Origin of the sequence: Allobosea sp. AAP35 (assembly GCF_001295925.1) — a bacterium.
Lineage (GTDB): Bacteria > Pseudomonadota > Alphaproteobacteria > Rhizobiales > Beijerinckiaceae > Allobosea.
Map to the genome: position 1 here is coordinate 57,499 of NZ_LJHQ01000022.1, position 55,916 is coordinate 113,414.

A 55,916-nucleotide genomic window follows, 5' to 3' on the forward strand; every position below is an offset into this window, starting at 1 on the left:
GCCAACCCGGCGTGAAGCCTCATCGGCTTCTCGCATCACCTCGCTGGCGCGGTGCGTGGTGGTGTTGGCGCTGCCCGCCATGGCATTGGCCGCGTCATGCATGCCGCGTACCGAGGTCGCGACCTCCTGCAGGGCCTTGCCGACCGTGACCTCGAGTTGCATGGCCAGGTCTTCAAGCGCGCCCTTGCGGTCGACGTCCATTTGCTGCTGCCGCTGGGCGAGCGTCCGCTCCGCCGTGACATCCGTGATGATGCCATCCCAGCAGATCGAGCCATCCGCGAGTCGACGCGCCGCGGCATCGGTCCTCAGCCAGACCAGGGTCCCATCATCGCGGCGATGTCGCGCTTCAAAACGCCAAGGCTTGAGTGTCCGTTCGGCGGCCGCGGCGGCATTGGCTTTCTTCAGAAACTCCCGGTCTTCGGGCAGCATCCAGCGCAGCCAGCTCTCCGGGTCGCGCTCCACCTCCTCGCGCGTCACGTCGAGCAACTGCTCGATCCTGGAATTGGCCAGCTTGTGCTCGATCGTCCCGTCCGGCCGCAGGATCTTGCGGTAGAGAACCCCAGGCATGTTCGCCGTGCAGGCCTCGAGTTGCAGCAGCGCGTCCACCCGCTGCTGATCGCTTGTGATGATCAGGCCGATCAGGACCGCGCCCAGCATGTTGACCAAGGTCGCGGCAGGCCCCGAGAGGCTCACCATCAGCTCAAAGGCGAGCGGGAACGGCGCAAAGGCCAGGATCAGCGCAACGGGCATCCAGGCGGCGACGAGACTCAACCCGACGAGGCCCCCGATGGATGCCGTCCGTCCCTTGCGCCGCAGCCGGACGGCATAGCTCATGCCGATGATCGAGCAGAGCAGAATTCCGGCGACGCCAGCCTCTGCGGCCATACCGCCGAGAGACAGCCGAAACGCCGACAGGACCAGGGCTGTGATACAGGCGGCAACGGGCCCTCCCAGGGGACCCGCGAAGGCCGCCGCGATGTTGCGGAAATCGAGCTGGACGCCGGGCTGCACGGCAATGGGATCGAGCATGCTGGCGCAGCCGCCTGCTGCGAAGATCAGCCCTATGGCGATCTGGCGCAGCAAGTGACGCTCGCCAAGCCGGGTCGTTGCGAGTGGCACCAGAACCGCCGCGACGATCAGGTAACCAAGACCTCGGGTCAGTTCCAGTAGCATGGGGCACTTGCCTGCTGCGCCAAAGACGGCCTTCTGTCCGACATCTACAGGAATGGCTGCTAACGAATCCTGAACCTTTGTGCGTTGCGACATCGCTATCTGGCATCCACACCAAAAAGTCGTCGATATCGCGCACGCCCGGCTGCGCGGTTTGCAAACCAGCGTCAAAACGCTAGCGTTTGGGCAAGATGCACAACGCCAGCCAGTCTCTCTCCGAGCGGGTCGATCCGCCCGCTCCCGCGGCCGTTCTCCCGGCGGACCTAGCGCGCGTCACGCCGATGATGGCGCAATATGTCGAGATCAAAGCCGCCAATCCCGACTGCCTGCTGTTCTACAGGATGGGCGATTTCTACGAATTGTTCTTTGCAGATGCCGAGATCGCCTCGCGGACGCTGGGCATCGTGCTGACCAAGCGCGGCAAGCACCAGGGCGACGACATCCCGATGTGCGGCGTGCCGGTGGACCGCGCCGACGACTATCTGCAGAGACTGATCGCGGCCGGCCACCGTGTCGCGGTCTGCGAGCAGATCGAGGATCCCGCCGAGGCGAAAAAGCGCGGGCCGAAATCGGTGGTGCGGCGCGACGTGGTTCGCCTCGTCACGCCCGGTACGATTACCGAGGAGCGCCTGCTCGAACCCGGCCGCGCCAGCCTGCTGGTTGCCGTGGCGCGGCGAAAGCTCGGCGATGCGAGCGCGCTCTACGGCATCGCCGCGATCGACATCTCGACTGGGCGGTTCAGCGTGATGGAAGCGCCGCAGGAGCGGCTCGCCATCGAGTTTGCCCGGCTGGAACCGCGCGAGATCGTCTGCCCCGACGCAATCCATGACGATCCGGATCTGAAATCGTTCTGGCGCGAGATCGGCGTGCCGGTGACGCCGCTGGCGCGCGAGGGGCTGGATGCCGCATCCGCCGAGCGCCGGCTACAGGCCTTTTTCGGCGTCGCCACGCTCGACGCCTTCGGCCATTTCAGCCGGGCGGAGGTCGCGGCGGCAGGTGCCGCGCTCGCTTATGTCGAGCGCACGCAGTTCGGCGCGCGTCCGCCCCTCTCGCCGCCCGTGCGCGATGCCGGCTCCGACACGATGCTCATCGACGCGGCGACGCGGGCCAATCTCGAGCTGACGCGGACCTTGTCGGGCGAACGCGGCGGCAGCCTGCTGGCGACAATCGACCGGACCGTGACGCCCGGCGGAGCGCGGCTTCTGGCGGAGCGACTGGCGGGGCCGCTGACCGATCCGCAGGCGATCGCGCAGCGCCATGATGCCGTCGAGGCGCTGGTCGCAGACGGCGCGCTGCGCGAAGACCTGCAGGCCATGCTCGCGAAGGTGCCCGATATCGCGCGGGCGCTGGCGCGGCTCTCGCTCGACCGCGGCGGACCGCGTGACCTCGCCGCGCTGGGCGCGGGGCTCATCGCCGCACGCGCCATCGTCGGTATGCTGCTCGGCCGGGCTGCGTTACCGGCTGAACTCGTCAAAGCCTCGCGTGCCTTGTCCGAGGTCGACCCCGATCTGCCGGCCCGGCTTGCGACGACGCTCGCCGACGAACTGCCGCTCAACCGTCGCGACGGGCGCTTCGTGCGCGAAGGCCACGATCCCGCCCTCGACGAATTACGGCTGCTGCAGGTCGATTCCCGCAAGGTGATCGCGCAGCTGCAGGCGCGCTACGCCGCCGAGACCGCCTGCCGCACCCTGCGGATCAAGCACAATTCGATGCTGGGCTATTTCGTCGAGGTGCCGCAGGCCATTGGCGAGGATTTCCTGAAGGAGCCCTGGCGGGCGGTCTTCGTGCATCGCCAGACGATGTCGGATGCGATGCGCTTCTCCTCGGTCGAGCTCGGCGGCCTGGAGGCGAAGATCGCCTCGGCCGCCGACCGCGCTCTCAAACTTGAACTCGGCGTTTTCGCCAACCTGTGCGAGGCCGTGCTGGCCCATGGCGAACCGATCAAGCGCGCGGCCGCCGCGCTTGCCGAGATCGATGTCGCGGCGGGCCTGGCCGAACTCGCCGCGCGCGAGGGCTGGTGCCGCCCTTTGATCGACGCCAGCGAGGCCTTCACCATCCAGGCCGGCCGCCACCCCGTGGTCGAGGCTGCGCTGAAGCGCGACGGCAAGCCCTTCGTTGCCAACGAAACCGAATTGTCGCCGCCCGATCCCACTGCAAAGGGTGGCCGGATCTGCCTGATCACCGGCCCCAACATGGCCGGTAAATCGACCTTCCTGCGCCAGAATGCGCTGATCGCCGTGCTGGCGCAGATGGGCGCCTTCGTGCCTGCGGCGAGCGCCCATATCGGCATCGTCGACCGGCTGTTCTCGCGCGTGGGCGCGGCCGACGATCTGGCGCGCGGACGCTCGACCTTCATGGTCGAAATGGTCGAGACCGCCGCCATCCTGAACCAGGCCGGCCCGCGCGCGCTCGTCATCCTTGACGAGATCGGACGCGGCACCGCGACATTCGACGGGCTCTCGATCGCCTGGGCGGCGATCGAGCATCTGCATGAGGTCAATCGCTGCCGCGGGCTTTTCGCGACGCATTATCACGAATTGACCGCGCTTGGTGACCGACTCGAGCGCGTCAGCAACGCGACGGTGCGCGTCACCGAATGGAATGGCGAGGTCATCTTCCTGCACGAAGTCGTGCCGGGCGCGGCGGATCGCTCCTACGGCATCCAGGTCGCCAAGCTCGCCGGCCTGCCGCCGGCCGTGGTCGAACGCGCGAGAGCCATCCTGAGCGAGCTGGAGAAGAGCGAGCGCGAGAAGCCGGCCGCCTCGCTGGTCGACGATCTGCCGCTGTTTGCCGCCCCGCAAAGGCGAGCGGCGCCGGTGCCGTCACAGCCGGCCGAAGATCCGCTGCGGTTGGCCTTGGGGGGGCTGGACCTCGACGAGATGACGCCGCGCGAGGCGCTGGAGGCGTTGTATCGGCTGAAGGGGCTGGGCTAGCGAGGCCGCCGGATGCCCGTGATCGCGCCGAAGCTCCTGGCCTGGATGCGGTCGCGGGCGGTGCGCAGCGGCTCGCGCGTCACGGTCATCGAAGAGGCGGTGGCGTGGAGCAAGGTGTCGGGATCGGTCAGGATGCCGACATGGCCCTTCCAGAAGACGAGATCACCGCGCTGCAAGCCGCGCAGGGCGTCGTCGAAGGGGACGGGCTGGCCGATGTCGCGTTCCAGCATATCGGAATCGCGTGGGGAGACGATGCCTGCGGCCGCCAGCGCGAGCTGGGTCAGGCCAGAACAGTCGAGACCGAGGCTGGTCTTGCCGCCCCAGAGATAGGGCACATTCAGGAAGAGCTCGGCAACGGCGACGAAATCGGCCTCCGGCGTCGCCAGCGGCGCCACATGGCCGGCGAAGACAAAGCCGGTCGCGTAGCGACCGAATTCAGACAGGGTGGCAAACTCGCCGGTTTCGCCCGTGACCGTCACGCCCGCCCCCAGCGACAGTGCCGCCAGGGGCGGCAACTTCATCGAGGGGCCGGGATAGACGAAACTCCGCAAGGCGCTGACGCGGTGGGTCGGAACCAGCGCATCGGCGCGCAGGGCATCGTCGGGGACATAGCCGACATAGCCGTCCGAACGGAGCTGGACCCAGGCCCAGCCCTCGAACCGCTCATATACGTCGACCGCCTCGCCGCAGAGTGCCTCGGTGTCGAGCGGGGCATCGGGGCGTGGTTCGCGGCGCACGGGCGCGGAGGGGGCAGCAACGCGCATCGGCACGGGATCGACAAAGGCGCGCGCCTCAACGAGGCCCTCGAGATGGCGGGCGGCGAGATCGGCGCGGGCAGGCGTCAGGCGGCGGTCGAGAATCGCATTCATTGCGGTATTCTACCCGCCCCGCGCCGGAACGGGAACGTTCAGCCGCCGCCCATCTCGCGGGCGCGCTCGACCACAAGATCCGCCAGCCGCTCGACCGCGAGCGCGCCGGCCACCGTGCGCTGGATCACGACGTTGCGCCGGTCGAAATCGTCCCGCTTGCGGCTGACGAGGCCAAGCTTGCCCATGGTGTCGAGCGCGCGGGTGATCACCGGCTTGGTCACGCCGAGCTGGGCCGCCAGGCCCCGGACCGTATGGGGCGGCAGCTCCAGATAGATCGTCAGCAGGATCGCGGTCTGCCGTGCCGACAGATCAGCCTGCCCGTCCCGCACGAGATCGAGATGGACCTGCCGCCAGAGCCTGAGCGCCTGCGAGGGCTTGATCTCCAAGGGCATGAGTGGCGCGGTCCCGATCGTTACGGGTCCGTATCATTAGCCTGCGCGCGCAGGGACGCAATCGGGATGCGCCAACAGGATTAACCGGCCGGGTAGAATTGCCTCACCAGCGCATAGGTCAGCCGCGCCGCCTGGCATTCGCCGCCCTCTGGTCGTCCGGGCTTCGAGGAGGGATTCCAGGCATAGATGTCGAAATGGGCGTAGGAGGCGGTCTTGTCGACGAAGCGATTGAGGAAGAGCGCCGCCGTCACTGAGCCGGCGAAGCTGCCGCCTGAGACATGGTTGAGATCGGCAATGCGCGAATCGAGCATGCGCTCATAGGGCGGCCAGAGCGGCAGGCGCCAGACCGGATCGTTGACCACCTCGCCAAGCCGCGCGATCTCGGCCGCCAGCCCGTCGTCCTGGGTGTAGAAGGCCGGCAGGTCCGGGCCGAGCGCTGTGCGGGCGGCGCCGGTCAGAGTTGCGAAGTCGATCAGGAGTTCGGGGGCCTCTTCATCGGCCAGTGTCAGCGCGTCGGCGAGGATCAGCCGACCTTCCGCATCGGTGTTGCCGATCTCGACAGTGAGGCCCTTGCGGCTGGGCAGCACGTCGCCCGGTCGGAAGGACGCGCCCGACACGGCATTCTCGACTGCGGGCACGAGCAGGCGCAGCCGCACCGGGAGCTTGGCCAGCATGATCATGCGGGCGGCTGCGATCGCGGCCGCTGCCCCGCCCATGTCCTTCTTCATCAGCAACATGCCGGCAGAGGTTTTGAGATCGAGCCCGCCGGTATCGAAGGCGACGCCCTTTCCGACGAGCGTGACCTTGGGATGGGCCGGATCGCCCCAGACCAGATCGACAAGCCGCGGCGCGCGCGTCGAGGCGCGACCGACCGCATGGATCATCGGGAAATTGCGGGCAATGAGGTCGTCGCCGACGATCGCGGCGACGACCGCCCCCGTCTCGCCCGCCAAAGCGCGGATCGCCGCCTCGATCTCGGCCGGCCCCATGTCGTTGGCCGGGGTGTTGACGAGATCGCGGGCGAGCACGACGGAGCTTGCGATCCGCAGAAGCTCTTCGCCGTCCAAGCCCTCGGGCAACACGAGGCGCGCCTTTGCCGGGGCGGGCTTGCGATAGCGCTCGAAGCGATAACCCTGCAGCAGCCAGCCGAGCGCGGCGAGGGCGAGATCGCCCGTCTCGCCGGTCAGCGCGTAATCACCGTCAGGCAGGAGCGTCGCCAGCCGGCCGGGCGCGAAAGGGTCGCGGCGGCGCGCATCCGAGCCTTCGACGCCCAGAAGCACGGCGCCGACGGCGCCCGCCGCGTCCGGCAGCACGAGATGCTGGCCCGGTTGCGCGGCAAACTCCTGCGCTTCGGCAAAGCGCCGGCCCTCCGGCGCGAGCGCGCCCAATAGCGTCGCCAACCCCGCCCTCGTCACGCAATGAATGGGAATCGCAGTGGCCGAGGCGGCGACGAGGAGGCTGTTCACGAGGCTCGGATACCTGGTTGGGAGGACGCGGATCGTGCCGGTTAAGGATGCGTTAGGGTTAACACTTTATCACCGAAGCACCCCTTCCTGCCATCATGGCAAGGCGATGAGACCCATGTTTTTCAGTCATCTGTCTTCGCTTTCCCAGACACGCCGGCGCGGCGCGGCCAGCCTTCTCCGGTCGTACCGGCGTCGACTGGCGCTCGGCGTCTGCATCGCCGCTTTGGCGCTCGGAGGCTGCCAAAGCCGGGGCGGCGGATTGGGCGACATCACGGGCTCGATCGGCAAGACCGCGTCGCAACCGCGCAGCACCGCCGACTGGCATGCCGAAAGCGACCGCTGGGGCAAGCGTTACGAAGCCAATCCCAAGGACCGCGACGCCGCGTTCAACTATGCCCGTGCGCTGCGGGCGCTCGACCAGAACGCACAGACGCTCGCCGTGCTGCAGGGCGCGGTGCTGGCCCATTCCAGCGATCGCGAATTGCTCGGCGCCTATGGCCGCTCTCTGGCGGATAACGGCCGCCTGAAGGAAGCCGACGAGGTGCTTTCGCGGGCGCATTCGCCAGAGCGGCCCGACTGGCGGATCCTCTCGGCGCAAGGCACGGTGGCCGACCAGCTCGGCGAGCATGCCAGGGCGCAGCAGATCTATCAGGCGGCGCTCAAGATCGCGCCGGGCGAACCGACGATCCTGTCCAATCTTGGCCTTTCGCTGGCTCTGTCGAAGCAACTGCCGGAAGCCGAGCGCGTCCTGCGCGAAGCGGCCTCCACCGGCAGTGGCGATCCCCGCGTCCGGCAAAATCTCGTGCTGGTGCTTGGTCTGCAGGGCCGCTTCGCCGAGGCCGAGGCTCTCGCCCGGCAGGACCAGAACCCCGCCGAGGCCGCAGCCACGGTCGCCTATCTCAAGCGCAGCGTCAGCCAGCCCAACAGCTGGGACATGCTCAAGACGGGCGGCGCGAAGGGCAAATCGAGACCCACTGCCGCCGAGGCCGGTGCATCGGGGACGCCCTCCCCTCAGGGCTGAGCACATACCCCGGTCAATCTTGCCATCCTGAATTGACCGGGCGCCGCCCCATGGCGGATGCCCGGCCGCTGTCACGGGCATCGAGAGCCGCTCAGATCGTTGCTGTCACTGCAGCTTCATCACCTGAATGGCCGCCGGCATCATGATGACGACGAACAGCACCGGCAGGAAGAACAGGATCATCGGCACGGTCAGCTTCGGCGGCAGGGAAGCAGCCTTCTTTTCCGCTTCCATCATGCGCTGGTCGCGGCTTTCCTGCGACAGTGTGCGCAGCGCGGTCCCCAGGGGCGTGCCGTAGCGCTCCGCCTGGATCAGCGCGGTCGAGACCGATTTGACACCCTCCAGCCCGGTGCGGGCGCTGAGGTTCTCATAAGCCTGGCGGCGCTCGGAGAGGTATGACAGCTCCGCCGTGCACAACGCGAACTCTTCGGCCAGCGGCACCGACTGCCCGCCGATCTCGGTCGAGACCTTCCGGAAGGCATGCTCGATCGACATGCCCGATTCAACACAGATCAACAGCAGATCGAGCGCATCCGGAAAGGCCAGCTTCATCGAGGCCTGGCGCTTGCTGATCTGGTTCGACAGGAACAGTTCGGGCGCCTTGATGCCGAGATAGGCGCCGCCGACCGCCATCCCGATCCTGACGATCGTCGATTGACCGGTGTCCTTGAGGACGAAAACATAAAACAGCGTCAACAGAAACAGGCCGATCGGCATTACCAGTCGGAAGAAGAGGAATCCCACTTCAGCCTGCTGCCCACGATAGCCGGCCATTGCGAGCTGCTTCTTGGCGGTCTCGGTGCCGAGCCAGTCGCTGAGCTTGAACTGATGGACGATGCGCCGCATGAACTCCTTCGGCTCCTGGCGCAAAGAGACACGGTCGCTTTGCCGGTTGAGCCGTTCGCGCTCGCGGGCGCGAATCTTGTCGCGCTCGGTGGCAACGCTTTTCATGCGCTTTTGGAGGTTCGAGCCTTCCGTCAGCGGGATCGCGATGGTCAGCACCGTGGCGGCGGCGGCGATGGCGACGAACAGCGCCAGCAGGAACTGGCTGTCGACGGCCTTTTCCGCGATCAGGGAAATCATCGGCTCCGCCTCAAATGTTGAAGTTGATCATCTTGCGCATGATCAACACGCCGATGAGCATCCAGACCGCGCAACCCACCAGAGCGAACTTGCCTGACTGCGTAATCCAGAGCAGCTCGATGTAGCGAGGGCTCGTCAGATAGACCATGAGCGCCACCGTCGGCGGCAAGCAGGCGATGATGCCTGCGGAGGCCTTGGCTTCCATCGAAACGGCATTGATCTTGTCGCGCATCTTGCGGCGATCGCGAATGACGCGTGACAGATTGCCGAGGGTTTCCGAAAGATTGCCGCCAGTCTTCTGCTGGATGGCCAGAACGATGCCGAAGAAGTTCGACTCGGGGCAAGGCATGCGCTCGTAGAGCTTGGCGGCCGCGTCGGTGAGGGTCAGCCCAAGCGCCTGGCTTTCGATGATCAGACGAAACTCGGTCTTCACCGGCTCGACAGCCTCGGTCGCGACGATCCGCAGACAGTCGTTGAGAGGCAGGCCTGCCTTGATGCCACGGGTGATGACGTCGATCGCATTGGGAAATTCGTTGCCGAACTTCTTCAGCCTGGCAGTCCGACAGCGCTGCAGGTACCAATGCGGCATGCCGAAGGCCCCGATGAACAGCCCGACCAGCCCAATAATCGGGTTGGCGCTCAACAGGAACAGGAGCAGGCCGGTGACCGCCGCCATGATGGCGCTGACGATGTAGTATTTCTTGCGGTTCCAGCTCAGCCCCGCTTGCTGGATGCGCTGTTCGAGCGTCAGCTTGTTGCGGGCGTTCTCGCGATTTTCGATATCCTTGAGGCTCTGGGCAACCTGACCGCGCTTGGCACGAGCCTGCGCCTCACGGTCGAATGTCCGGGCCGCGGCGGGTGCGGCGAACTCCTTGCGGCGCTTTTCGGCGCGCGCCTCCCCGCTGAGCATCGGGTAGAACAACGCATAGATGACGCCGCCGACGGCCAGCGTCGCCAGAACGAACACGGCAATGAAGCTCAGATCCATGGCCGCTGCTCCGGCCCGCTGGCGTGGTCAGGCCGCATTGGGTTCGCCCTGCTCGAGTTCGTCGATCGCCGCGGCGAGCCTCTGCTCTTCGCCATAATAGCGTGCGCGCTCCCAGAAGCGTGGACGGCCGATACCGGTCGCACGGTGGCGGCCCAGGAGCTTGCCGTTGGCGTCCTCGCCCAGGATGTCGTAATTGACGATGTCCTGGGTGATGATGACGTCGCCTTCCATGCCCATCACCTCGGTGATGTGGGTGATGCGGCGCGAACCGTCGCGCAGGCGCTGCGCCTGGATGATCACGTCGATCGATGAGCAGATCATCTCGCGCAGGGTCTTCGAGGGCAGCGTGAAGCCGCCCATGGTGATCATCGATTCGATACGGCTGAGGCATTCGCGCGGCGTGTTGGCGTGGAGCGTGCCCATCGAGCCGTCATGGCCCGTGTTCATCGCCTGCAAAAGATCAAAGGCCTCGGGGCCGCGAACCTCGCCGACGATGATCCGCTCGGGGCGCATGCGAAGGCAGTTCTTGACGAGGTCGCGCATCGTCACCGCGCCGGTGCCCTCGAGATTGGGCGGGCGGGTTTCGAGGCGCACGACATGCGGCTGCTGGAGCTGGAGTTCGGCTGCGTCCTCGCAGGTGATGACGCGCTCGTCGAGGTCGATATAGTTCGTCAGGCAGTTGAGCAGCGTCGTCTTGCCCGAGCCCGTACCGCCGGAGATGACGATGTTGCAGCGGACCCGGCCGATGATCTTGAGGATCTCGGCGCCAGGCGGCGAGATCGCGCCGAATTTGACGAGCTGGTCGAGCGTCAGCTTGTCCTTCTTGAACTTACGAATGGTCAGCGCCGGGCCGTCGATCGCCAGAGGCGGGGCGATGACGTTGACGCGCGAGCCGTCGGCGAGGCGCGCGTCGCAGATCGGCGAGCTTTCGTCGACGCGGCGGCCGACCTGGCTGACGATGCGCTGGCAGATGTTCATCAGCTGCGCGTTGTCGCGGAAGCGGATATTGGTCAGCGTGATCTTGCCGCCGACTTCGATGAAGGTGCGCGAGGCGCCGTTGACCATGATGTCGGCGATGTCGTCGCGGGCGAGCAGCGGTTCGAGCGGACCGTAGCCGAGCACGTCGTTGCAGATGTCGTCGAGCAGTTCCTCCTGCTCGGCAATCGAGAGCACGACGTTCTTCAGCGAGATGATCTCGTTGATGATGTCGCGGATTTCCTCGCGCGCCGATTCACCATCGAGCTTGGCAAGCTGCGACAGGTCGATCGCCTCGATGAGAGCACCGAAGATCATGCTCTTCATCTGGTAGTATTCGTCCGAGCGCGGCTGCTCGGTCGGCGGTGCCGGGGGCGGGGCCCGGCGCGTTTCGGCGGCAACCGGCAGCGGCTCTGGCTTACGCGACGGAGCGGCGGCGGCCGGCGTCTTCAGGACCAGGGCCGGGGCGGCAGTTCCGCCGGGGGATCGCTTTCCAAACATCTCAATCCTCTTTCGCGGCCATCAGCCGCGTCGCCGGCCGGCGGGGGCTAGCGCAGCCCCAAACCCTGCCCCTGGTCCGGAGACCCCGCATCGCTCAGGCCTTGCGCCGCAGCTTGGCGACGAGCGGCTCGAACAGGCTGCGCTTGCCGCGCTTGGCCTCGCCGCGCCCGGTCAGGCTGCTGGCGATCTGGACGAAGGCCTCGGCGATCTTGCCGGTGGGCTGCACCTCCGCGATCATCTGGCCGTTATTGGCTGCGGTGCCGAAGAGCTGTGCATCGAACGGGATCGAGGTCAGGACATCGACGCCCAGCGCCTTGGCGAATTCGGCGGCATCGATTTCCGGACGCTTGGGCATGCCGACCTGGTTGAGCACCAGCTTCGCACCCGAATCGTTGGGACGGTTGGCACGCGCCAGATCCATCAAATTCTTGGCGTTCCTGAGCGAGGCGAGTTCGGGGCCCGCGACGACGACGATCTCGTCGGAGCTGATCAGGGCGCGCCGGACCCAGCCGCTCCAGACATGGGGCACATCGAGGACCACGCAGGGCACGGTGGCGCGAAGCAGGTCGAAGAGCTGCTCGAAGGCGTCATCCGGCAGATCCAGCGTGCGGTCGAGCATCGCGGGCGCCGCCAGCAGGGTCAGATTGTCGCTGCAGCGGGAGAGCAACCGGTCGAGCATGTTGGCGTCGAGACGCTCCGGGGCAAACACCGCCTCGGCGATGCCCTGCGGCGGGTCCTGGTTGAAGTCGAGGCCGGCCGTGCCATAGGCGATGTCGAGATCGACGATGACGGTGGAGGCGTCGAGATTGCGGGCGATCGCCCAGGCGACGTTATGGGCGACGGTCGAGGCACCCACACCGCCCTTGGCGCCCATCACGGCGATGATGCGGCCGAGATTGCGGGCGCCGGGCGAAACATAGAGTTCCGACAGCGTCTTCAGCACATCGATCGTCTCGAGCGGCGCGATCAGATATTCGCTGACGCCACGGCGGATCAGATCGCGGTAAAGCTGGACATCGTTGACATGACCGATGACGACGACCTTGGTGCCGGCGTCGCAGCTCTCGGACAGCGTGTCGAGATGCCCGACCAGGCTCGCGGGATCGGACACGGTTTCCAGCACGATGATGTTGGGTGTCGGGGCCGCGCGGAAGGCCTCGACCGCAGCGGCGGGGCCGCCCATCTGGACGCGTGCATGGGCCTTGTCCATGCGCCTGTCGGCGATGGCCGCCTGCATCGTGGCCGCGACCGCGGGTGTCTCGCAGAAGGCCTGCAAGGTGATGCGCGGCAGCGGCGCGATGACCTCGTCGGCCGCCGCGCGTCCGGATCCGCCGTCGAAATCCTGCCCGGCGCTCATCAGCGACCCCCAACGGTCGAGTTGATCTGCGGCGTTTCCTGCCGGTACTGGGTCGATGGGTCCTTGCCGTCGCGGATCTTGGCGATGGCGCCCATCCGCTTGGCGATGTCGGGGCGACCCTCGCTGCGCGAACGGACCAGATCGATCGGATCGGCCACCTGCGCGGCCAGCGTGGCCTGGCTGGAACAGCCGAAGTTCCAGTAGGGCTCGTTGGACATGTCTTCCTTGAAGCTGGAGACGCCGGTGTCCGAGGGCCACTGGCCGCAATCATGCGGCAGTCTGGCCTGGAGCGAGGCGAAGGTCAGCCGGATGGGGGAAGCAAGGTTGGGATCGGCCACCGGATAGGTTCGCACCGACAGCGCCTGCCCGGAGACGCCGCCCCGGGCCAGCGCCGAGCGGATGCCGTTGAGCGTGTCGTGAGCCGCCATCTCGCGCCGGCTTCCGGTGGGGACCTGGGCGACGAGCCCGCCCCTGCCCGAGCGGCGATATTCCTGGGCGAACTCCGCGACATCCTCGGCCTGGCGGGAGTCGAGCCCGCCGCCCGAGCGGCCGACGAAGACATCGAGCGAGCGCGGCGCATCGCGCAGCACGATCGGGTGACGCTCGCGGACATCGACGGGTATCCCCGAATTCGCCAGGTCGCCCTTGCCCGCGCAGGCGCCGAGCAGCGTCGTGGCGAGGAGGACGGTGACGAGCCCTGCAGGCCGGAGCCGGGTCTTTTTCAGTGATCGAGCCATCATGGTCTCGCCATCCCTTGCGCGTTGCGCCTTGAAACCTGGAGTCGCAATTCCGGAGCGGGCCATCAGTCGGCGATGAAGCCGACGCGACCCTTGTAGGCCTGCGGCAGCGCCCCGCCGCCGCTTCCGTAGATCTTGTTCAGCCGCCCCAGCAGGATTGCCTGCGCATCATGGGCATCGACGAAGCCATCATCGGGACGCTGGACCTGATTGGGCTCCATCGGCTTGGCGATGTAGGGCGTGGCGGTGATCATCAGTTCGGTCTCCTCGCGCTGATAGTCGCGCGAGCGGAACAGCACGCCGATGATCGGCAGGTTCATCAGTCCGGGAAAACCATTCAGCGAGGATTTCGAGACGCGCTGGATCAATCCCGCCGTCGCCAGGGTTCCGCCGGAGGGCAGCTCAACCGTCGTGTCCGACTTGCGGACGCGGAAGGCCGGCGCGTTGACGACCTGCTGGTTGCTGTTGCGGGTATCGCTGAGGCGCAGCTGGTTCTCGAAATCGAGTTCGGTCACCTCAGTGGCGATGCGCATGCTGATCTTGTTGTCGGACAGGACGATGGGCGTGAAGTTCAATGCCACGCCGATCGCGCGATACTGGATGCCGAGCGTGCACAGGCCGGTGCCGTCGCAGGAATAGCCGCTTGGCACGGGCACTTCGCCGCCGGCGGTGAACTTCGCGCTTTCGCCCGAAATCGCCGTCACCGTCGGCTCGGCGAGCACGCGGGACAGGCCGGCCCGCTCCAGCGCGCGCAGCGTGAAATTGGTCGAATTGCCGATGCCCGCATTGACGGCGGTCGCGGCCAGAGCCTGCGGCTGCAGCGGCAGCGGGTTGTCGAGGGTCGGCATGATCGAGAAATTGCCGAGCTTCCATTCGCCGGTGGAGTTGATGCCGAGCTGCTTGATCGCCTTGCGCGAGACCTCGGAGACCACGACCTTGACCATGACCTGATCACGGCCGCGGATCGTCAGCGAATTGATGACGGCGCCCTTGGAGGAGGTGAACAGCCCGCTGCTGACGCCAACGAAGGCGTTGGCGATATCGACGGCCTGCGTCGCCTCGGAGGCATTGGCGACATTGCCGACGAGCAGGATCGAGTTGCCGGCCGGCTTGATCTCGATCTGCGCCCGCGGAAGCGCGGTGCGCAGCGTCTGGCGCAGCACGTTCAGATCCCGCCCGACCTCGATCTCGAGCGCCGTGATCTGCCGGCCCTCGCCATCGATGACGAACATCGAGGTCGAGCCGTCGGCGATGCCGATGATGAAGAGCTTGCGGGCCGAGCGGACGACGGCATTGGCGACCTTCGGATTGGCGACGAAGACCTCCTTGGCGTCGCGCGGCAGCTCGACGATCAGCGAGCGGCCGATCGAAAGGTCGAGCTTGCGGGCGATGGCGTGCTCGCTGGTGCCGACATTCAGGACCGGCGCCGGGGCGCTGGACTGCCCGAATGCCGGGCTGCACAGCGCCAGGGCAAGGATGGCGGAGAGGATGTTACGGTCCCGGCTCACTGGTTCGCACTCCTCATGGTGACGCCATATTTGACGATCGTCAGGGCGCCCTCGGTCGTCGCGCCGGTCACGACCTGCCCCGCATCCTTGAGGCTGCGCAGCGATAGCGACAGGGTGCCCATCTTCTGGGCGCGGAACAGGTTTTCCGCCTGGCCCGGATCGACCTCGAGCGTCGCGGTCTCGCCGACGACAACTTTCTCGCCGTTGCGCTCCTGGACGTTCTGGCCGATCGCCAGCACGCGCAGGTTGCGCAGGATGGTTTCGCTGATAAAGGCCTCGCCTTCGCCTTCGACGGCGGGGCCCTTCACGGTCACGATGACGTCGACGCGGTCATTGGGGAGGATGAAGCCGCCGGCCGTATTGGCGCCGCGGCTGTCGGTGGAGATCGCGACGGCGCGCATGCCTGACGGCAGCACGGCCGACAGGAACCCGGTGCCATCGGTCTTGATCAGTTTCTCGCGGCGGATCGGCTCGGAGGCCAGCATGCCGTAGCGGACGACCTGGCCGGCGAGTTCCGTCTCGGCCTGGGGGGCTTCGTCCTTGCGCACGACGCCGGCGGGCACGCTGGCCAGGGGCCAATCGAGCCAGCGCATGTCGGCCGCGGCAACAACATTACCCACGGGGATATCCGCAGCGGCGACGAGAACCGGCACCGTCGGTGCCGCTTCGATCCGCGCGACCGGCGCCGGCTCTTGCGATGGATTGCTGATCAGCATGGCGGCGCCGACGCCAGCAACCAATGCGACCAGGAGGATGATGATGCGGGCGGGACTCATTGCGACTGACCCTCAGCCAAACCCAGTTGGCTCTCGAAGCGGATCGTCGGCTGGAATCGTCAACTTATGGTTAACTGAGCGTAGCTTTTTGGCTGCATCTCACTTGCCGGTGTCAGGGTCTGGCTTGGCTCGCGCCACGATCGGCGGGTCTAGAGGCCCAGGGCCGCGCGCCAGAGCGCGCTTTCGGGCAGCACCAGCAGAGCAGCGAAAGCCAGCGCGATACCATAGGGCACGCCTTCCCTGGGCGAGTGCAGCCGCCGGGCCCATGACCATCCAAGCGCCAGACCGGGCAGCGGCGCCGAGCGCAGCGTGAGCACGGCGAAGGTCAGGACACCGCCACCGACGGCCGCCAAAGTGAGATAGGGCATCAACTGATCGAAGCCGAACCAGAGCGCCGTCACGGCGGCCAGCTTGGCATCGCCACCGCCGATCCATCCGGCCGCGAACATGCCGAAGCAAATGACGAGCACCAGGCCGCCCGCGCCCAGATGCCAGCCGATCTGCGCCCAGCCGATACCAAGCGTGCCGGCGCAGACCGCGAAGGCCGCCAGCAGGACCAGACAGAGCCGGTTGGAGATCGTCATCGAGACGAGGTCGCTGGCCGCCGCATAGGCCATGGCGGCCGGAAACACGAACAAAAGGACGATGAGCGGGAGCGACATTGACAGTCCCTTGGGATCGGCGACTTTGAATTCGATCCTGACGCACGCGCCTGACCAAACTCTTACCGCGACACGACACTCCGGACGATCCGGAGCCTCGCCTGAATCAAAACGCCCCGGACGAGCCGGGGCGTTTCGTTGTCGAGATCTGCGAACCCCAAGGGGCCCGGCCAGATATCACTGCAGCTTGGTGTTGATCTCGCCGAACTTGGCGTTGAGGCTGCCGCCGAGGCTGCCCCAGATGGTGATGCAGGCGACGGCGATCAGGGCGGCGATCAGGCCGTATTCGATGGCGGTGGCGCCGGACTCATCCTTGACGAAGCGAGCGAAAACGTTGGTCATGTGAAGCTCCTTTTGAACCACGGTTTGACGGCTGCCTGTGCTCTGAAACGGCTTCGGTCAGCGACAAATGGACATTACCCCGGGCACCTTGCCGATCAGTTAAGCGGAACGAAGAATTCGCTCGATCTGAGAGACATCGTTACGATGGTTAACGACGGCTTTATGCCTCATATTAAAGACATAACGCGGTTTGATTGATATCTATACAAGTCAAATTACAACAAAGACTGGATCTGCTTAAGCATTTTTCGCCTCCAAAGCCGCATGTCGCGCCATCGACCGTTTGTCAGGTTGTCGCCCGCCTTTTGGTCACACTCATCCGCTCTCGATCAAGACCATCGGCCTTCGCCGATTAGGGTTTGATTCATCATTTTGCGCTTTGCTGCCGATGTCGAAAATCTTGAGGCAGCGCCATGTTCACTCTCCGGTCCGCAGCACGGCGTCCGTTTTCAGGCTCGACCTGGACGAAGAGCGCGCTCGGCGGGGCGGCAGGCAGCCTCTTTCTGATCGCAGGTGCTGTTGCCGCGAACGCTGCGCCTCAGGCCGCCAAGGCCGAAAGCGTCATGGTCATGGTCGATCACGCCAAGGTGGTCCGGCTACCGGAAAAGGCGCAGACGGTCATCGTCGGAAACCCCGCCATCGCGGATGTGGCCATCCAGAAGAACGGCGTCATGATCGTCACCGGCAAGAGCTTCGGTGTCACCAATCTGATCGCGCTGGATGCGGGCGGTGTTCTCCTGGCGGAATCGCTCGTGCGCGTGGGCGCCGACACCGATTCCGTGCTGACGGTCCAGCGCGGCCTCGAGCGCGAGAGCTATTCCTGCACCCCGGTCTGCCAGCCCGCAGCCCAGCTTGGAGACGCGCAGAAGTATTTCGGGGAGGTTGGATCTCAGGCCACGACCCGCAGCAGCAACGCCCTCGGCGCCATCAAGCGCTGACTTGGCGCCTTCGCACCGTGAATCGTCTCTTAACCCGCCTCGAAACAGGGCCCGTGCGCGTCTAACGGATCGGAAAGTCTTTGGCGTTATGTCTCGGGGCGTCATCGGGACGATGCCGCACCTGACGACAGCAGGCGCAAGCCGGCCTCTACCCGCGGCTTCGGATGCGAAGGCCATGACAGCGAAGGCCATGACAGCCAAGGACATGACAGCTTCGGCCCCCATCGAGCCGACCCCGGAACCGGCCGGCGCCGCGCCGACGCGCACACCGCGAAACCGGCTGCTGTTCCGTTTCCGCCGCGCGCAGGACGGTGCGACGGCCGTCGAATTCGGCTTCATCGCCCTGCCCTTCCTGATGCTGCTTGCAGCCATCCTCGAAACGGCACTGCTGTTTTGGACCAGTCAGGTTCTCGAGGAATCGGTTTCGCAAGCCTCTCGCCGGCTGCTGACGGGCGAATCGCATCAGCGCTATCCGTCGACCAGTCCAGGCGCTTTCAAGAACGATGTCTGCGCCGGCGCATCGACCATGGTGAACTGCGACACACTCGTGGTCGATGTGCGGACCTACTCGTCCTTCGCCAATGCCCGAACCGGGGTGGACGGCAGCAATCCGATTGCGGCAGGGGGCCTGAACACGACCGGCTTCGGCTACAACCAGCCCATGCCCGGGCAGATCGTCGTCGTGCGGGCCGTGCTGCCCTACACGCTGCACTTCACCTATTGGAGTCAGAGCCTGGTCAATATCGGCTCCGGCCGGCGCGGCATCGTCGCCTCCGCGACCTTCCGCACCGAACCCTACAACGCGCCTGCGCCATGAGGTCCCAGATGACGCGCGCTTTCTCCTCTTACCGAAACCGGGCGGCACTGCGGAGTCTCGCTCGCCGGTTCCGCCGCGGCACGCAAGGCGTGGCCGCCATCGAATTCGCGATGATCCTGCCGGCGATGCTGGCGATCTATTTCGGCATCGTCGAGACCGGGCAGGCCGTCATGATCAGCCGCAAGGTCACGCAGTTGACCCGGTCGCTCGCCGACCTGACCGCCCAGGCCCAGGCCGGCGCGATCTCCAACACCGAGATGAGCAACATCTTCGATGCCGCACAGACGGTGATGATGCCCTACACTTCAGTCGCGCCGAAGATGTCGGTCCATCTCGTCGTCATCGACTCGGCCGGCGTCGCCAAGGTCTGCTGGAGCGACCAGCGCAACGCGACGAAGATCGACCGCGGCCAGCCCTTCGCCGTACCGGCGGATGTCCGCCTGCCCAACACCTCGATCGTCGTGGCTCAAGCCAGCTATGATTTCACGCCAGTGGTCGGCTGGATCATCAAGGGCGGCCCGATCACGATCGGCGGCGACCCGATCTTTATGCGCCCACGCTTGGGCAAGGCCGGCGGCAGCGCCAGCATCGAGCAGATCGAGCGCGCCGGCGTGGCGATGTGCCCAGGCTTCGGCTGAGACCTGCCGGCCCCTTGCAAAAAGGCAGAAGGTTTAGCCCGCGCCGTGACGTGACAGGGCGCGAGGACGCGATGTTCCAATGAGCTGTGGCTCTAGCCGCGCAACACCATACGGCCGGTCTGGACCTCGTAGCCCCTGAGCTTGCCGAGGAAGGATGTGCCGAGCAGGCTCATCGAGAGCGCGCCTTCGGGGAGCACGACGGCCTCGACATTGCGCACCAGGATCGAGCCCAGCCTGACCTCGCGCAGATTGACGCGGGCGCCCCTGACCGTGCCGTTGGCCGTGTTCAGCGCCATCTTGTAATCGGCGCTGGAGAGCTGAATGCCCAGCGCCCTGGCATCCTTGGCGGTCAGCGCAACGAGGCTCGCCCCCGTATCCACCAGCATCTGGATGCGGAAATTGTCGATCGAGGGGTGGACGACGTAATGCCCCCGGTAATCGGCTGCGACCGTCAGCGTCGGTGGCTCGCTCGGGCGCGCGGCGGCTGGTTGGGCCTGGGCCGCACCGGCGGAGGCGGAACGGCCACCGACCGTGACAGAGGCTGCGCTCGGTCCGTCCTTGAGGCCAACGATGCTGGCAAGCTTCGAACCATAGATGAGCGCGCAAAGCGATGCGCCGACTGCGATACCCGTTGCCCAGATGATCGGTCGTTGAGACATCGCGCCCTGCCTTCTGCATTACCCTTGCAGGCAGGATGGCGATCAGCCTTTGCCGAAGCGTGAACACGGGTGGTCGGATTGAGTGCGATCGGGCTTTCAGGCAACTTCGCAACGCAAACAGACTTAACGGCCGCTTGCAGCTTGCTTGCACGGCGTTTTGCACGCCGATGCTGGGCTATTGGCCGAAATCAGACGGCTGGGGCAAAAGACCGCGATCATACCGAGATGCCTGAGGCAAGACGCCGGACGCCGGACACAAAAGCGGCTTCCGGCGTCGTCACCTGCGTCGCGAGGCCAGCCGCGGCCAGCGCCGCCTCGTAACTGTCAGCAAGCGCGCCATCGGCGACGAGATGGACCGTATCGCTTTGCCCTAGAAGCGCCCGCGCCCCCGCGATTTCGTGGCCGACCAGCAGCGCCGAGAGATAGGGCCCGACCGCGCCGCCCGGCAGGCGCCCGGCCAGTACTTCCGAACGGGCACCGAAGGCCGTGTTGAGCAATCCGCCGGGGCGCGAGGCGGCCGCGAGCCCTTTGGCCATGCCCCGTGCCGCATCCTTTCCGGTAGGCTCCTCGGCGAGGCGCGACAGGATCGAATGCTGCCGCAGCAGGCCGTAGATCTCGCCGGTCATGAAGCTGGCGAAGCGGGTGATCGTGCCGTTCTCGATCAGCGCCCATTTCGAATGCGTGCCTGGCAGGCAGGCGATGCCGTTGTCGAGCCCCAGCCCGACGATCAGCGTCTCCTCCCCGCGCATGACGTCGAAGGCGCCCTCGTCGCAGGACAGGCCCGGCAGGATGGTGGCGGGCGTTCCGTCTGCGAGCATCACCTTCATGCCGGCGGCGGCGATCTCGTCCGGCGAGGCGGGGCATGGAACGTAATGCGCCTCGATCCAGCCATTGCGGCTGCCGACCATGCCGGCGAGCACGATGGCCGCATGGGGAGAGGCCCGACGCAGATCGCCCGCGATCGCTTCGAACGCTGCCGGAAAGCCGTTGGCGGGGACAGACTGGATGCCCTGATCGGCGCTGCGGCGCTCCAGAACCTCGCCTTGTTCCGAGATCAAGACGGCGCGGGCGCGGGTCGTGCCCCAGTCGAGGGCGATCAGGGGTCTGGGCATGGGCTGGGCTCCGGCGGTCGGGCGCGCTGTTGGGGCAGCGCGAGGTTTCGCTGCCGTCATCGCATGGTCAAGCCCTGTTCGTCATTGCGAGCGCAGCGAAGCGATCGAGGGCCGCGTGCTCTACGACTCTGGATTGCTTCGCTACGCTCGCAACGACGGTCGGTGTAATTCTCACGCCTCGAAGAACACCGTCTCGCTTTCGCCCTGCAGGCGGATGTCGAAGCGGAAAATGCCGCCGTCATCGCGCTGTGCGATCAGCGTGTCGCGCCGGTCGGCCGGGACGAGCGCCAGCACCGGGTCCTCCGCATTGGTAGGCTCGTCGGAGAGGTAGATCCGTGTCGCCAGCCTGACGAGGATGCCGCGGGCGAACACCGACACCGAGAGATGTGGCGCCTGAAAGCTGCCGTCAGAGCCAGCAACCGCACCCGGCCGGATCGTGTCAAAATGGAAGGCACCTTCGGCGGTGACCTCGGCGCGGCCGAAGCCTGTGAAGCCGGCGTTGCCGGCAGCGTTGAACCGGCCTTGGGCGTCAGCCTGCCAGATTTCGATCATCGCATCGCCGACGGGGACGCCATCGCCATCATAAACCACGCCCTCGATGCGGATGCGCTCGCCCTCCACACCATCGCCGGCGACCTGCTCCGTGGCGAGTTCAGGCCCGCCATAGGCGCGTGGCGTCAGCGCATAGGCGAAGAAGGGGCCGATGGTCTGCGAGGGCGTGATGCCGAAATCCGGCCCGGTCGCCCGCGGCGCTTGGGTCTCAATGGTCATGCGGTTCCTCCAGCGGCGTCGCATGGCGGCCGCGCAGGACGATGTCGAACTGGTAGCCGAGCGCCCATTCGGGCTCGGTCGTGCCGAGATCGAAGCGCGAGACCAGCCGCTCGCGTGCTCTCTCGTCCGTCACCGACTGGAAGATCGGGTCATATTTGAACAGCGGATCGCCGGGGAAATACATCTGCGTGATGACGCGCGACAGGAAGCTCGGTCCAAACAGCGAGAAATGGATATGGGCCGGGCGCCAGGCATTGTGGTGGTTGCGCCAGGGATAGGCGCCGGGCTTGACCGTGACGAAGCGATAGCGGCCGTCGGCATCGGTCAGCGCCCGGCCCGCGCCGGTGAAGTTCGGATCGAGCGGGGCCGGGTGCTGGTCGCGGACATGGACATAGCGCCCGCCCGCATTGGCCTGCCAGATCTCGACGAGCGTGTGCGGCACCGGCCGGCCGTCCTCGTCGAGGACGCGGCCCGAGACGATGATGCGCTCGCCCAGCGGCTCGCCACCATGCTGGCGGGTCAGGTCCGCATCGCCCGCCGTGACGCCGACATCGCCGAAGACCGGGCCGGTCGTTTCCGAGAGCGTGTGCGGTAACAGAATCAACGGCTTCAATGGGGCGCGCTTTTGCGTCGAGCCGTAAGCGGGCGACGCGTTGAGCGGGTGAGCCTTCAGGCCGTCGCGCGGATAGATCAAGCTCATGCCGCCACTCCGTGGGCCTGCCGGGTGCGGGCATGAAGATCACGCAGGACCGAGAGTTCCTGCTCGCTCGCGGCGGGCGTTTCGGTGACATCCGCCGCGAAGCGCAGCGGCCAGGCGCATCCCGCCTGAACCTGCTCGCGCGTCACGCCGGGATGCAGCGAGACGACGGTGAGTTCGGCCGTCTCGGGATCGGGCTCCAGGACGCAAAGATCGGTCATGACCTTGGTCGGCCCCTTGGTCGTCAGGCCGAGCGCAGCGCGGTCCCCCTTGCCCATGCCATGGCCGAAGGAGGTGATGAAGGGCAGCTTGTCGACGAAGGCGCGGGTGCCCATCGCCATGGTGATGAAGATCTGGCCGCAATTGCTGGCGATCTCGGGCGCGCCGCCACCGCCGGGCAAGCGCACTTTCGGTGCGTCATAGGGGCCGACGACGGTGGTGTTGAGATTGGCGAAACGGTCGATCTGGGCGCCGCCGAGGAAGCCGATGGTGATGCGCCCGCCCTGCAGCCAGTAGCGGAACATCTCGGGCACCGCGACGGTGGTCAGGGCCGTGTCGCAGAGCTCGCCGTCGCCGATCGAGAGCGGCAGCACACTTGGCCGGGTCGAGAGCGTGCCCGATTCGTAGATCAGCGTGATCTTCGGCGCGTGCGTGAGGCGGGCAAGATTGCAGGCGGCCGAGGGCGCACCGATGCCGACGAAGCAGACATCGGTGTTCGTGAGCAGCCGCGCCGCCGCGATGGTCATCATTTCGGTCGAGGTCGCGTTCATCACGCCGCCTCCCTCTTCGAACCCGCATGGCGGGCGAAGGCATCGGGGCCTTTTTCGAGAACGTTTTCCGTGATCCAGGACAAGAAGGTGTCGCGCTCGCGGGCGATCTTGTCCCAGGCGATGTAGAAGTCGTTGGCGCGCTTGTAATAGCCCTGGGCGTAGGACGGATAGGCGCCGCCCGGCACATGGGCGATCGCCGTCACCGCCCATGATGGCAGGATGACGGCATTGGCGTTGCGCGGCCCGAAATCGTCGACGATCTCCTCGACCGTGACGAGCGAGCGCTTGGCGGCCAGCACCGCCTCCTTCTGCACGCCGACGATGCCCTCGAGCAGGACGTTGCCCTCGCGATCGGCCTTCAGCGCATGAATGACGGCAGCATCGGGCCTGATCGCCGGCACGGTCGCCAGCACCTCGCCGGTATAGGGGCAGGTGACGGAGCGGATCTGCGGGTTGACGCTGGGAAGATCGACGCCCTTGTAGCCGCGGAAGACCGCGAAAGGCAGGTTCGCGGCGCCCGCCTCATAGGCATTGGCCATGGCGGCGTGGCTGTGTTCCTCGATCTCCAGCCTGTGCGGCCAGCCATTCTCGACCGCGTCGCGGAACCGATGCAGCGAGCCGACGCCGGGGTTGCCGCCCCAGGAGAAGATCAGTTTTTCGGCACAGCCGGTGCCGATCAATTGGTCATAGATCAGATCCGGCGTCATCCGGATCAGGGTCAGGCGGCGCTTGCCCTGCCGGATCGTCTCGTGACCCGCCGCATGCGGGATCAGATGGGTGAAGCCTTCCATGGCGACGGAGCAGCCATCGCTCACGACCGCCTCGATTCCCTCGGCGAGAGAGACGAATTCAGCCACCTTGACATCTCCTCGATATGTGCGTTTATCGCACACTGTTCTGATAATCGAACTTTATGCAGCGAAGGGCAAGCGGTCAAGGATGGCAGGGGAAGCACCCGACCGCGACCATATGGCGGCCCTCGAAAAGGGTCTGGCGGTGATCGAATGCTTCGACGCCGCCCATGACAAACTCACCATCGCCGATGTCGCCCGCGCGACCGATCTCTCCCGCGCCGCCGCAAGGCGCTGTCTGCTGACGCTCACCCGGATCGGTTATGCCGAATTCGACGGCAAATTCTTTAGGCTGACGCCGCGCGTGCTGCGGCTCGGCCATGCCTGGCTTGCCTCGACGGCGCTGCCGCAACTGGTCCAGCCCTTCCTGGAGCGGCTGTCGGAGGAAACCCACGAATCCTCATCGGCCTGCCTGCTGGACGGACACGAAATCGTTTACATCGCCCGCTCGGCGCAGCGGCGGATCATGTCGGTGGGCCTCTCGGTGGGGACGCGGCTGCCGGCCTTCTGCACCTCGATGGGCCGCGTGCTGCTGGCCTTTCGCGATCCCGCCGACGCGCAGGCGCGCATCCTTGCCGGCAAGCCACGGGCCCTGACGCCGCACACGGTCACCGACCCAGGGCGACTGGCCGACATCCTCGCCGGCGTCCGCGAGCAGGGCCATTGCGTCGTCGATCAGGAACTCGAACTCGGGCTGATCTCGCTGGCCATGCCGCTGTTCAATGCACGCGGCGAGGTGATCGCCGCGTTCAATATCTCGGGCCAGGTCCAGCGCAGTTCCGCGCAGGAGATGGCGGAGCGCTTCCTGCCGAAGATGCAGAGCCTTCAGGCGATGCTCCGACCACTGATCACCTGAAGGCAAGGCCAAGATGCTCGAACTCGAAGCGGGGCCCCTGCGGGCCCGCATTCATCCGGAAACAGGCGGCATCATCGCCTCGCTGGAGTGGCGGGGGCCGGATGGGCGCCGACACAAGCTGCTGCATGCGCCCGACGGCGCCGTGCCATCGACGGCGGCGCCCAACATGATGGGAAGCTGGGTCATGGCGCCCTTCGCCAACCGGGCCTTCGACGGGCTCGTCGATGACGGCGAGACGCGCTTCCTCGTGCCCGACAACAACCCGCGCGGCGGCGGCAACATCCATGGGTTCGGCTGGCAGTCCGCCTGGGACATACTCAGTCATACCGCCAGCCATACCGCGCTCGAACACCGCCGCAGCGCGGGGCCCGACCCCTATCGCTACCGCGTCACGCAGGACATCGCCCTCGACGACGCCGGTATGACCATCGCGCTGTCGATCACCAACGAGGCCGACCAGGCCCTACCCTATGGAATGGGTCATCATCCCTGGTTTCCCTGCGCCGCCGATACGCGGCTCGGTATGACCGCCAGCGGCGCGCTCGTCTTCGGCGAGGCCTTCCGTGCGATCGCGTCGGATCCGCTTGCGGCAGGCGGTCCCTATGCCGACAGGCCGGTCTTCGCCACCGGCCGCGAGACGGCCTGGAGCTTCCTCGGCTGGGACGGGACGGCGCGGATCGAGACACCCTCGACCGGCCTCGCGATCGTCCTGACGGCAAGCCAAAGCCTGCGCTGCCCGGTGGTCTGGGCACCGGCCGGCGCGGATTTCCTCTGCGTCGAGCCGCAAAGCCATGCGATCGGATCGCCGAGCGAGCCGGCGGCACGGGAAGCTGCGCCGCTCAAACGGCTGCAACCGGGCGAGAGCCTCGAGGGCTGGCTGCGGATCGTGCCGGAGGTGATCTGACCGTGGTTCAGCGCCAGCGCGGGCCGGGTTCGTAATAGCGCTGCAGATTGTAGGGCTGATAACCATAGGCTCCCGCCGGCAAGGCCGGGCGGAGCAGGATCTGCTCGCGAGCGGCATTCCAGTTCGGCGCCTTGCGGCTCTGGGCAATCGCCGCGCGCTGCTTAGCCTTCGCCTTGGCGATCTGGCTCTCGACCTTTTTGGTTTTGGCGATCTTGGCCTTGCTGGTCTTGACGCCCCCGGAAGCCTTGGCGAACTGCGAGAGATTGTCGGGCGCCGCGCCGTTCAGCGCGATGCGGGTCTTGCTCGCGCCATGCTTTCTGACCAGCGCGAACAGCTTGGCCGCGTTGGTCGGGTGCAAACGGATGCAGCCATGGGATGCGGGGCGCCCGAGCGCACTGAGCGCCGTCGTGCCGTGGATGGCATAACCACCGCGAAAGAAGATCGCGTTGGGCATCGCGCCGCCGTACTTACGCGAGTACCAGTTCTTCTCCAGCCGGGTCGGGCGATAGACGCCGTTGGGCGTGCGATAGCCCTTGCGACCGGACGAAATCGCCCAGTTGTAGCTCTCGCCATCGGTCGTCGTGACGTGGATGCGTTGGGCGGCGATATCGACCCGGACATCGACGCCCGCTTGGGCGACATTGGCACCGGCGAGGGAGCCGGCAAGCGACAGGACAAGGGCGGCCAGAAGGCCGAACACGCGACGCATCACACCACTCCGAAAAGACGCAACCGTTGAACGATGTGGCATTGTCGGACTTGCAGGGGATAGGGCCTGCAGCCGCCGCCATTCTTCTCAGGAAACGCCGCCTGCCGACCCTTGTAAAGCGCCAAGGCGAAATGTGGTTTCCGATCTGACGGCCGCAGCCCTGTCCGCATCGCGGCCGTGACCTGCGCCACCGGCTTTGCCGCCCGGCATGGGCGGTGTAGCAGGCCCGGCATGGGCGGTGTAGCAGGAATGAATCGTCTCCCCCCGCCAGCACGGCCCACCATGCTCGACACGCTCCTGCCGGCCGGCGTCGCGCCCGCCATCGCCCTGCTGCTGATTGCCGTCAGTTTCATGACCTCGGCCTTCACCGCCGCGTTCGGCATCGGCGGCGGGGTGGCGATGCTGGGGGCACTGGCTGGAACCGTGCCGCCCGCCGTCATCATCGCCGTGCATGGGCTGGTCCAGGTCGGCTCCAATGTCGGGCGCACCTTCGTGCAGCGGGCGCATGCGGTCTGGCCGCTGGTGGCGCGCTTCACGGCGGGCTCGATCGTGGGCGTTCTGATCGGGGCCCTTCTCGTGGTCGAACTGCCCGAACGGATCCTGCTGGGGCTGCTCGGCGTCTTCATCCTGGCGATGACCTGGCTGCCGAAGCCGCGCATTCCGGGGCTGGCATCGCGTGGGCTGGTCATCGGCGGCGGGCTTTCGACCATCATCACCATGTTTGTGGGTGCAACCGGCCCCTTCGTTCAGGCGCTTCTGCTGCCGCTGGGCCTCGAAAAGCGCCAGCTCATCGCGACGCACGCCGCCTGCACGACGATCCAGCATCTGCTCAAGGTCTTCGCCTTCGGGGCGCTCGGATTTTCGTTCGCCGACTGGCTGCCGCTGATCGGGGCGATGATCGTCTCGGGCTTCGCCGGGACGATGCTCGGGACGAAGCTTTTGGAACGCCTGCCCGAGCGCTGGTTCCTGGTCGCGATCAAGACGATCCTGACAATCGTCGGGATCGATCTCCTGCGCCGTGCGGCCGGATATTGAAGACGGCAAACGTCCTCAGATCAGCTTCACCTTGCCCGTGGCGAGCTCGTAGATACCGCCGACGACGGTCAGCTTCTTCTGGGCGACGCGCTCGGCGAGAATCGGCGCAGCGTTCTTCAGACGCTCGACATTGAGCCGGACATTCGCCTCCGTGGCCGCTTCCAGCATATTCGTCGCACCGGCCTTCTGGGCTTCGAGCACGGCCGGCTTGATCGCGTTGATCAGCGAGGGCAGATGGCCGGGCAGTTGCGTGCCGTTCTTGACCACGTCGATGGTCGAGGAGATGGCGCCGCAACTGGTGTGGCCGAGCACCAGGATCAGCGGCGATTGCAGCACGGCGGCGCCGAATTCGAGGCTCGCCAACCCGTCCTCATTGACGAAATTGCCGGCCACCCGGACCACGAAGAGATCGCCGGCGCCCTGATCGAAGGCCAGTTCGGGAGCCAGGCGCGAATCGGCGCAGCTCACGATCGAGGCGAAGGGGTGCTGCGAGCGGGTGCGCGCCGCCCGCCCTGCCGAGAAATCGCGCTCATTGGGTTTGTTGGCGGCATAGCGGGCGTTGCCGTCCACGAGGCGCTTCAGGGCCTCGTCGCCGCTCAGCGGCGTCGGCGTGGCGGTGACGCTTTGGGCCAGGGCCGGCATCACCAACCCTCCCGCCAAGGCAAACCCGACGCCGGCCCCGAGAAAGGACCGCCGGGAGGGTGAAAACGAGAGGGCATTCGATGCGCAGCGTTCGCACATTGCGATAATCCTTCGCGAGAGCGGCCTGGCTCCGCATTCGGGCTGGAGCGGTCACCATGGCATTGCCCCCCGATGGTATAAGTGCTGCGATGTCTGCATAGTCCAAACTCTGCAGACATCGCCAACCAGCGAAACCACTGTTAACGATACGTAAATCAGGCAGCTAACTATCTTTGAACTACAACTCTCATGTTTTCGATCCCATAGCCGGCTGCGACGGCGTCGCCGCGAACTATCGCCGGGCGATCATCCACTGCGCCGATGCGGTCTTGCGCATGCATTTCGCCGAGAAGCTGGTGAACAAGGTCTTCGGCCGGAATCTGCAGTCCCATGCTGCGGGCCTCGTCGTGGTGATGCATTGCGAGGCGCTGCTCGGTCTTGGCCCCCGGCCCACTCTCAGCCTCGTGCAGCGCGAGATGGGGAGCGCACGCACGCTCGCCGCCTTCTTCGGGCTTTTGCGGTTTGCGGGCTATGTGACCCAGGAGACGGTGCCCGAGGATGGCCGATCGGCCTGGCTGGTGCCGTCGCCACCGCTCTTCGATGGCCTGCGGTTATGGCTTTCGCATCATGCGCGCTGCAGCGAGATCCTCGGCCTGAGCGAACCCGGCCTGTCGGAGCGCCTGCAAACCGATGCGGACTGGCTCAGACTCTATCTGGGCCATGCGCGTGGCCTGCTGGTCAGGACGCGCGAAGCGATGGCCGGCGACGGCGCCTTTGCCTGGTTCGACCGTTTCGATTGCGGTGACCGGATCGGGCTCATCCTGCTGCGGGCGCACCATGCCAGCGCGCCGGCATCGGGCGACGGTCCGAATTGGTTCGATCTCGGCGGCCGGGAGATCGCGGCCCGCCTGGGCGTCTCGCGCTCGCATATCCGCAACATCGTCAACCGGGCGGAGATCCAGGGTCTGGTGCTGCAGGACCGCCCCAGCGGGCGGATCGCGCTGACGCCGCGCCTCCTGGCTGAAAGCGAGGCCTGGTTCCGGTCGTTCTGGGGCTGGGTCGGGGAGACCGGGCGGGTGGCCGAGGGCCACGCGGCGCGTCAAAGGTGACGAGCCGGGCGAAATCCGGCATAGGCTGGCGGCATTCGCCCTGAAAGCCGGCTCGCCATGCTCAAGATCCGCATCATCCCCTGCCTCGACGTGAAAGACGGCCGCGTCGTCAAGGGCGTGAAGTTCCTCGATCTCGTCGATGCGGGAGACCCTGTCGAGGCCGCCAAGGCCTATGACGCGGCGGGCGCCGACGAGCTCTGCTTCCTCGACATCACGGCAAGCCATGAGGATCGCGGCATTCTGTTCGATGTGGTCACCCGCACGGCCGAAGCCTGCTTCATGCCGCTGACGGTGGGCGGCGGCGTGCGCAAGATCGAAGACATCCGAGGGCTTTTGCTGGCGGGCGCCGACAAGGTCTCGATCAACACGGCAGCCGTCACCAACAGGCACTTCGTCCGGGAGGCGGCCGAGAAGTTCGGGGCGCAGTGCATCACGGTCGCTATCGATGCCAAGCAGGTCACGCCGGGCCGCTGGGAGATCTTCACCCATGGCGGGCGCAATCCGACAGGGCTGGACGCGGTCGCTTTCGCGCAAGAGGTCGCCTCTCTGGGTGCCGGCGAACTGCTGGTCACCTCGATGGACCGCGACGGCACCAAGGTCGGCTACGATCTCGGCCTGACGCGGGCCATCGCAGATGCCGTCACGGTGCCGGTGATCGCGTCCGGCGGCGTCGGTGATCTCGACGATCTCGTCAACGGCGTGCGCGAGGGCCATGCCTCGGCGGTGCTCGCCGCCTCGATCTTCCATTTCGGCACCTACACGATCCCGCAGGCCAAGGCGCATATGGCGCAGGCCGGGCTGGCGATGCGGCTGGATTAAAACGTGATGGGACTCTTTCGCTCTGTCATTCCGGGGCTTCGCATCGCGAAGAACCCGGAACCCACGACCGGGCGAGCGGCCTATGACTGGGTATCGAATGTTGCACCCCGTCGTGGGTTCCGGGTTCGCGCCGATGGCGCGCCTCGGAAAGACAGAGGTTTGGCATGACCTTCACCCTCTCCGATCTCGAAGCCCGCATCGCCGAGCGCGCCGCAGCGTCGCCCGATGAATCCTGGACGGCGAAGCTTCTTGCGGCCGGGCCCGAACGCTGTGCCAAGAAATTCGGCGAGGAGGCGGTCGAGGCTGTGATCGCAGCCGTGAAGGGCGATCGGGACGAGCTGATCGCCGAAAGCGCGGACGTGCTCTATCATCTCTTAGTCTTGCTCAGGAGCCGCGATGTTGCATTGCAGGACGTGTTGAGCCAGCTTGAGGCCCGTACCGTGCGTTCCGGTCTGGCGGAGAAAGCCGCACGACCCCGTTGAAAAGCCGAGGCTAGTCCTGCGTTGAACCTCGAAGCCTGGATTGCGGGCCGCCCCATGGACCAGCGCGTCATGCCCGCTCCGGCCCTTCCCGAACTCGATTCGCCCTATCGCAGCTTCACGCGCGACGAGTGGGCGCATTTGCGCGCCGATACGCCGCTGACGCTGTCGGTCGACGATCTGACCAAGCTGCAATCGATCAACGACCCGATCTCGCTCGACGAGATCGTGGCGATCTATCTGCCGCTGTCGCGCCTGCTCTCGCTTTACGTCGCCGCGACGCAAGGGCTGTTCAAGGCGACGCAGCGCTTCCTGCTGGCGGAGGCCGAGGTCAAGGTTCCCTATATCATCGGCGTCGCGGGCTCGGTCGCGGTCGGCAAGTCGACGACGGCGCGCGTCCTCAAGGCACTGCTCTCGCGCTGGCCCAACACGCCCAAGGTCGAGCTCGTCACCACTGACGGATTCCTCCTGCCCAATGCCGAATTGGAACGGCGCGGGCTGATGCAACGCAAGGGCTTCCCCGAAAGCTATGACGGCTCGGCGATCCTGCGCTTCCTTTCCGACGTCAAGGCCGGCAAGCCGCAGGTCAGCGCGCCGGTCTATTCCCATCTCGTCTACGACGTGATGCCGGGCGAGAGCGTGACGGTCGAGCGTCCCGACATCCTCATTCTCGAAGGGCTCAACGTCCTGCAGCCGAGCCGGATGCCCAAGGACGGCACGGTCATCCCCTTCGTCTCGGACTATTTCGATTTCTCGGTCTATCTCGATGCCGACGAGAACGATCTGCACCGCTGGTACGTCAACCGCTTCATGACCCTGCGCCAGACCGCCTTCCGCGATCCGCGCTCGTTCTTCCGCAAATATGCGGAGATTCCCGAGGACGAAGCGCTCTCGATCGCCGAGGACCTGTGGACCGGCATCAACCTGCCCAACCTGCAGGAGAACATCCTGCCGACCCGCCAGCGTGCCAGCCTGATCCTGACCAAGGGCGCGAGCCACCGCATCCAGCAGGTCGCGCTGCGCCGGCTGTAGAGCGCATGCGCGCGCCAGTCCAACGGCTTCGGCTCTCCGGTATCACGCTCTGATGGAGGCGTTCTGGTCTCTGGCCGGGATGGCAGGCGCGGCCTTCGTCGCGGCGACGCTGCTGCCAGCCCAGTCCGAAGCCGTCTTTCTCGGGCTGCTGGCGGCGAAGACGGTCGATCCGCTGGCGCTGTTCCTGGTCGCCAGCATCGCCAATACGGCGGGCTCTGTGGTGAACTGGTGGCTTGGCCGCCTGATCGCCCGGCATGGCGTCGATAAACTGCCAAGGCGACTGCGGCCCGATCCGCGCCGGCTCGCCCAGGCCCAGGGCTGGTTTGGGCGCTTCGGCTGGCCGTCGCTGCTGTTCGCCTGGTTGCCGATCGGCGGCGACCCGCTAACCTTCGTCGCCGGCACGCTCAACTATCCGCTGGGCCGGTTCGTCGCACTCGTTTTCGCTGGAAAAGCGGCGCGCTATGCGATGCTGTGGGTGGGCTGGGCCAGCCTGACTTAACGGCGGAATTCGCAACCTGCAGAGCGTTGCGAAAGCCTTCGGCACGGGCTACCAGCGAACGCCCTTTCAGGAGATTTGATCATGAGCATTCAGCGCATCGCCGTCGGCCCCCGCATGTCCAAGGCCGTCGTCCATGGCGACACCGTCTATCTGGCCGGCCAGGTCGCAGACAAGGCCGCCGGCAAGAGCGTCGCCGAGCAGACCGCCGACATCCTCGGCATCATCGATGGCCTGCTCGCCGAGGCCGGCACCGACAAGAGCAAGCTGCTGATGGTCAATATCTGGCTGTCGGACATGTCCACCTTCGCCGAGATGAACGGCGTCTGGGACACCTGGGTCGTCGCCGGCCAGACGCCTGGCCGCGCCACGGTCGAGGCCAAGCTTGCCGGCCCGCAGTTCACGGTCGAGATCGCGGTCATCGCCGCCAAGTGATGGTCGAGCCGATCCCGGCGCCTTGCCGCCGGGATCGGTGCTTCGCGACGCGATCGAGAGGGAAATGGCATCGTGACGACGCAGGATGACATGTCCGCCATGATCGCGCGCATCGCGGAGCGGCATGACGTGCCGCTCGCCGTGCTGCTGGCGATCGTCGCGAGCTTCGTCCAGAGCGGCACCAAGCCCAACCGGGCGCGGCTCGAACAGCAGTTGACGCGCAAGGCGCGCGCTGTTCAGGCGCTGCGCCGCCGTCTTGCCCGACCATCCGAGGATGCGAGCGTGACCGCACGCCGCGCCGCGGCGTCGCGTGCGCTCGAAACCGGCCAGTTCGGCGAGATCGAACGGACGTTGGCCCAGATCGAGCTGCATTTTTTTGGCGGCATGACCGATCTTGCCGCGATGCCGAAAGACCAGCGGGTCGCGGCCGGCGAAACCCGCGCCGACCGGGCCGCCACCGCCATGCTGTCCCTGACGCCCGCGGCCTGCCGCGAGGCGGCCCAGCGCTATGCCGAGGCGGCCGCCATCATCGGCTCCGCCGATATCGCGCGCAGCCGCGGATTGGCATCGATGCAGGGCGATGCGCTCGCCCGGATCGGGGAGGATTTCGGCGATCGGACCGGCTTCGAGGCAGCAATCGCGCATTATCGGTCTTTGCTCGGAACGCTCGACAATTTCGACGACACTGTCGCCTGGGCCTCGGTCCAGGAGCGTCTGGGCCGGGCGCTGGCCGGGCTTTCGGCTGTGACCGGCGACGAGGCCCTGCTCGATCAGGCCTCGTCATGCTATGCGACCGCGCTCGAAGATCTCCGGCAGGATCAGGCCCCCGTGCTCTGGCGCGCCCTCAAGGTTCGCTTCGCCCGGATCGCCTTCACGCTTGGAGAGGCGCGCGAAGACGAGACCTTGCTGGAAGAGGCGATTGCGGCTCTTGCCAGCGCGCTCGCAGTCTGGAAGCGCGACGGTGACGACCCCCGCTGGCTCGAGGCCGAACAGCTGATTTCCCGCGCGCGTGCCGCTCTGGGCCAGCGGACGAGCGACCTCGCCTTGCTCGAGCGTGCCTTCAACGGCTTCAACCGGGTCTCCAAGGCGATCGACAGGACGCGCGAGCCCCTGCGCTGGGCCGAACTGCAGGATCAGATGGGCGGTGTGCTGGCGGCGATGGGCGAACGCTACAGCGAGCCGGTGGTGCTGGAGGAGGCGATCGTCGCCTTCGGGTCCGCGCTCGACGTGCGCCGCCGCGAGACCAGCCCGCAATTATGGGCTCAGAGCTCGGCCAATCAGGGGCTTGCCTCGCTCAAGCTCGCCGCCCGCCTGCAGGATCGCGCGCGAGCACAGCAGGCTTTCATGCAGATCGCCGGCGCGCTCGAGGCGATGCGCGAGGGCGGTTACACCGCCGACGTCGCGGCACTGCAGAAGAAGCTCGTCATCGCCGGCGGCCTGGTCGAAGCCATGGCCGCAAGGGCCTGATTCAGGCCACCGGCCGGGTCGTCCGCCGGCCGGCAAGCCGTTCGAGCGCCGCATCGAGCGTTGCGTCGCGCTTGGCGAAACAGAAGCGCACCACCGTGGTGACCGCGCCACGCTCGTAGAAGGCGCTGACCGGAATCGCGGCGACACCACTTTCCAGCACCAGTCTCCTGCAGAAATCGACATCGTCGGTCTCGCCGAGCGGCGCAATGTCGACATTCAGGAAATAGGTGCCGACGCTGGGCAGGACGCTATAGCCAAGGCCCTTCAGGCCATCGGCGAAGCGGTCGCGCGAGCGCTGGAAATCGGCCCGCATCCCTTCGAAATAGCCGTCATCCTTGCCCAGCCCATAGGCGACCGCGGCCTGAAGGTTCGGCGGGGTGGTGAAGGTGATGTACTGGTGCGCCTTGGACAGGACCTTCATCAGCGCGGGCGCCGCCATCACCATTCCGACCTTCCAGCCGGTCAGCGAGAAGATCTTGCCGGCCGACGAGATCTTGACGGTGCGTTCGCGCATGCCGGGCCGGCTCATCACCGGCACATGGCGGTGGCCGTCGAAGACGACATGCTCCCAGACCTCGTCGCAGATCGCCACCGCATCATGCCGGATGCAGAAATCGGCGAGCAGGTCGAGATCGGCCGGGCTGAAGATCGTCGCAGTCGGGTTCAGTGGATTGTTGAACAGAACGACCTTCGTCTTCGGCGAAAACGCCCTCGCCAAGGCTTCCTCGCTCAGCCCAAAATGCGGCGGCGTCAGCGTCACGAATTTCGGAATGCCGCCGGCGCGACGCACCAGCGGGACATAGGCGTCGTACATCGGCTCGAACAGCACGACCTCGTCGCCCGGCGAGACCAGCGCCATTAACGCGCCTGCGATTGCCTCGGTGGCACCCGAGGTCACCATGATCTCGCGGTCGGGATCCAGTTCGAGACCCTGCCAGCGTCGGTAATGCGCCGCCGTGGCCTGGCGCAGTTCGGGCAGCCCCATCATCGGTGGATACTGGTTCCAGCCATCGACCACCGCTTCGGCCGCCTTCTGGCGCACATCAAGCGGCCCCGGATCGTCGGGAAAGCCCTGGCCGAGATTGACGGCCCCGGTCTCGCGGGCGAGCTGCGACATCACCTCGAAGACGCTGGTCGGCAGGGCGGAGAAGATCGGGTTCATCGCGTTTGGTCGCCTCGGACTGCGAAACTGGCGGCGCGTCTAGCATGCCGTGCGGCACGACGCACGCCGTGGCCAAGAGGTCATCAAGGGGCAGGTCAGGACGCGACAGAAATACGAACTGATGATTGTTGACATTCATCACAGGTCAGTGTTGAGTGTCGATGCCGGTTCACGACGGGCACCCGCTGCGACTTCGCCCCTTTGGCGTAGCGGGAATTGGCGTGAACCGGCGACCCTCCCTGCCATCGTGAGGCCGCCCACGAGCCCGGTTGCAACGGGAGAGGCCGCCGCCTAATCAGGCTGATGGCCCGCACCCCAGCAATCATGATCCTCGGCACGGGCTCCAATGTCGGCAAATCGCTGATCGTCGCCGGGCTGTGCCGCCTCTTCGCCGATCGCGGGCTGAAGGTCCGGCCGTTCAAGCCGCAAAACATGTCCAACAACGCGGCCGCGACGGCCCATGGCGAGATCGGCCGGGCCCAGGCGCTGCAGGCTCGCGCCGCGCGCATCGCGCCGCATGTCGACATGAATCCGGTGCTGCTCAAGCCCGAGAGCGAAACCGGGAGCCAAATCATCCTGCAAGGGCGCGTCGCCGGCCATCTCGCCTCGGGGGATTTTGCACGGCGCGGCGATTTCCTGCCGCAGGTGCTCGAGAGCTTTGCGCGGTTGTCGGCCGACGCCGATCTCGTTCTGGTCGAGGGCGCCGGTTCGCCGGCCGAAACCAATCTGCGCGCCCGCGACATCGCCAATCTCGGCTTCGCCCGGGCCGCCGACGTGCCCGCCATCCTCATCGGCGATATCGACCGGGGCGGCGTCATCGCCAGCCTGGTCGGCAGCCATGCGGTGCTCGACGCGGCCGACCGCGCGATGATCCGCGGGTTCGCCGTCAACCGTTTCCGCGGCGAGGTCGCGCTGTTTGCCGATGGGGTGGAGACGATCCGCCAGGCCACCGGCTGGCCGTGCCTGGGCGTCGTGCCGTGGTTTGCCGACGCGGCGCGGCTGCCGGCGGAAGACGGGCTCGATCTGCGCTCGCTCGCCGCCAAGCCCGGCGCCGCGATCAAGATCGCCGTCCCGATCCTGCCTGGCATCGCCAATTTCGACGATCTCGATCCCCTCAAGCTCGAACCGGCGATCGACCTCGTGCTGGTGCCGCGGGGACAGGCCCTGCCGGGCGATGCCGACCTCGTCATCCTGCCCGGCTCGAAGACGACGCTGCGCGATCTTGCGACCCTGCGGGCGGAGGGTTGGGACATCGATATCCTGGGCCATCGCCGGCGCGGCGGGCATATCATGGGACTTTGCGGCGGCTATCAGATGCTCGGCCGCATGGTGCGCGATCCGCTCGGGCTGGAGGGACCCGCCGGCGAGGCGCCGGGCCTGGGCCTGCTCGATGTGGAGACGGTGCTGGAGGGCGAAAAGACCGTGCGCGAGGTCGATCTCCTGCACGTGGCCAGCGCGTCAGCGGGCCGCGCCTACGAGATCCATCTCGGACGGACAGACGGGCCCGACCGGGACCGCGCTCCGTTCCGGGTCGGCGACCGACCAGAAGGCGCAGCAAGCCCCGACGGCCGTGTCGTCGGCAGCTATCTGCACGGGCTGTTCGCCTCGGATGCTGTCCGCGCCGCCTGCCTCGCCAGCATCCTGGGCACAACTCTGCCTTCCGCACTGGGCTATGACAGCGATGTAGAGGCGACACTGGACAGGCTCGCTGCGCATCTGGAGCGTCATCTCGATATCGAAACCCTGCTCGCGCTAGCGCAATCGCGCTGCGCGCATGACTGATGGAAGCGATTGCGGGGAACTGCTTTCGGCAAACCGACGTTCAATCCCTGTGTCTTACTCACCATGGCGGGCGCACGGTTCGAGCGCGGCTTTAATCCAAATCAATACACGCTGGCATGTCCAGGTTCATTCTGTTAAAAGATCTTATTCGCCAGACTGTTGACGAATGACGAAATGCGTCATCGCGATGAATTCGCGTCGACAGCCGCGATACAACCCGACAGGGAACACGCCGTGACTCTGCCCGAGCGCGATACGAGGCTCAGTATCGTCGATACCGCCGAGCGCTTCTTCCGCGACATCGGCTACCAAAAGACAACCGTGGCGGACATCGCCAAAGCGCTGCGCATGAGCCCGGCCAATGTCTATCGCTTCTTCGACTCGAAGAAGGCGATCAACGAAGCTGTGCTGGCGCGCTTCAAGGGCGAACTAGAGGCTTCGCTGTCGCTGATCATCGCCGAGCCGCGCTCGGCCGGGAGTCGCCTGCGCGATATGCTGCTCACCGCGCACAAGATCAACCAGGCGCGCTTTGCCGACCAGCACCGCATGCAGGAGATGGTCTGCGCCGCGATGGAGGAATCCTGGGATGCGATTCTGGGGCATATCGCGCGTTTCGACGCGCTGATTAGCGGGGTGATCAAGGAAGGCCTCGCCAATGGCGAATTCCGCGCGATCGACCCGGTCGAGGCGACGCAGTGCATCCGCACCGCGATGCTGCGCTTTCAGCATCCGCTGCTGATGGAACAGTGCCAGCGGATTCCCGGCCCCTCGGCCGAAGACATGATCGACTTCATCATGGCCGCGATCGAAAAGCCCAGACGGCCGGTTGAGGCAGACCGGCCTGGCGCCTGACGCCCGGCCGCGTTGACAAGCAGCCGACGCGGCGGGATACCGCGCCTGTCATGGCCCAGCTTCCCAAACAGAGCTTCAAGAAACTCGCCGTCATTCTCCACGATCTCGTGGTGACGGCGCTGGCGATCTGGCTCGTCTTCGTCGTGCGCTTCGAGGGCGCACAGCTCGACGAGCACCTGCGCTATCTGCCGCGCTTCCTGCCGTTCTTCGTGGCCTATGCCGGGCTGGTCTACTGGTTCTTCTCGCTCTATCGGTCGAAATGGCGGTTTGCATCGCTTCCCGACCTGTCGAACATCGTCAAGGCCAGCTCGATCCTGACGCTGAGCCTGTTGATCGTCGATTACGTGCTGGTCGCACCGAATTTCTACGGCGCCTTCTATTTCGGCAAGATCACCATCGCGCTCTATTGGCTGGTGCAGATCGCGCTGCTGGGCGGGCCGCGCATCGCCTATCGCTATTTCAAGTTTTCCCGCACCCGCAGCAGCGCCGCGCGCGCGGCCACCCTGCCCGCATTGCTGCTGGGCCGGGGCTTCGAGGTGGAGATGGTGATCCGCGCCATGGAGGCCGGGACCATGCGCAAGCTGCGCCCCGCCGGCATCCTGTCGCCGCGCGCCGATGATCTCGGCCAATCGATCCGGGGCGTTCCGGTGCTGGGACTGCTTTCGGAGGTCGAGCGGATCGCCGGTGACGCCGCCGAACGCGGCGAGGGCTTCCGCCGCATCGTCGCACTGCCCAGCGCCCTTCTGCCGGAAGCCGAACCCGACAAATGGCTCGCGCGCACGCGAAAGCTGTCGCTGCCGATCTCCCGCATCGAAACCCTGGGCGAGGGCCTGCGCGATGCCGAACTCGCGCCGCTGGAGATTGAGGATCTGCTGGTGCGCTCGACGGTCCGGATCGACCGCGACCGGCTTGGCGCGTTCCTCAAGGACAAGCGCGTCATCGTCACCGGCGGCGGCGGCTCGATCGGCTCGGAAATCTGCCTGCGCTGCGCGGCCTTCGGTGCCGCCGAACTGCTGATCGTCGAGAGCTCCGAGCCGGCGCTGTTCCAGGTGACCGAGCAGCTGATCGCGCAGGCGCATGAGACGATCGTGTCCGGCGCGCTGGCGGATGTGCGCGACCGCGACCGGATCACGCCGCTCTTCACCGCCTTCAGGCCCGACATCGTCATCCATGCCGCCGCACTGAAGCATGTGCCCTATCTGGAGGCGGATTGGAGCGAGGGCATCAAGACCAACATCTTCGGCTCGGTCAACGTCACCGACGCGGCGATCGCCGCCCAGGCCAAGACCTTCGTGCTGATCTCGACCGACAAGGCGATCGAGCCCGTCTCGATGCTGGGCGCGACCAAGCGCTTCGCCGAGATGTATGCCCAGTCGCGCGATGCCGAATTCGTCGCGGCGGCGGCCGGCATGCGGCTGGTGGCGGTGCGCTTCGGCAATGTGCTGGGCTCGGTCGGCTCGGTGGTGCCCAAGTTCAAGGCGCAGATCGCGCGCGGCGGCCCGCTGACCGTGACCAGCCCGGACATGATCCGCTATTTCATGACGATCCGCGAGGCCTGCGACCTTGTCCTGACCGCCGCCTCGCATGCGCGCTCCGACGGGCCCGAGGCCGAGCGGGCTGCCGTCTATGTGCTCAAGATGGGCCAGCCGGTGAAGATCATGGATCTGGCCGAGCGGATGATCCGGCTGGCAGGGTTCGAGCCGGGCGAGGACATCGAGATCGCTGTCACCGGCGTGCGGCCGGGCGAACGTCTGAACGAGATCCTGTTTGCCCGCGACGAGCCGATGGCCGAGACCGGCCTTGACGGCGTGATGGCGGCCAAGCCGGTCTTCGCCAACCGGGCAAGGCTGCAGGGCTGGCTGTCCCGGCTGGAAGTCGCGCTGAAGGCCGATGACCGCGTCGCGGCCGATGCCGTGCTCGACGAGGCGATCCCCGATTTCAGCCTGCGGCAGTCGACATCGCCAGGCGCTTCAGCGCCTCTTGCGTCGCGACAGGCGGCCGCCAGCCTGCCCTGAGCAGCCCCTCGGGCGCGGCGACGAGACTGCCGCTGAGCTTGACGAAGGCGTCCTGGCGACGCGCCAGGCGCGCGGCCAGCCTGAGAAGCCCGGGCGGCACGCCGATCAGCCCCGGCCCGCGCCCCAGCCCGGCGCGCAGGGCGGCGATGATGCCGGCCACGCTGATCGGCTCGGGATCGGCGACAATATAGGCGCGGCGCGGCGGGCATTTCGGCGTCAGCGCAAAAAGCACGGCATCGGCGAGGTTCTCGACCGCCAGCAGCGACCGCGGCGCAATCAGCGCGCCCAAAGGGAGCGGGACCGGCGAGCGGGCGAGCCTGAGCAGGGCCGCCATATTTGCTTTGACGCCTGGCCCATAGACCAGGACGGGCCGCAGCGCGACCCAATCCAGATCGAGCCGGGCGAGGCCCTCCTCTGCGGCCCGCTTCGAGCGGCCATAGGCGTCGTCGGGGGCCGGCTCATCATCGTCGCGCAGCACGCCATCGAAGGCCCCGCTTTGCGCCTTGATCGAGGAGATGTAGACGAAGCGCGAGATTCCGGCGCGATAGGCGGCCTGTGCCAGTTCCAGGGTCGCGTCGGTATTGAGGCGGCGGTACAGTGCGTCGTCGAGGCCCGGGCCGGCATGGGCGAGGCCTGCCAGATGGATCACGCAGGAGACGCCCGCAAGCGCCGCGCTCCAGTCGATCGGCGCGGCGAGATCGCCCGTGACCACCGTCTCGCAGCCCTCCGGAGCGCGGCTCGCGACGCGCTGCGTCAGCCGCACGCGATAGCCCGCGCCCTGCAAGCCTGCGACGACATGGGGGCCGATGAAGCCGCCGGAGCCGGTGACGAGGGCGCGCTCGCCGATCATGGCACGTGTGCCCGTCGCGCAAAGCGCCTCAGCAGCAGCCCGGTCAGAACCACGGCGACGGCCAGGCAGATCAACTGCACCGGGGCGGCCGGAACGAGGATGCTGGCTGTCGCCAGCCCGATGAGGGCGAGGTTGAGCAGCGCGATCTGCGTCACGATGCTCAGGACGCTGTGCCCGTTGCTGGTTGCCTGCTGATAGAAATGCGAGCGATGCGCCTCCCATACCCGCTCGCGGCGTGCGAGCCGGCGAAGCAGCGTGATTGTGGCGTCCATCACGGGGTAGAGCGGCAGGATCAGCGCCGCCGCCAGGGCGCCCGTGCCGGCCAGGCGGTACAGCAGATAGGCGGTGACAAGCCCGATCGGCAGGGAGCCGACATCGCCAAGGAACAGCCGCGCCACGGGCTTGTTGAAGGGCGCAAAGCCGAGCAGCCCGCCGCACAGCGCCGCAGCCAGCAGGCCCGTGGTCGGGTCGATCAGACCCAGGCCGCCGGCAAGCGCCAGCGCTCCGGCCAGCGGCACCACCCAGGCGACGGTGATCCAGTCGATCCCGTCCATGAAGTTGGTGAGGTTGACGAACCAGATCCCGGCCAGCAGGGCCAGGCAGCGTTCGACCGCGAGCGGCATCGCCTCGGGAAACAGCCGGACATCGGGCGCCGCATAGACGATCACCACCGCGACGCAAAGTCCCTGAAGACCGAGCCGCAAGCCGGCCGGAAGCGGACTGATATCGTCCCAGGCACCGACGATGGCGAGCGCGATGGCGGCCGCCGCTACGAAAACAAGACTCTCGCTGCCCGATAGCGGCAGCAGCGACGAGGCCAGGATCAGCGCCAGGAAGGCTCCGCCGACCACGGCGATGCCGCCGCCCTGTGGTGTCGGCACGCGATGGCTTGAACGGGCGTTGGGTCTCGCCAACGCATAGCGCAGCAGCAGCGGGCGCAGCAGCACGCACAGCGCCGCCGCAACGGCGGCTGCCGCGATCAGGATAAGGATGGGGGCGAGATGGTCCAAACTGCGCGCTGCCGTGGGGAGATCACGCTTCCCTAGAGCATGACGCCGGAAAGCGGGAGCCCATTTTCAAGAGGCCCGGGACCCTGGCACGCTTGCAATGACCGGCACAAAGACAGAACATGCAACCATGCTCCCTGCCGATTCTGTGCTCAACCCGCCGCCGACGCGGCCCGAGATCACCCGTGCCGTCTGCCGCGGCGCCGGTCGGCATCTGCGCGAGCGCGGCTATGCCATCGTCAGGGAGATGACCTTCTCCAATGGCCGTCGCGGCGACATCGTCGCCTTGTCGCCTGCGGGCGAATTGCTGGTGGTCGAGGTCAAGTCGGGCATTCAGGATTACCGCATCGACGGCAAATGGCCCGATTACCGCGACTATTGCGACGCGTTCCTGTTTGCGGTCGCGCCCGAATTCCCCCAGGAGATCCTGCCCGAGGATGTCGGGCTCATCGTCGCCGATGCCTATGGCGGCGCGCTGATCCGCGAGGCGCCTCAACACCGGCTCGCGCCGGCCAGGCGCAAGGCGCTGACCATCGCGTTCGCCCGGCTGGCGGCGGCGCGTCTGGCGGGACTCGAGGACCCGGCGCCGCGCGCCTGAGGCCTTATCGCGGTGCGCGCTTGGCGAGGATCCGCTGCAGCGTGCGCCGGTGCATGCCCAGCCGGCGCGCCGTTTCGGAAACGTTGCGGTTGCACAGCTCGTAGACCCGCTGGATATGCTCCCAGCGCACCCGGTCGGCCGACATCGGGTTTTCCGGCGGCAATGGCCGGGAATCGCGGGCGGCGGCAAGCGCGGCGTGGATTTCGTCGGCATCGGCCGGTTTGGCGAGGAAATCAAAGGCGCCGAGCTTCACCGCGCTGACAGCGGTTGCAATGTTGCCATAGCCGGTCAGGACGATGCCGCGAGCCTCGGGCCGGCGCTCCTTCAGCCGGGCGATGACGTCGAGCCCATTGCCGTCCCCCAAGCGCAGATCGATCACGGCGAAGGCGGGTGCCTCGTCATCGACCGCCGCGATTCCGGCGCTGACGCTGTCGGCCATGCGCACCGAATAGCCCCGCCCCTCCATCGCCCGCGCCAAACGAGTCAGGAACGGTTTGTCGTCATCGACCAGCAGCAGAGACATGTCCGTCGCCGCCAGGGCCGGCGTGATCTCGGCCAGGATATCCTGCATCATCATCTCCTCCCCTCGGGCTTACCCCAAAGGATTTCAAACGCGGCTCCCGCCGCGACACGTCCGGCATGCATCTTCACGAGCCAACCCCATCCTGGACAGCGGGTTCCACCTGCGGGGAACCCGCATGAGGGAGGTCGGCCTCGAACGCCACGCGCAACCAGGTCATCCGGACGCACGCGCCGCTGGCCGGATTGGGCAAGTTGGAAAATTCCATCACCGCGCCACCCCGCTCGAGCAGCGTCTTGGCGATGAAAAGGCCGAGGCCAAGCCCGCCGCCGGCCCGGCTTTCATTGGCGCCATGGGTGAGATAGGGGTCCCCTGCGCGCAGGAGGACATCGGGCGGAAAGCCCGGCCCGTCATCGGCGATGGTGAGCGTGACATAGCTTTCATTCCATTCCGCCGTGATGGTGACGGTCGAGCGGGCGAAATCAACTGCGTTGTCTACGATATTGCCGAGCCCGTAGATCATGCCGGGATTGCGGCGGCATACCGGCTCGGGCTTGTCTCCCCTCATCACGATTTCGAACGGCACGCCGAAGGGTCGCTGCGGGCCGGCCGCTTCTTCGATCAGAAGGCGCAAGGTCAGCTGATCGAGAGGGCCGGCATCGTCGTCCTGCAGTGAGGCGAGCTTGCCGAGGATGCCGCGGCAACGCTCGACCTGCTCGCGCAGCAGGGTGATGTCCTCGGCCATCTCGCCCTCGGCGGGCGCCAGGCGCGACAATTCCCGGGCGACGAGGGCAATCGTGGCGAGTGGGGTGCCCAGTTCATGGGCGGCAGCGGCGGCCAGCCCGTCGAGCTGGGAGAGGTGCTGCTCGCGGGCCAGCACGAGTTCGGTCGCGGCGAGCGCATCCGAAAGATCGCGCGCCTCCTTGGCGACGCGCCAGGCATAGATGCCGGTGAAGCCCAGCCCCAGGACGAGAGCAGCCCAGCTGCCGAGCTGATAGGCGGGCGGCAGCACCGGCCGGTCGTCCCCCGCCCAGGGCAGCGGCAGATGGACGAGGCCGACGAGCGTCGCCACCGCGATCGCCAGCAAGCCAAGCAGCAGCGTGCGCTGTGGCGGCAGCGCGGTGGCCGAGATCATCACGGGAGCGAGCAGCAGGATCGAGAACGGGTTCTGCAACCCGCCCGTCAGGTAGAGCAGGACAGAGAGCTGCACGATGTCGAAAGCCAGCAGGGCCGTCGCCGCGCCCGGCTGGAGCCGGTGGCTCAACGGAAACCGGATGCGCAGCGCGATATTCAGCCAGGAGGACACCGCGATCGCCGTGAAGCACCAGCCGAAAGGCAGCGTGAAGCCGAGCCCGAAATGAACGCCCGCCACCGCCAGGCTCTGGCCGGCGACGGCCAGCCAGCGCAGCCGCACCAGCGTATCGAGCCGCAGATGACGGTTCGCGCGGCCAAACATCGGGACTGACAGCTCGGGAAAGCTCATGCGCCGCGGCCGCGCCCTGGCGAGATCGATGTAATGGGAGGCACTGAGACAACCTTTCATCGCCGGCAAATCAGGCCGAGAGTGAATTCTTAGCCCTTTTTCGGATTGAATGAGAACAAATTAGGCATAGGGTGCGTTCATACTGCGCTGCATCAACACATGCTGCGGCGCCAAATGGTCCATCGTCGTCTGCAAGGGGCTGCCATGTCGTACGCTTACCATGCCTATGAAGCAGCTCACATGATGCTCAGCCCGGCACGGAGCATGACGGATGCGATGCATCTGGCCTTCCGCAACCCCGCCAACCCGCTGACCTACACGCCGTTCGGCCGCACGGTCGCCGCGTCCTGCGAATTGTTCGAACGCACGACCCGTCGCTACGGCAAGCCCGCCTTCGGCCTGCCGGAGACGACGATCAACGGCGTGCGCACCGCCGTCGAAGAGCGCGTCGTCTGGGAGCGCCCCTTCGGCCGCGTGATCTATTTCGACCGCCAGATCGAAGGCCGGCGCAAGCCGCAGCCCAAGGTGCTGATCGTGGCGCCGATGTCGGGTCATTATGCGACGCTGCTGCGCGGCACGGTCGAGGCCTTCCTCCCTGGCCACGAAGTCTACATCACCGACTGGACCGATGCCCGCCTCGTGCCGCTTGCGGCCGGCCGTTTCGATCTCGACGACTATATCGACTATGTCATCGCGATGCTCCAGATGATGGGCCCCGAGACCCATGTCATGGCGGTTTGCCAGCCCGCCGTGCCGGTGCTGGCCGCGATCGCGCGGATGGAAGCGGATGGCGATGCTTGCGCGCCGCGCTCGATGACACTGATGGGGGGCCCGATCGACACGCGCCGCTCGCCGACCGAGGTCAACAAGATGGCGGTCGACCGCGGGATCGACTGGTTCGGCAACCGCTGCATCACACGGGTGCCGTTCGGCAATCCCGGCACGATGCGCGCGGTCTATCCCGGCTTCCTGCAGCTGTCGGGCTTTATGGCGATGAATCTCGATCGGCATGTCACTGCTCATTACGACATGTTCAAATATCTGGTTCAGGGCGATGGCGATTCGGCCGAGAAGCATCGCGATTTCTACGACGAATACCTGGCGGTGATGGACCTGACGGCCGAGTTCTATCTCCAGACCGTCGAGACGGTGTTCATCGAGCATGCACTGCCGAAGGGCACGATGATGCATCGCGACAAGCCGGTCGATTGCGCCGCCATCCGCAACGTCGCGCTAATGACGGTAGAGGGCGAGAAGGACGATATTTCGGGCGTCGGCCAGACCCAGGCCGCCCATGATCTCTGCCCCAACATCCCCGACGACAAGCGCGTGCATTACCTGCAGCTCGGCGTTGGCCATTATGGCGTGTTCAATGGTTCGCGCTTCCGCTCCGAAATCGCGCCGCGCATCTCGGATTTCATGGTCAGCCTCGACATGAACGTCGCCAAGGACCGCCGCGAGACCGGCGCCACGCAGGCGCGCAAGGCCCTGAAGATCGCCAGCTGAGCCTGGCCGTTACCCGCAAGCCTCGGCTTCAACCGAGACAACGAAATGCCCACCATTTCGGATCGACTGGGATGGCGGGCTTTTTTACGTCTGGCTCAGCGGAAGAAGATCACCGTCTGCAGCAGGAAGAGCGGGATCAGGATCGCTCCCGACCAGAGCATGTAGCCGAAGAAGCTCGGCATCCTGACCTTGCGGTCCTTGGCGATGGCGTAGACCATGAAGTTGGGCGCATTGCCGATATAGGTGTTGGCACCCATGAAGACCGCGCCGGCCGAGACTGCCGCCAGGGTCAGAGCCCCCGTGGTCATCAGCATCTGGGGGTCGCCGCCCGCCAGCTCGAAGAAGACGAGATAGGTCGGCGCGTTGTCGAGGAAGGACGACAGGATGCCCGTCAGCCAGAAATAGGCGACGGTGTTGTGGCTGCCGTCGGGGTTGCTGACCAGCGCCACAAGGCCTGAGAAGGCGCCGTTGCGGCCCGCCTGCAGCATCGCCAGCACCGGAATGATGCAGACGAAGATGCCGGCGAAGAGCTTGGCGACTTCGAGGATGGGGCCCCAGGTGAACTCGTTGCCGGCCCGCACGGGCTTCGGTGTCAGCTTGAGCGAGAGACCCGCGAGAGCCAGCAGAATGACGTCGCGCACGATGTTCTGCAGTTCGACCCTCGAGCCCGCGATGTCGAAGACGATGCCCGGCTTCCAGCTTGCCGACATCAGGATCGCGGCGATGACGCCGCCGAGCAGTATGAAGTTGACCTTGCCGTAGAGCTTGAGATCGCGGTCGGGCGTCGGGTCCTTGAGCGAGGGCATGCCCGCTTCTTTTTTGTAGAACCAGTTGTCGAGGGCGAAAAACAACGCCAGCAGGATTCCCACCGCCAGCAGCGTCTCGGGCAGAAGATGCGTCGTCGTCCAGAAGAAGGAGACCCCGCGCAGGAAGCCGAGGAAAAGCGGCGGGTCGCCCAGCGGCGTCAGCGAGCCGCCGATATTGGACACCAGGAAGATGAAGAACACGACGACATGGACGTTGTGACGCCGGCTGTCATTGGCGCGCAGCACCGGGCGGATCATGATGATCGAGGCACCGGTCGTGCCCACAAAACTCGCCATCAGCGTGCCGATCGCCAGCAGGGCCGTATTGGTCGCTGGCGTGCCGTGCAGATTGCCCATGATCAGGATGCCGCCGGCGATGGTGAACAGCGCAAACAGCAGGATGATGAAAGGGATGTACTCGAGCAGCGCGGTGTGGGCGAGCGACGCCAGCGCCGGCTCGAAGCCGCGCAGCAGCACGAGCGGCACCAGAACGAGCGCGGCCCAGAAGGCGGCGAACTTGCCGTAGTTCAGCTCCCAGAAATGCGGGAACAGAATCGGGCCCAGCGCGATCGACAGCAGCATCCCGGCAAAGGGCAAAGCCCAGAGCACACCCATCGAGGCGCCGCCGATGTCGCTGGCGGCAAGCGCCGGGGCGGAGAACAGACACAACACGGCCAGCGCGGCCAGCCGCGTCAGATTGGATAAAGCCATTCGTCGCCCCGCTCGCCGCATGTCTGATGGCGACGGTTATACGATGGTCATGGCCCCCGCAACCGCGCCCCCGTCGGCCTTCATCCCTGATTGCGCGCGCCTAAATCCGAGAGAATAATCGTCTGTGCGTGAGCGTCCCGCCGCGCCTGATTCGAAGCCGCGCCATGTGCCGTTTCCTCGCCTATTCCGGTGTGCCGGTCTTCCTGGAAGATCTGGTCGCGGCCCCCTGCCACTCGCTGATCCATCAGTCGCTCCATGCAGCCGAGGCCAAGACGGGGACGAATGGCGACGGCTTCGGCGTCGGCTGGTATGGCGACCGGGCCGAGCCCGGCCAGTACCGCGAGGTGCGGCCAGCCTGGTCGGATGAAAACCTGCTCTCGATCGCAAGGCAGGTGCGTTCGCCGCTGTTCTTCGCCCATGTCCGCGCCGCTACCGGCACGGCGACGACGCGGGCCAACTGCCACCCCTTCGCGCATGGCCGGCATCTGTTCATGCATAACGGCCAGATCGGTGGCTATGGCCTGATCCGGCGCCGGTTCGAGGCGCTGATACCCGATTTGCTCTACCCGGCACGGGTCGGCACGACCGATTCGGAGGTGTTGTTCCTGCTCACCCTTGCGCGGATCGAGGAGGGTCTTTCGCCGGGCAAGGCATTGGCCTCGGCGCTGGGCGATGCGCTTGCGCTGATGCGCCAATCCGGGACGTCCGAGCCGCTGCGCTGCGCCGCCGCGCTGGCGGATGGCGAGACCATCCATGCCGTCCGCTGGTCCTCGGACGCGCATCCGCCGACCCTGTATCTTTGCAACCGAGGCGACAGCGTCGTCGTTGCCTCGGAGCCAGTGGATGCCGCGCGCGATTGCTGGCAGGCGCTGCCCTGCAACACGCTGGTGTCGATCCGGGCCGGCACAGTCGCCTCGACGCCGTTTACGGTCGGTCTGGCGCGGGCCGCCTGACCCACGCAGAACCTTTTTGCGCGTTCGCTTGAACCGAGAGCCGGGTCGCCGCGACATATGAAGGGTCGCAGCCTTGTGGCTGGCACCTCGCCGCCCCGGTTCCACATCCTCCCAAAGGCCGCCGGGGCGGCGACATGATTTGGTCCAGACCCGTTCGCGAAGAACCCGCCTGAACCCGTATGCCGGGTCCAGGCGCATGTCGGAAGCGATCGGTCTCAGGCGACGGTGCCGCCGCCATTGGCACCGTAGATACCGCCCGTGGTGAAGCTCGCATCATTGGCGGCCAGTTGCACATAGATCGACGCCAGCTCGGCCGGCTGACCGGGGCGCCCGAGCGCGCTCATGCCACCAAAGGTCTGCAGCTTTTCCTGGGTTGCACCGCCACTGACCTGCAAGGGGGTCCAGACGGGGCCGGGAGCGACACCGTTGACGCGGATGCCCTTCTTGCCAGCCCGTGGCCCGACCATCTGCGCACAACAGGCCGACGCTGCGGGGGCCTATTCCTTGCGATCGGCGGCGTCGGCACCCCGCATCCCGACCGGCATGGGCGTGCCTTTCGTCGTGTCGAGATAGGTCTGGCGTTCCGCCTCCGAGTTCAACTCGGCCCCGACCAGCACGATCGTCGCCGACAGCCACATCCAGGTCAGAAGTCCGATGACGGCTCCCACCGTTCCGTAGGTGGCGTTGTAATCCTCGAAATTCGCGACGTACCAGGAGAAGAGGAGCGAGGCGACGAGCCAGGTGACGGCGGCAAAGACGGCTCCAGGGCTGACCCAGGCCCATCGCGCCTGATCGCGGCTGGGTCCGTAGCGGTACAGGGCTGATAGCCCGAGCAGCAGAATGCCGACCACCACCGGCCAGCGCCCGATCGCGATGAGCCATTCGGCCGCGCCGCCCAGATACAGATAATCGAGCAGGATCGGGATCACGGCGATGGCGCCGATGGCTCCGAGCACAAACAGGATGATGCCGAGGGTGAAGGCCAGCGACACAAGATTGAGCTTGATGAAACCGCGCTTTTCATCCTCGCCATAGGCGACGTTGAGTGCGTCGAAGATGGCCTTGACGCCGGCATTGGCGCTCCAGATCGCCACCGAAAGGCTGATGAGCAGCGCAAAGCCGAGCTTGGTTTCGCCTCCGGCCGTGATGCGGGCGATCTGTTCGCGCAGGAAATCGGTCGCGCCCCCAGGCAGAAAGCCGTCGAGCGCGGCGGATTGCTCAGCAATGGCGGCGGGATCGGCAACCAGGCCATAGAGCGAAACCAGCGCTGTCAGCGCCGGGAACAACGCCAGCAGGCCATAGAATGTGACGCCCGCTGCGACAGCCCTGACACGGTCACGATCGACCTCGTGATAGGTGCGTCGGGCGATGTCCCACCAGCCGCCGGCGGGGATATCGGACGGGGCATCGGCCTCGACGCCTTCCGCGCTACGGCGGGCGGTCTTCTCATCATAGCGCTGATCGCGCGCATTTTGGGCCGGCCCCGCCAGGCGCGAAAACACATAGGCCGAGGACACGCCCAAAAGGGCGGCCACGACCAGATCCCTGGTCCATCGTTGATCGCGCAAGAGTTCACTCCGTTTCCGGGCGAACGCCATATCGGGGGATTGGTTGCACGGGCGGCGGCGGATTGCCCGCGCGACGGCACCGCTTCAGACTGAAATTTTCAACTGAGGAGATGGTGGAGCCAGGCGGAATCGAACCGCCGACCTCTTGAATGCCATTCAAGCGCTCTCCCAACTGAGCTATGGCCCCACGTCTCGTTCCGGCTGATCTTGGGCATCAGCCGGGATATCTCGGGTTCCGCGCCACTCGCCGGGGCGAGGATGGGAGCGGGACCGGGTCGCCGCATCGGCGGCGAAGCGCTCTATAGGCGGGAGCGACCGAAGACTCAAGCGCCGATTGTCGCCTGATCGTCATTCTCTTGCGGGCAGCCTCGGCGACCCGCCGCCGCAAGGGCTCAGACGTCCTCGTCGCCCTCGATGTCGCCATCGATCAGGTCGGCGACGTCGTCATCGCCTTCCTCGTCCTCTTCCAGGAAGGTGTCGTCATCGGGCGCGACATCGTCTTCGACCTCGATATCGTCCTCGCTGGTGACGACGGCTTCCTTCTCGGTCGCCTCGGCATCGGCCTCGTCGAGCGAGACGAGTTCGACCGCCTCGTCGGCGGCCTCAACCTCATCCTCGTCATCGGCGGGCTTGGCCGCGACGGCTGCGGCCGCAGCCTTGGCCTGCGGCTCGAACACCGAGCGCGGATAGGACTGTCCCGTGTAAGGCGAGACGATCGGGTCCTTGTTCAGGTCGTAGAATTTGCGGCCCGTCGTGGGGCAAACGCGCTTCGTACCAAGTTCCGGTTTCGCCACTGCGTCGGACCTTCAATCATTCATGTTCTGAAAAGCAGGCGCGTCCGTTAGTCGGGGCAGGCGGCCCTGTCAAATGCTCATTTCGGGCCACAGGGCTTGTCCCTGCCGGGAAGGGCTCGATTCAGACAGACCGGTGCTGCTGCCCACGCCCGCAACCCGGGCGTGACGCATGGCGGGCCGGCATGCTAGGGCACCCCCTTACCGATCGACCAGCCGGCAGAACCATCGTGGCCCACGCGCAAACTCCCGTCCCCGTCACCGCACGTCGCTCCGGCCCGCTTACCGGCCGCGTCCGGGTGCCCGGCGACAAGTCGATCTCGCATCGGGCGATGATTTTCGGTCTGCTCGCCATCGGCGAGACAAAGGTCACGGGCCTGCTCGAGGGCGAGGACGTGATGCGCACGGCCGCAGCGGCGCGCGCGCTGGGTGCGATCGTGCATCATGACGGGCCCGGCGCCTGGCGGGTGCGCGGCGTGGGCGTCGGCGGGCTCAGCCAACCGGCGGAAACGCTGGATTTCGGCAATGCCGGCACCGGCTCGCGGCTGATGATGGGTGTCTGCGGCGCCCATCCCATCACCACGACCTTCGATGGCGACGCCTCCCTGCGCAAGCGCCCGATGCGGCGTATTCTCGATCCGCTTGAGCTGATGGGGACGGTGATCGTCTCGCAGGGCGAGGGCGGCCGCGTGCCCCTGACCCTGCGCGGGCCGCAGGAGGCCGTGCCGATCAGCTATCGCACGCCCGTCGCCTCGGCGCAGATCAAGTCGGCCGTGCTGCTGGCGGGCCTCGCCGCGCCGGGCGAGACCACCGTTATCGAGACGGAGGCGACGCGCGACCACACCGAGAAGATGCTGATCCATTTCGGCGCCGATGTCGTGGTGACGCCCGAGGGCGCGCATGGCCGGAAAATCGTGCTGAAGGGCCAGCCGGAACTGCAGGCCGCGCCGATCGTGGTGCCGGCCGATCCGTCCTCGGCGGCGTTCCCGCTGGTCGCCGCGCTGATCGTGCCCGGCTCCGACATCCTGATCGAAAGCGTGATGACCAACCCGCTGCGCTCGGGTCTGCTGACCACGCTGCGCGAAATGGGCGCCGACATCGCGGTCGAGAGCGAGGCCAATGAGGGCGGCGAGGCGGTGGCGACGCTGCGGGTGCGGGCCTCCTCCCTGAAAGGCGTGACGGTGCCGCCCGAGCGCGCCCCGTCGATGATCGACGAGTATCCGGTGCTGGCCGTGGCGGCCTCCTTCGCGACCGGGACAACGCGGATGCGCGGCTTGCAGGAGCTGCGCGTCAAGGAATCCGACCGGCTCGCGGCGGTCGAGGCCGGGCTGAAGGCGGCCGGCGTTACCTGCGCGATCGAGGGCGACGATCTGGTCGTCGAGGGTACCGGCGGGGCGGTCGCGGGCGGCGGCACCGTCGCCACCCATCTCGACCATCGCATCGCGATGAGCTTCCTTGTCATGGGGCTGGCGACGGACAAGCCGATGCAGGTCGATGACGGCGCGATGATCGCGACGAGCTTCCCGAGCTTCATCGCCCTGATGAACGGGCTCGGGGGCGAGATCGCATGATGGAGACGCCCGCAGGGCTCGTCATCGCGGTCGATGGCCCCGCCGCATCGGGCAAGGGCACGCTGGCGCGCCGGCTTTCGGCCCATTACGGCCTGCCCTATCTCGACACCGGCCTGCTTTACCGCATGGTCGCGCGGGCCATGCTCGATGCCGGTCACGACATCCGCGATGCACAGGCCGCCGAAGATATCGTTTCGCGTTTCGATGACGGCGCCTTTACCGAGGACGCCCTGCGCGGCCGCGAGATCGGCGAGGCGGCTTCCGTCGTCGCTGCGATGCCAGCCGTGCGCAGCGGGCTGATCGCGCGACAGCGGCGCTTCGCCGCACAGCCGGGCGGCGCGGTCCTCGACGGGCGCGACATCGGCACGGTGATCTGCCCGCAGGCCCAGGCCAAGCTCTTCGTCACCGCGACTCCGGAGGTGCGCGCCGCCAGACGGCAGAAGGAACTCGCCGGGCGCGGCGAGATTGCCCCTTTCGACGGCATCCTGGCCGATATCCGCCGCCGTGATGCGCGCGATTCAGGCCGCAGCGATGCGCCGCTGAAGGCGGCCGATGACGCCGTGATCCTCGATACCTCGGCGCTGACGGTGGAAGAGGCCCTCGCCGCCGCTATCGCGATCGTGACGCGACGACAGGCGGCTTGAGCGTAGGCGGCGCGACAATCGGCGTAACCTGCCCAGCTTTCGGCCTTGGAACGAATCAAAAGCAAGCGCACACTTCCGTTGCGAGATGATGACGGAGGTGGCGATGCGGCGTTGGCTGTTCGGTCTCTTGAGTCTGGCGGCAGCGGGTCTCTGGACCGTCGCTGGCGCCCAAGCCCCCTCCGCGGGTCCGCCCGAGGAGGTCGATGTCGCGCTCGTGCTCGCGGTCGACGTGTCCTATTCGATGGACCTCGACGAACTTGCGCTTCAGCGCCTCGGCTATATCGAGGCCTTCCGGTCCAAGCCATTGCATGACGCGATCGCCAAGGGGGCCATCGGCAAGATCGCCGTGACCTATTTCGAATGGGCCGGCGGGCATTTCCAGCACGTCGTCAAACCCTGGACGATCATCGACACACCCGCCTCGGCCGTCGCCTTCGCGGAGGAACTCGGCGAGGCGCAGACGCGGCGAGGCCGCCGCACCTCGATCTCGGCGGCGATCGATCTCGGCATGCAGTTGCTGGAGCAGGCCAATGTCACGCCGCTGCGCAAGGTGATCGACATCTCCGGAGACGGCGCCAACAATGACGGGCGGCCGGTGACCCTTGCGCGCGACGAGGCGGCGGCCAAGGGCATCAGCATCAACGGGCTGCCGGTGATGCTGAAGCAGGCGAGCTATTTCGACCTCGACAATCTCGACCTCTACTACAAGAACTGCGTCGTCACGGGGCCCGGCGCCTTCGTCATCCCGATCCGCGAGCGCAGCCAGTTCGTCGATGCCACCCGCACCAAGCTGATCCGCGAGATCGCGGAGATGCCGCGCGACGGCGAGGCGCTGATTCAAAAGGCGCAGGCGACCGGCAGCGTCAACTCGAGCTGCCTGGCCGGCGAGCGCCAATGGCGCGACCGGATGGGGAATTGAGGGGCGTCAACCGTCGTCATGCTCGGGCTTGACCCGAGCATCTTGGAATCCAGAGCCATTCCTTCTTGAGATTCTCGGGTCTGCGCTACGCTTCGCCCGAGAATGACGGGGAACCCCTCACGTTCCCCTTGGCTTCGCCCGCGTCGTGGGCGGCGCGGCGGCGGGGTCGTCGGGCCAGGGATGGCGGGGATAGCGGCCCTTCATCTCGGATTTCACCGCCGCCCAGGAGCCGCGCCAGAAGCCCGGCAGGTCGCGCGTGATCTGGACGGGCTTGTGGCCGGGCGAAAGCAGCTCCAGCACCAGCGGCACCCGCCCGCCGGCAAGCGCCGGATGCTTCGACAGCCCGAACAGCTCCTGCACCCGCACCGAGATCGTCGGGCCGGCTTCGGCGGCATAGTCGACGGCGAGGCTGGAGCCGGTCGGCGCGGTGAAATGCGTCGGCGCTTCCGTATCGAGCCTCCGCTTCATCTCCCAGGGCAGGAGATCGCCGAGCGCGGCATCGAGATCGCCCGGCTCGATCGCAGCAAGAGAGGCGCGGCCGATGATATGTGGCGCGAGCCAGATCGACGCGTCCGTCGCCAGCCCCTCATCCGACAGGTCCGGCCAGAGATCCTCCGCGCCCGCATCCCGCGCGGCGCGGCGCAGGAAGCCCACCCGCTCGCGCAACTGTCGTTGCGCCTTCGTCCAGGGCAGCAGGCCGATGCCGAGTGCCGCGAGACCTTGCGCCAGGACGACGGCATTGGCGAGGTCAGCCTGCGCTGGCAGCGGCCGCTCCGACAGGCTGAGCGCCCCATAGCGGCGCACGGCCCGCACGCGCAGGGCACGGGCGGCGCGATCGAATGTCGTCTCGCTGCGTTCCTCCATTTCGAAGGACGAAAGGCCTTCGGCGACGAGCCAGGCAATATCGACTTCCGTGAGCGGCGCCGCCGAGAGGATGCGGGCCTGCTGGGCCGCGCCGGTCATCTCCGCCACGACAATATGGATATCCCGGGCCAAGCGCTGGGTCGGCTCCAGCGTCGCGCCGCGCCCATTGGCGAGCAAATACTGCCCAGAGCCCGGGCTGCGCGCCCTCGCGACCCGGTCTGGATAGGCCAAGGCGAGCAGGAGCCCGGGCGACAACCCTTCGCCAGGCCTGGAGGGGCCCGCAGCCCGCTCGGCGGTGCGCGCCCAGCCCTCAGCAAGACGGCGCATGTCGGCGGCGCGGCCGCCTCTTTCACGCTGGAAACGCTCCAGCCGCTCCGACAGGTCGATCGCGTCGCCGCCGAGCCCGCGCTCGACCAGGAGCGCCGCCAGCAGGGCGGCGGTTTGCGCCTGTCCATAGCGCGCCGCGGCGACGACCATGCGGGCCAGGCGCGGCGGCAGCGGCAGATTCTGGAGGGTGCGGCCCTCCGGGGTGATGCGGCTATCGCCATCGAGCGCATTCAGGCTGGACAGCAGGCTGCGGGCCTCTTTCAGCGCCGGCGCCGGTGGCGGGTCGAGGAAGGCCAGGGTTGTGGGATCGGACACGCCCCAGGCGGCACAGTCGAGCAACAGGGGCGCGAGGTCGGCAGAGAGGATTTCGGGCCGTGCGAAGGCCTCCAGCGCGCCATTGCCGGCCTCTTCCCAGAGACGATAGCAGATGCCCGGCTCGGTGCGGCCGGCGCGGCCCCGGCGCTGGTCGGAGGCTGCGCGGCTGGCGCGGCGCGTCTCGAGACGCGTCAAGCCGAGATCGGGCTCGTAGACGGGCACGCGGGCAAGGCCTGAATCGATCACCACCCGGACGCCCTCGATCGTCAGCGAGGTCTCGGCGATCGCCGTCGCCAGCACGATTTTGCGGCGGCCGGGCGGCGCGGGCAGCACGGCACGATCCTGGTCGGCCTGGTCGAGCGCGCCATAAAGCGGCGCGATCTCGACGCTTTTGTCGCGGATGCGCTCACGCAGGCGCTCCTCGACCCGCCTGATCTCGCCCTGGCCGGGCAGGAAGACGAGCTGCGAGCCGGGCTGCTCGTTCAGCCCCAGCAGCACCGCGTCCGTGACCTGGTCCTCGATGCGCTTCAGCGGGTCGCGGCCGAGATAGCGCGTCTCGACCGGGAAGGCCCGGCCCTGGCTCTCGATCACCGGCGCTTCGCCGAGAAGCCTCGCGA

54 protein-coding genes, 1 tRNA gene and 1 pseudogene (2 of these 56 only partly in view) are annotated in these 55,916 nt (G+C 66.7%); 24 read left to right on the forward strand and 32 right to left on the reverse strand.

The window, feature by feature from the left end; translation table 11 throughout:
- Positions 1-1,173, reverse strand: the 5' portion of a protein-coding gene (locus IP69_RS09165; RefSeq protein WP_054142518.1) for a methyl-accepting chemotaxis protein. The gene continues 663 nt to the left of window position 1, outside the view; the window shows 1,173 of its 1,836 coding nt (coding positions 1-1,173); its start codon is at positions 1,171-1,173; the stop codon falls past the left edge of the window.
- 188 nt (positions 1,174-1,361) lie between these two features.
- Here IP69_RS09165 and mutS point away from each other — a divergent pair, with 188 nt between their 5' ends.
- Positions 1,362-4,103, forward strand: a complete 2,742-nt coding sequence (gene mutS / locus IP69_RS09170; protein WP_054142605.1) for a DNA mismatch repair protein MutS — start codon at positions 1,362-1,364, stop codon at positions 4,101-4,103.
- Here the strand turns inward: mutS and IP69_RS09175 are convergent.
- The 3 genes from IP69_RS09175 to IP69_RS09185 form a co-directional block, all read right to left on the reverse strand.
- Positions 4,100-4,972 (reverse strand): NlpC/P60 family protein, encoded by an 873-nt coding sequence (locus IP69_RS09175; RefSeq protein ID WP_054142519.1) that lies wholly within the window; start codon positions 4,970-4,972, stop codon positions 4,100-4,102. The two genes, mutS and IP69_RS09175, sit on opposite strands and share 4 nt — an antisense overlap.
- A gap of 38 nt (positions 4,973-5,010) precedes the next feature.
- The gene (locus IP69_RS09180; protein WP_054142520.1) at positions 5,011-5,364 is read right to left on the reverse strand and encodes a MarR family transcriptional regulator; all 354 of its coding nucleotides are present in this window, start codon (positions 5,362-5,364) and stop codon (positions 5,011-5,013) included.
- An 80-nt stretch (positions 5,365-5,444) separates the two neighbouring features.
- Positions 5,445-6,830: a leucyl aminopeptidase family protein gene (locus IP69_RS09185; protein WP_054142521.1), complete on the reverse strand. Its 1,386-nt coding sequence runs from the start codon at positions 6,828-6,830 to the stop codon at positions 5,445-5,447.
- A 115-nt stretch (positions 6,831-6,945) separates the two neighbouring features.
- On the opposite strand from IP69_RS09185, the gene IP69_RS09190 reads away from it, so the two are divergent.
- The gene (locus tag IP69_RS09190) at positions 6,946-7,851 is read left to right on the forward strand and encodes a tetratricopeptide repeat protein (RefSeq protein ID WP_248306775.1); all 906 of its coding nucleotides are present in this window, start codon (positions 6,946-6,948) and stop codon (positions 7,849-7,851) included.
- A gap of 105 nt (positions 7,852-7,956) precedes the next feature.
- Here the strand turns inward: IP69_RS09190 and IP69_RS09195 are convergent, their stop codons facing one another.
- From IP69_RS09195 to IP69_RS21375, 9 genes are all read right to left on the reverse strand, one after another.
- Positions 7,957-8,934 carry a type II secretion system F family protein gene (locus IP69_RS09195; protein ID WP_054142522.1) on the reverse strand — a complete coding sequence of 326 codons (978 nt, stop codon included), beginning with the start codon at positions 8,932-8,934 and terminating at the stop codon, positions 7,957-7,959.
- A 10-nt stretch (positions 8,935-8,944) separates the two neighbouring features.
- Positions 8,945-9,922 carry a type II secretion system F family protein gene (locus tag IP69_RS09200; RefSeq protein WP_054142523.1) on the reverse strand — a complete coding sequence of 326 codons (978 nt, stop codon included), beginning with the start codon at positions 9,920-9,922 and terminating at the stop codon, positions 8,945-8,947.
- Between the two features lie 27 nt (positions 9,923-9,949).
- Positions 9,950-11,398 carry a CpaF family protein gene (locus IP69_RS09205; protein ID WP_054142524.1) on the reverse strand — a complete coding sequence of 483 codons (1,449 nt, stop codon included), beginning with the start codon at positions 11,396-11,398 and terminating at the stop codon, positions 9,950-9,952.
- Positions 11,399-11,492: 94 nt separating this feature from the next.
- The gene (locus tag IP69_RS09210) at positions 11,493-12,755 is read right to left on the reverse strand and encodes a P-loop NTPase (RefSeq protein ID WP_054142525.1); all 1,263 of its coding nucleotides are present in this window, start codon (positions 12,753-12,755) and stop codon (positions 11,493-11,495) included.
- Entirely contained in the window at positions 12,755-13,495 is a 741-nt protein-coding gene (locus tag IP69_RS09215) for a CpaD family pilus assembly protein (protein ID WP_156323364.1), read from the reverse strand. Before IP69_RS09215 ends, IP69_RS09210 begins: the two co-directional genes overlap by 1 nt.
- A gap of 62 nt (positions 13,496-13,557) precedes the next feature.
- Positions 13,558-15,000, reverse strand: coding sequence for a type II and III secretion system protein family protein (locus IP69_RS09220; RefSeq protein ID WP_082359176.1), 1,443 nt, complete (start codon positions 14,998-15,000; stop codon positions 13,558-13,560).
- On the reverse strand, positions 14,997-15,776 hold the full coding sequence (cpaB, locus tag IP69_RS09225) for a Flp pilus assembly protein CpaB (protein WP_054142527.1): 780 nt from the start codon (positions 15,774-15,776) through the stop codon (positions 14,997-14,999). Before cpaB ends, IP69_RS09220 begins: the two co-directional genes overlap by 4 nt.
- Positions 15,777-15,925: 149 nt before the next feature.
- The gene (locus IP69_RS09230) at positions 15,926-16,438 is read right to left on the reverse strand and encodes a prepilin peptidase (RefSeq protein WP_054142528.1); all 513 of its coding nucleotides are present in this window, start codon (positions 16,436-16,438) and stop codon (positions 15,926-15,928) included.
- A gap of 177 nt (positions 16,439-16,615) precedes the next feature.
- Positions 16,616-16,780 (reverse strand): Flp family type IVb pilin, encoded by a 165-nt coding sequence (locus IP69_RS21375; protein ID WP_082359177.1) that lies wholly within the window; start codon positions 16,778-16,780, stop codon positions 16,616-16,618.
- Positions 16,781-17,193: 413 nt separating this feature from the next.
- On the opposite strand from IP69_RS21375, the gene IP69_RS09235 reads away from it, so the two are divergent.
- The 3 genes from IP69_RS09235 (at position 17,194) to IP69_RS09245 (ending at position 19,173) form a co-directional block, all read left to right on the forward strand.
- The gene (locus tag IP69_RS09235) at positions 17,194-17,718 is read left to right on the forward strand and encodes a pilus assembly protein N-terminal domain-containing protein (protein ID WP_054142529.1); all 525 of its coding nucleotides are present in this window, start codon (positions 17,194-17,196) and stop codon (positions 17,716-17,718) included.
- A 175-nt stretch (positions 17,719-17,893) separates the two neighbouring features.
- Positions 17,894-18,535: a TadE/TadG family type IV pilus assembly protein gene (locus IP69_RS09240; RefSeq protein WP_054142530.1), complete on the forward strand. Its 642-nt coding sequence runs from the start codon at positions 17,894-17,896 to the stop codon at positions 18,533-18,535.
- Positions 18,536-18,624: 89 nt separating this feature from the next.
- Positions 18,625-19,173, forward strand: a complete 549-nt coding sequence (locus tag IP69_RS09245; protein WP_197279777.1) for a TadE/TadG family type IV pilus assembly protein — start codon at positions 18,625-18,627, stop codon at positions 19,171-19,173.
- Positions 19,174-19,265: 92 nt separating this feature from the next.
- On the opposite strand, the gene IP69_RS09250 is transcribed toward IP69_RS09245, so the two are convergent.
- From IP69_RS09250 to IP69_RS09275, 6 genes are all read right to left on the reverse strand, one after another.
- Entirely contained in the window at positions 19,266-19,832 is a 567-nt protein-coding gene (locus IP69_RS09250; RefSeq protein WP_054142532.1) for a TIGR02281 family clan AA aspartic protease, read from the reverse strand.
- A 215-nt stretch (positions 19,833-20,047) separates the two neighbouring features.
- Positions 20,048-20,944, reverse strand: a complete 897-nt coding sequence (locus tag IP69_RS09255; protein WP_197279779.1) for a 2-dehydro-3-deoxygalactonokinase — start codon at positions 20,942-20,944, stop codon at positions 20,048-20,050.
- A gap of 171 nt (positions 20,945-21,115) precedes the next feature.
- Positions 21,116-21,715, reverse strand: a complete 600-nt coding sequence (gene pcaG, locus IP69_RS09260) for a protocatechuate 3,4-dioxygenase subunit alpha (RefSeq protein ID WP_054142533.1) — start codon at positions 21,713-21,715, stop codon at positions 21,116-21,118.
- A complete protein-coding gene (gene pcaH, locus IP69_RS09265; protein WP_054142534.1) occupies positions 21,705-22,415 on the reverse strand; it encodes a protocatechuate 3,4-dioxygenase subunit beta in 711 nt (236 codons plus the stop codon). Before pcaH ends, pcaG begins: the two co-directional genes overlap by 11 nt.
- Complete coding sequence (locus IP69_RS09270) at positions 22,412-23,185, reverse strand: CoA-transferase subunit beta (RefSeq protein ID WP_054142535.1); 774 nt, start codon at positions 23,183-23,185, stop codon at positions 22,412-22,414. Before IP69_RS09270 ends, pcaH begins: the two co-directional genes overlap by 4 nt.
- Positions 23,182-24,039, reverse strand: a complete 858-nt coding sequence (locus IP69_RS09275) for a CoA-transferase (protein WP_054142536.1) — start codon at positions 24,037-24,039, stop codon at positions 23,182-23,184. Before IP69_RS09275 ends, IP69_RS09270 begins: the two co-directional genes overlap by 4 nt.
- 82 nt (positions 24,040-24,121) lie before the next feature.
- On the opposite strand from IP69_RS09275, the gene IP69_RS09280 reads away from it, so the two are divergent.
- Together IP69_RS09280 and IP69_RS09285 are read left to right on the forward strand one after the other, a co-directional pair.
- Positions 24,122-24,889 (forward strand): IclR family transcriptional regulator, encoded by a 768-nt coding sequence (locus IP69_RS09280; RefSeq protein ID WP_054142537.1) that lies wholly within the window; start codon positions 24,122-24,124, stop codon positions 24,887-24,889.
- A 13-nt stretch (positions 24,890-24,902) separates the two neighbouring features.
- Entirely contained in the window at positions 24,903-25,793 is an 891-nt protein-coding gene (locus IP69_RS09285; protein ID WP_054142538.1) for a hypothetical protein, read from the forward strand.
- Between the two features lie 7 nt (positions 25,794-25,800).
- Here IP69_RS09285 and IP69_RS21380 read toward each other — a convergent pair whose 3' ends face one another.
- Positions 25,801-26,502: a L,D-transpeptidase gene (locus tag IP69_RS21380; RefSeq protein ID WP_082359181.1), complete on the reverse strand. Its 702-nt coding sequence runs from the start codon at positions 26,500-26,502 to the stop codon at positions 25,801-25,803.
- A 282-nt stretch (positions 26,503-26,784) separates the two neighbouring features.
- Between IP69_RS21380 and IP69_RS09295 the strand changes: the two genes are divergently transcribed.
- Positions 26,785-27,537 (forward strand): sulfite exporter TauE/SafE family protein, encoded by a 753-nt coding sequence (locus IP69_RS09295; protein WP_054142539.1) that lies wholly within the window; start codon positions 26,785-26,787, stop codon positions 27,535-27,537.
- 15 nt (positions 27,538-27,552) lie between these two features.
- Here the strand turns inward: IP69_RS09295 and IP69_RS09300 are convergent, their stop codons facing one another.
- Positions 27,553-28,179, reverse strand: coding sequence for a carbonic anhydrase (locus tag IP69_RS09300; RefSeq protein WP_248306776.1), 627 nt, complete (start codon positions 28,177-28,179; stop codon positions 27,553-27,555).
- Between the two features lie 272 nt (positions 28,180-28,451).
- On the opposite strand from IP69_RS09300, the gene IP69_RS09305 reads away from it, so the two are divergent.
- The 7 genes from IP69_RS09305 (at position 28,452) to IP69_RS09335 (ending at position 34,055) form a co-directional block, all read left to right on the forward strand.
- On the forward strand, positions 28,452-29,327 hold the full coding sequence (locus IP69_RS09305) for a hypothetical protein (protein WP_054142541.1): 876 nt from the start codon (positions 28,452-28,454) through the stop codon (positions 29,325-29,327).
- Between the two features lie 57 nt (positions 29,328-29,384).
- Positions 29,385-30,146, forward strand: a complete 762-nt coding sequence (hisF, locus tag IP69_RS09310; protein ID WP_054142542.1) for an imidazole glycerol phosphate synthase subunit HisF — start codon at positions 29,385-29,387, stop codon at positions 30,144-30,146.
- A gap of 164 nt (positions 30,147-30,310) precedes the next feature.
- Complete coding sequence (locus IP69_RS09315) at positions 30,311-30,628, forward strand: phosphoribosyl-ATP diphosphatase (RefSeq protein WP_054142543.1); 318 nt, start codon at positions 30,311-30,313, stop codon at positions 30,626-30,628.
- Positions 30,629-30,682: 54 nt separating this feature from the next.
- Complete coding sequence (gene coaA / locus IP69_RS09320) at positions 30,683-31,657, forward strand: type I pantothenate kinase (RefSeq protein ID WP_054142609.1); 975 nt, start codon at positions 30,683-30,685, stop codon at positions 31,655-31,657.
- 52 nt (positions 31,658-31,709) lie between these two features.
- Positions 31,710-32,156, forward strand: coding sequence for a VTT domain-containing protein (locus IP69_RS09325; protein ID WP_054142544.1), 447 nt, complete (start codon positions 31,710-31,712; stop codon positions 32,154-32,156).
- An 81-nt stretch (positions 32,157-32,237) separates the two neighbouring features.
- A complete protein-coding gene (locus IP69_RS09330) occupies positions 32,238-32,588 on the forward strand; it encodes a RidA family protein (RefSeq protein ID WP_054142610.1) in 351 nt (116 codons plus the stop codon).
- 72 nt (positions 32,589-32,660) lie between these two features.
- Complete coding sequence (locus tag IP69_RS09335; protein ID WP_156323367.1) at positions 32,661-34,055, forward strand: hypothetical protein; 1,395 nt, start codon at positions 32,661-32,663, stop codon at positions 34,053-34,055.
- Between the two features lies 1 nt (position 34,056).
- Here the strand turns inward: IP69_RS09335 and IP69_RS09340 are convergent, their stop codons facing one another.
- Complete coding sequence (locus IP69_RS09340; protein WP_054142546.1) at positions 34,057-35,217, reverse strand: aminotransferase; 1,161 nt, start codon at positions 35,215-35,217, stop codon at positions 34,057-34,059.
- Positions 35,218-35,520: 303 nt separating this feature from the next.
- On the opposite strand from IP69_RS09340, the gene IP69_RS09345 reads away from it, so the two are divergent.
- The 3 genes from IP69_RS09345 to IP69_RS09355 all read left to right on the forward strand — a co-directional run bounded on the left by IP69_RS09345 (position 35,521) and on the right by IP69_RS09355 (position 39,866).
- The gene (locus IP69_RS09345; RefSeq protein ID WP_054142547.1) at positions 35,521-36,999 is read left to right on the forward strand and encodes a cobyric acid synthase; all 1,479 of its coding nucleotides are present in this window, start codon (positions 35,521-35,523) and stop codon (positions 36,997-36,999) included.
- A gap of 234 nt (positions 37,000-37,233) precedes the next feature.
- Positions 37,234-37,851: a TetR family transcriptional regulator gene (locus tag IP69_RS09350; protein WP_054142611.1), complete on the forward strand. Its 618-nt coding sequence runs from the start codon at positions 37,234-37,236 to the stop codon at positions 37,849-37,851.
- A 50-nt stretch (positions 37,852-37,901) separates the two neighbouring features.
- The gene (locus tag IP69_RS09355) at positions 37,902-39,866 is read left to right on the forward strand and encodes a nucleoside-diphosphate sugar epimerase/dehydratase (protein WP_054142548.1); all 1,965 of its coding nucleotides are present in this window, start codon (positions 37,902-37,904) and stop codon (positions 39,864-39,866) included.
- Here the strand turns inward: IP69_RS09355 and IP69_RS09360 are convergent.
- Both IP69_RS09360 and IP69_RS09365 read right to left on the reverse strand, forming a co-directional pair.
- The gene (locus tag IP69_RS09360) at positions 39,790-40,716 is read right to left on the reverse strand and encodes an NAD-dependent epimerase/dehydratase family protein (protein ID WP_054142549.1); all 927 of its coding nucleotides are present in this window, start codon (positions 40,714-40,716) and stop codon (positions 39,790-39,792) included. The two genes, IP69_RS09355 and IP69_RS09360, sit on opposite strands and share 77 nt — an antisense overlap.
- Positions 40,713-41,726 carry a glycosyl transferase gene (locus IP69_RS09365; protein ID WP_054142550.1) on the reverse strand — a complete coding sequence of 338 codons (1,014 nt, stop codon included), beginning with the start codon at positions 41,724-41,726 and terminating at the stop codon, positions 40,713-40,715. Before IP69_RS09365 ends, IP69_RS09360 begins: the two co-directional genes overlap by 4 nt.
- A gap of 127 nt (positions 41,727-41,853) precedes the next feature.
- Between IP69_RS09365 and mmcB the strand changes: the two genes are divergently transcribed.
- Entirely contained in the window at positions 41,854-42,321 is a 468-nt protein-coding gene (mmcB, locus tag IP69_RS09370) for a DNA repair putative endonuclease MmcB (RefSeq protein ID WP_054142612.1), read from the forward strand.
- Between the two features lie 4 nt (positions 42,322-42,325).
- On the opposite strand, the gene IP69_RS09375 is transcribed toward mmcB, so the two are convergent.
- The gene (locus IP69_RS09375) at positions 42,326-42,892 is read right to left on the reverse strand and encodes an ActR/PrrA/RegA family redox response regulator transcription factor (RefSeq protein WP_156323368.1); all 567 of its coding nucleotides are present in this window, start codon (positions 42,890-42,892) and stop codon (positions 42,326-42,328) included.
- 76 nt (positions 42,893-42,968) lie between these two features.
- Positions 42,969-44,324, reverse strand: coding sequence for an ActS/PrrB/RegB family redox-sensitive histidine kinase (locus IP69_RS09380; protein WP_054142613.1), 1,356 nt, complete (start codon positions 44,322-44,324; stop codon positions 42,969-42,971).
- A 204-nt stretch (positions 44,325-44,528) separates the two neighbouring features.
- Between IP69_RS09380 and phaZ the strand changes: the two genes are divergently transcribed.
- Entirely contained in the window at positions 44,529-45,830 is a 1,302-nt protein-coding gene (gene phaZ, locus IP69_RS09385; RefSeq protein ID WP_082359183.1) for a polyhydroxyalkanoate depolymerase, read from the forward strand.
- Positions 45,831-45,925: 95 nt separating this feature from the next.
- Here phaZ and IP69_RS09390 read toward each other — a convergent pair whose 3' ends face one another.
- Positions 45,926-47,347: a sodium:proton antiporter gene (locus IP69_RS09390; RefSeq protein ID WP_054142552.1), complete on the reverse strand. Its 1,422-nt coding sequence runs from the start codon at positions 47,345-47,347 to the stop codon at positions 45,926-45,928.
- A gap of 164 nt (positions 47,348-47,511) precedes the next feature.
- On the opposite strand from IP69_RS09390, the gene IP69_RS09395 reads away from it, so the two are divergent.
- Positions 47,512-48,300, forward strand: a complete 789-nt coding sequence (locus IP69_RS09395) for a class II glutamine amidotransferase (protein WP_054142553.1) — start codon at positions 47,512-47,514, stop codon at positions 48,298-48,300.
- Between the two features lie 215 nt (positions 48,301-48,515).
- Here the strand turns inward: IP69_RS09395 and IP69_RS09400 are convergent.
- The 4 genes and pseudogenes from IP69_RS09400 to IP69_RS09415 form a co-directional block, all read right to left on the reverse strand.
- Positions 48,516-48,773 (reverse strand): annotated as a pseudogene (locus IP69_RS09400) (SDR family oxidoreductase); the annotation flags it as partial.
- Positions 48,774-48,797: 24 nt separating this feature from the next.
- Positions 48,798-49,835 carry a YihY/virulence factor BrkB family protein gene (locus IP69_RS09405; RefSeq protein ID WP_197279781.1) on the reverse strand — a complete coding sequence of 346 codons (1,038 nt, stop codon included), beginning with the start codon at positions 49,833-49,835 and terminating at the stop codon, positions 48,798-48,800.
- 144 nt (positions 49,836-49,979) lie between these two features.
- Positions 49,980-50,055: transfer RNA gene (locus IP69_RS09410), tRNA-Ala, on the reverse strand.
- A 205-nt stretch (positions 50,056-50,260) separates the two neighbouring features.
- On the reverse strand, positions 50,261-50,662 hold the full coding sequence (locus IP69_RS09415; protein WP_054142556.1) for a TIGR02300 family protein: 402 nt from the start codon (positions 50,660-50,662) through the stop codon (positions 50,261-50,263).
- A gap of 227 nt (positions 50,663-50,889) precedes the next feature.
- Between IP69_RS09415 and aroA the strand changes: the two genes are divergently transcribed.
- From aroA to IP69_RS09430, 3 genes are all read left to right on the forward strand, one after another.
- Positions 50,890-52,230: a 3-phosphoshikimate 1-carboxyvinyltransferase gene (gene aroA, locus IP69_RS09420; RefSeq protein WP_054142557.1), complete on the forward strand. Its 1,341-nt coding sequence runs from the start codon at positions 50,890-50,892 to the stop codon at positions 52,228-52,230.
- Positions 52,230-52,874, forward strand: coding sequence for a (d)CMP kinase (gene cmk / locus IP69_RS09425; protein ID WP_054142558.1), 645 nt, complete (start codon positions 52,230-52,232; stop codon positions 52,872-52,874). The genes aroA and cmk overlap by 1 nt, the downstream gene beginning before the upstream one ends.
- A 103-nt stretch (positions 52,875-52,977) precedes the next feature.
- A complete protein-coding gene (locus IP69_RS09430; RefSeq protein ID WP_054142614.1) occupies positions 52,978-53,793 on the forward strand; it encodes a DUF1194 domain-containing protein in 816 nt (271 codons plus the stop codon).
- 117 nt (positions 53,794-53,910) lie between these two features.
- On the opposite strand, the gene hrpB is transcribed toward IP69_RS09430, so the two are convergent.
- A protein-coding gene (gene hrpB, locus IP69_RS09435) for an ATP-dependent helicase HrpB (protein ID WP_054142559.1) crosses the window boundary here: on the reverse strand, positions 53,911-55,916 show its 3' portion. It continues 505 nt past the right edge of the window; only the last 2,006 of its 2,511 coding nucleotides appear in the window; its start codon lies beyond the right edge, outside the window; it ends in the stop codon at positions 53,911-53,913.

What these genes read in the sequence shown, in the direction of transcription:
- mutS (WP_054142605.1), top strand. Translation starts at nt 1,362, where the DNA reads ATGCACAACGCCAGCCAGTCTCTCTCCGAGCGGGTCGATCCGCCCGCT.
- IP69_RS09175 (WP_054142519.1), bottom strand. Translation starts at nt 4,972, where the DNA reads ATGAATGCGATTCTCGACCGCCGCCTGACGCCTGCCCGCGCCGATCTC.
- IP69_RS09180 (WP_054142520.1), bottom strand. Translation starts at nt 5,364, where the DNA reads ATGCCCTTGGAGATCAAGCCCTCGCAGGCGCTCAGGCTCTGGCGGCAG.
- IP69_RS09190 (WP_248306775.1), top strand. Translation starts at nt 6,946, where the DNA reads ATGTTTTTCAGTCATCTGTCTTCGCTTTCCCAGACACGCCGGCGCGGC.
- IP69_RS09195 (WP_054142522.1), bottom strand. Translation starts at nt 8,934, where the DNA reads ATGATTTCCCTGATCGCGGAAAAGGCCGTCGACAGCCAGTTCCTGCTG.
- IP69_RS09200 (WP_054142523.1), bottom strand. Translation starts at nt 9,922, where the DNA reads ATGGATCTGAGCTTCATTGCCGTGTTCGTTCTGGCGACGCTGGCCGTC.
- IP69_RS09205 (WP_054142524.1), bottom strand. Translation starts at nt 11,398, where the DNA reads ATGTTTGGAAAGCGATCCCCCGGCGGAACTGCCGCCCCGGCCCTGGTC.
- IP69_RS09210 (WP_054142525.1), bottom strand. Translation starts at nt 12,755, where the DNA reads ATGAGCGCCGGGCAGGATTTCGACGGCGGATCCGGACGCGCGGCGGCC.
- IP69_RS09215 (WP_156323364.1), bottom strand. Translation starts at nt 13,495, where the DNA reads ATGATGGCTCGATCACTGAAAAAGACCCGGCTCCGGCCTGCAGGGCTC.
- cpaB (WP_054142527.1), bottom strand. Translation starts at nt 15,776, where the DNA reads ATGAGTCCCGCCCGCATCATCATCCTCCTGGTCGCATTGGTTGCTGGC.
- IP69_RS09230 (WP_054142528.1), bottom strand. Translation starts at nt 16,438, where the DNA reads ATGTCGCTCCCGCTCATCGTCCTTTTGTTCGTGTTTCCGGCCGCCATG.
- IP69_RS21375 (WP_082359177.1), bottom strand. Translation starts at nt 16,780, where the DNA reads ATGACCAACGTTTTCGCTCGCTTCGTCAAGGATGAGTCCGGCGCCACC.
- IP69_RS09235 (WP_054142529.1), top strand. Translation starts at nt 17,194, where the DNA reads ATGTTCACTCTCCGGTCCGCAGCACGGCGTCCGTTTTCAGGCTCGACC.
- IP69_RS09240 (WP_054142530.1), top strand. Translation starts at nt 17,894, where the DNA reads ATGACAGCGAAGGCCATGACAGCCAAGGACATGACAGCTTCGGCCCCC.
- IP69_RS09250 (WP_054142532.1), bottom strand. Translation starts at nt 19,832, where the DNA reads ATGTCTCAACGACCGATCATCTGGGCAACGGGTATCGCAGTCGGCGCA.
- IP69_RS09255 (WP_197279779.1), bottom strand. Translation starts at nt 20,944, where the DNA reads ATGCCCAGACCCCTGATCGCCCTCGACTGGGGCACGACCCGCGCCCGC.
- pcaG (WP_054142533.1), bottom strand. Translation starts at nt 21,715, where the DNA reads ATGACCATTGAGACCCAAGCGCCGCGGGCGACCGGGCCGGATTTCGGC.
- pcaH (WP_054142534.1), bottom strand. Translation starts at nt 22,415, where the DNA reads ATGAGCTTGATCTATCCGCGCGACGGCCTGAAGGCTCACCCGCTCAAC.
- IP69_RS09280 (WP_054142537.1), top strand. Translation starts at nt 24,122, where the DNA reads ATGGCAGGGGAAGCACCCGACCGCGACCATATGGCGGCCCTCGAAAAG.
- IP69_RS09285 (WP_054142538.1), top strand. Translation starts at nt 24,903, where the DNA reads ATGCTCGAACTCGAAGCGGGGCCCCTGCGGGCCCGCATTCATCCGGAA.
- IP69_RS21380 (WP_082359181.1), bottom strand. Translation starts at nt 26,502, where the DNA reads ATGCGTCGCGTGTTCGGCCTTCTGGCCGCCCTTGTCCTGTCGCTTGCC.
- IP69_RS09295 (WP_054142539.1), top strand. Translation starts at nt 26,785, where the DNA reads ATGCTCGACACGCTCCTGCCGGCCGGCGTCGCGCCCGCCATCGCCCTG.
- IP69_RS09300 (WP_248306776.1), bottom strand. Translation starts at nt 28,179, where the DNA reads ATGCCGGCCCTGGCCCAAAGCGTCACCGCCACGCCGACGCCGCTGAGC.
- hisF (WP_054142542.1), top strand. Translation starts at nt 29,385, where the DNA reads ATGCTCAAGATCCGCATCATCCCCTGCCTCGACGTGAAAGACGGCCGC.
- IP69_RS09315 (WP_054142543.1), top strand. Translation starts at nt 30,311, where the DNA reads ATGACCTTCACCCTCTCCGATCTCGAAGCCCGCATCGCCGAGCGCGCC.
- coaA (WP_054142609.1), top strand. Translation starts at nt 30,683, where the DNA reads ATGGACCAGCGCGTCATGCCCGCTCCGGCCCTTCCCGAACTCGATTCG.
- IP69_RS09325 (WP_054142544.1), top strand. Translation starts at nt 31,710, where the DNA reads ATGGAGGCGTTCTGGTCTCTGGCCGGGATGGCAGGCGCGGCCTTCGTC.
- IP69_RS09330 (WP_054142610.1), top strand. Translation starts at nt 32,238, where the DNA reads ATGAGCATTCAGCGCATCGCCGTCGGCCCCCGCATGTCCAAGGCCGTC.
- IP69_RS09340 (WP_054142546.1), bottom strand. Translation starts at nt 35,217, where the DNA reads ATGAACCCGATCTTCTCCGCCCTGCCGACCAGCGTCTTCGAGGTGATG.
- IP69_RS09345 (WP_054142547.1), top strand. Translation starts at nt 35,521, where the DNA reads ATGGCCCGCACCCCAGCAATCATGATCCTCGGCACGGGCTCCAATGTC.
- IP69_RS09355 (WP_054142548.1), top strand. Translation starts at nt 37,902, where the DNA reads ATGGCCCAGCTTCCCAAACAGAGCTTCAAGAAACTCGCCGTCATTCTC.
- IP69_RS09360 (WP_054142549.1), bottom strand. Translation starts at nt 40,716, where the DNA reads ATGATCGGCGAGCGCGCCCTCGTCACCGGCTCCGGCGGCTTCATCGGC.
- mmcB (WP_054142612.1), top strand. Translation starts at nt 41,854, where the DNA reads ATGCTCCCTGCCGATTCTGTGCTCAACCCGCCGCCGACGCGGCCCGAG.
- IP69_RS09375 (WP_156323368.1), bottom strand. Translation starts at nt 42,892, where the DNA reads ATGCAGGATATCCTGGCCGAGATCACGCCGGCCCTGGCGGCGACGGAC.
- IP69_RS09380 (WP_054142613.1), bottom strand. Translation starts at nt 44,324, where the DNA reads ATGAGCTTTCCCGAGCTGTCAGTCCCGATGTTTGGCCGCGCGAACCGT.
- phaZ (WP_082359183.1), top strand. Translation starts at nt 44,529, where the DNA reads ATGTCGTACGCTTACCATGCCTATGAAGCAGCTCACATGATGCTCAGC.
- IP69_RS09390 (WP_054142552.1), bottom strand. Translation starts at nt 47,347, where the DNA reads ATGGCTTTATCCAATCTGACGCGGCTGGCCGCGCTGGCCGTGTTGTGT.
- IP69_RS09395 (WP_054142553.1), top strand. Translation starts at nt 47,512, where the DNA reads ATGTGCCGTTTCCTCGCCTATTCCGGTGTGCCGGTCTTCCTGGAAGAT.
- cmk (WP_054142558.1), top strand. Translation starts at nt 52,230, where the DNA reads ATGGAGACGCCCGCAGGGCTCGTCATCGCGGTCGATGGCCCCGCCGCA.
- IP69_RS09430 (WP_054142614.1), top strand. Translation starts at nt 52,978, where the DNA reads ATGCGGCGTTGGCTGTTCGGTCTCTTGAGTCTGGCGGCAGCGGGTCTC.